A 57,066-nucleotide genomic window follows, 5' to 3' on the forward strand; every position below is an offset into this window, starting at 1 on the left:
AATTCGCGATGCGGAACTGTCTCCCGGCTGACAAGGATCCGGCCGTTCGGTCCCGTCTGCGGAAATCTCGGAATCCGCTATTGCCGGGGAAGGTTACTCGGCCGTAGCGTTCCCGGGGTGGCGCCCCGTCGCAGGTTGGAACGTTTCCGGAGGGCCGTCCTGTCTCGGCGGTGACAAAGGGCCATTCCTGCCTTGTCTCCGCCGTGACAAATAAGGGAAAAGCTCAAGGATTTCGACGCCCGGCTATTGTCCGGGTGATCCGCGCCGACTTACCGTGCGCCCGCGGCGCACACCCGACGCACGCTTGCTGGAGGTGGGATGGGAATCGAAGTAGTCGTTGAGGGTCTGACCATGTCCTTTGGCAAGCAGAACATCTGGCAGGACGTGACACTGACCCTGCCGGCCGGAGAGGTGAGCGTCATGCTCGGCCCTTCCGGAACAGGGAAGACGGTCTTCCTGAAATCGCTCATCGGGCTGCTGAAGCCCCAGCAGGGCCGCGTCCTCATCAACGGCGTCGACATGGTCGGCGGTGCGGAACGCGACATCTACGAGACCCGGAAACTCTTCGGCCTCATGTTCCAGGACGGCGCGCTCTTCGGCTCCATGACGCTCTTCGACAACATCGCCTTCCCGCTGCGTGAACACACCCGCAAGCGGGAGTCGGAGATCCGGCGCGTCGTGATGGAGCGGATCGAACTCGTCGGCCTGCTCGGCGCGGAGGGGAAGCTTCCGGGCGAGATCAGCGGCGGCATGCGCAAGCGCGCCGGCCTCGCCCGCGCGCTCGTGCTCGACCCGCAGATCGTGCTGTGCGACGAACCCGACTCCGGGCTCGACCCCGTCCGCACCGCCTACCTGTCCCAGCTGCTCATCGACCTCAACGCCCGGATCGACGCGACGATGCTGATCGTCACCCACAACCTGGACATCGCCGCCACCGTCCCCGACAACATGGGCATGTTCTTCCGGCGCAACCTGGTCACCTTCGGTCCGCGCGAAGTCCTCCTCACCAGCGAGGAACCGGTCGTGACCCAGTTCCTCGCGGGCCGTCGCGAAGGCCCCATCGGCATGTCCGAGGAGAAGGACGCCGCCCTGCTCGCCGCCGAGCTGGTCGACCCCGCCAACCACCGGCCGGCCGGGCCCCCCGTCATCGTCCCGCAGCTGGAAACCTCGCCCGGCCTGCCGCCCCGGGCGGCTGTCGCCCGACGGCGCGAGCGGGTCCTCGGCATGCTCGACAGCCTGCCGCCCGCCGCGCGCGCCGCCATCCGCGACACCTACGCGCGCGGCGCCGCGGCGCCCACCCTGACCGTGCCGCGTCCCGGGAGCGGCTCGTGATCACCGGGGCGCTGCGGCAGACCGGCCGCCTCTTCGCCCTCGCAGCCGAGGTGAGCCGCGCCGTCTTCCGGCGGCCGTTCCAGTTCCGGGAGTTCATCGAGCAGTTCTGGTTCGTCGCGAGCGTCACCATCCTGCCGGCCGCGCTCGTCTCCATCCCGTTCGGCGCCGTGATCGCCCTCCAGGTCGGCTCGCTCACCCAGCAGCTGGGCGCCCAGTCGTTCACCGGCGGTGCCAGCGTCCTCGCCGTCATCCAGCAGGCGAGCCCGCTCATCGTCGCCCTCCTGATCGCCGGCGCGGGCGGCTCCGCCATCTGCGCCGACCTCGGCTCCCGCAAGATCCGGGAGGAACTCGACGCGATGGAGGTCATGGGCGTCTCGCCCGTCCAGCGGCTCGTCGTCCCCCGCGTCCTCGCCACCATGGCCGTCGCCGTGCTCCTCAACGGGATGGTCTCCGTCGTCGGCACCCTCGGCGGCTACTTCTTCAACATCGTCCTCCAGGGCGGCACCCCCGGCGCGTACCTCTCCAGCTTCTCCGCCCTCGCCCAGCTGCCCGACCTCTACATCAGCGAGCTCAAGGCCCTTATCTTCGGGTTCATCGCGGGCATCGTCGCCGCCTACCGGGGACTCAACCCCCGCGGCGGCCCCAAGGGGGTCGGCGACGCCGTCAACCAGTCCGTCGTCATCACCTTCATGCTGCTGTTCTTCGTGAACATGGTGCTGACGGGCATCTACCTGCAGATCGTCCCGCCGAAGGGAGGCTGACCCATGGCCTCCCCGTTCGTCTGGCTCGACCGCTCCGGCGACCAGCTCCTGTTCTACGTCAGAGCCCTGCTCTGGATCCCCCGCACGCTGCGCCGCTACCTCAAGGAGGTGCAACGGCTGCTCGCCGAGGTCGCCTTCGGCTCCGGCGGCCTCGGCGTCATCGGCGGCACCATCGGCGTCATGATCGCGATGACGCTGTTCACGGGAACCGTCGTCGGCCTCCAGGGGCACGCGGCCCTCGAACAGATCGGCACCGCCGCGTTCACCGGCTTCGTGTCCGCCTACTTCAACACGCGGGAGATCGCCCCGCTCGTCGCCGGACTGGCCCTCTCCGCGACCGTCGGCGCCGGATTCACCGCACAGCTCGGCGCGATGCGCATCAACGAGGAGGTCGACGCCCTCGAAGGCATGGGCATCCGCTCCATGCCGTACCTGGTCACCACGCGGATCATCGCGGGCGTCGTCGCGATCGTCCCGCTGTACGCGATCGGCCTGCTCTCCTCCTACCTGGCCTCCCGCTACGTGACGGTCCTGTTCAACGGCCAGTCCCGGGGCACGTACGACCACTACTTCAACCTCTTCCTCTCGCCGACCGACGTCCTCCTGTCGATGCTCAAAGTGCTGATCTTCAGCGTGATGGTGATCATCGCCCACTGCTACTACGGCTTCCGCGCCTCCGGCGGCCCCGCCGGCGTCGGCATCGCGGTCGGCCGCTCCGTCCGCAACGCCATCGTGCTGATCAGCGTCACCGACTTCTTCCTGTCGCTGGCCCTCTGGGGCGCGACCACGACCGTGAAGGTGGCGGGGTGAGATGAGCGATTCCACGGCCGAGACCCTGCGCCGCCGGTTCGCCGGCGTCGTGTTCCTGCTCGTACCCGCCCTGCTCGCCTGGCTGGCGGTCGCCGTCTACGACAAGCGCTTCACCGACTCCGACCCGGTCGTCGTCGAGACCGGCAGCATCGGCAACGAGATGCACCTCGGCGCCGAGGTGAAACTGCGCGGCGTCGTCATCGGCGAGGTCCGGGCCATCGACGCCCGCGACGGCGGGGCGCGGCTCACCCTCGCCATGCGGCCCGGGACCCTGCGGCACGTCCCGTCCGACGTTCGCGCGCAGATGCTGCCCACGACGCTCTTCGGCGAACGGTTCGTCGCCCTCGTACCGCCCGCGGACCCCTCGGCGGGGTCGCTGGGCCCCGGAGCCGTCATCCCGGAGGACCGGTCGAGCAACGCCGTCGAACTGCAGCAGGTCCTCGACAACGTCCTGCCCCTGCTCACCGCCGTGCAGCCGCAGAAACTGTCGGCGACCCTGTCGGCCGTCTCCCAGGCGCTCGAAGGACGCGGCGAGAAGCTCGGCGAGACCCTCGCGCAACTGGACTCGCACCTGCGGAGGTTCAATCCCCAGCTGCCCGCCCTCACCCGCGACCTGAAGCAGCTCGTGAAGGTCAGCCACCTCTACGCGGACGCCGCCCCCGACATCGTCACCGCCCTCACCGACTTCACCACCACCAGCGGCACCCTCGCCGAGAAGGAGGCCGCCCTCGCCGGCACCCTCGGCACCGCCACCCGCACGGCCCAGGACCTGACCGCCTTCCTGCGGCAGAACAAGGACAACATCATCCGCCTCAGCGCCACCAGCAGGCCCACCTTGGAACTGCTCGCCGAGTACTCCCCCTCCTTCCCCTGCACCCTGCGCACCCTGGCCCAGTTCGTGCCCGCCATGGACAAGGCACTCGGCAAGGGCACCGACCGGCCGGGACTGCACGTCGACGTGACCACCGTGCCCTCGCGCGGCGCCTACGTCCCCGGCCGTGACCGGCCCTCCTACGGATCGGGCGGCGGCCCGCGCTGCCACCCCGTGCCCTACCTCGGCGTCCCGGCCGCACCCGCCGCACGGGCGTCCGCCGCCGCGGAGCAGGACCTCGGACCCGCCAACTCCCCGCAGGAGAACGACCTCGTCAACGAACTCCTCGCCCCCGCGGCGAAGAAGCGGCCCGGCGACCTGCCGGACTGGAGCAGCCTGCTGGCCGGACCCGCGTTCCGCGGCGCGGAGGTGACCCTGCGATGACGACCCGACCCACCCACACGCGGCGACGCGGCCTCACCGGGACCGTACTGAAGTCCCTCGCGTTCGTCCTCGTCACGGCCCTGGCCACCACCGTGCTCGGCCTCAGCATCGCCGACACCGGGGTCGGCGCCGCCACCCGCTCGTACAAGGCGCTGTTCACCGACGTCACCGGACTCGTCAAGGGCGACTCGGTGCGCATCGCGGGAGTCAAGGTGGGCGAGGTGACCGACGTGCGCGTCGTCGAACGCCGCACCGCCCAGGTCACCTTCTCGGTCCACGAGGACCGCACCCTGCCCCGGTCGGCCACCGCCGCCGTCAAGTACCTCAACATGGTCGGACAGCGCTACGTCTCCCTCGGCCGCGGCAGCGGGGACCTCACCGGCACCCTCGGCGCGGGAGAGACCATCCCGCTCGACCGCACCACCCCCGCCCTCGACCTGACCCTGCTGTTCAACGGGTTCAAGCCCCTCTTCGAGGGACTCTCGCCCGGCGACGTCAACGACCTCGCCGGATCGCTCGTGCAGGTCCTCCAGGGCGAGAGCGGAACCGTCGACAGCCTCATGCGGCACATCGGCTCCCTCACGAAGACCGTGGCCGCCAAGGACGAGGTCATCGGCAAGGTCGTGACCCACCTCAACACCGTCCTGACCACCCTGAACCACCGCGAGGCCGCGTTCGGCGACCTCGTCGTCACCCTCCAGAAGCTCGTCACCGGCTTCAACACCGACCGCAAACCCCTCGGCGAAGCGGTCCAGGCCATCGGCGACCTCACCACGACGACCGCCGGCCTCTTCCAGGAGGGCCGCGCGCCCCTCAAGAAGGACATCCGCGAACTGGGCCGGCTCTCGGGCACCCTCGGCGACCACACCCCCGCCATCGAGAGGTTCCTCGCCAACACCCCCGCCAAGATGACCGCCCTGGCCCGGCTGTCCTCGTACGGATCGTGGTTCAACCTCTACCTCTGCGAGGCGCGCGTGAGCGGCGTGGGAACGTCCGACGGCTCCAGGCCGCCGACCGGCATCGCCGTGACCGAACCGAGGTGCCGCGGATGAGCGCCCGCAGCCGGTTCAAGCCGGTCAAGGAACGCAGCCCCGTCGCCGTCGCCGTCGTCGGACTCCTGCTCCTCGGCCTGATAGCCGCCCTCGCCTACAACGTGGAACGGCTGCCCCTCGTCGGCGGCGGCACCGCCTACAGCGCCGACTTCTCCGAGTCCGCGGGACTCGACGCGGGCGACGAGGTGCGCATCGCCGGGGTCAAGGTCGGCAAGGTCACCGAGGTCTCCCTCGACGGCCCCAAGGTCAAGGTGACCTTCGAGGTCGGCGACGCATGGATCGGCGACCGGTCGACCGCCGCCATCGCCATCAAGACCCTCCTCGGCGAGAAGTACCTGGCCCTCGACCCCCTGGGCTCCGCCCCGCAGGACCCGGGAACCCGCATCCCGCAGACCCGCACCACCTCCCCGTACGACGTGACGCAGGCCTTCCAGGACCTCAGCGGCACCGTCGACGACCTCGACACCGAGAAGCTCGCGGAGAGCTTCCGGACGATCTCCGACACCTTCAGGAACTCGCCACCGCACGTCCGCAACGCCGCCACCGGCCTCTCCGAACTGTCGAAGTCCGTCTCCAAGCGCGACACCGAACTCGACCGGCTCCTGCGGAACAGCAAGCAGTTCACCAAGACCCTGGAGACCAGGAAGTCCAGCTTCGAGACCCTCATCGAGGACGGCGGCTCGCTGCTCGGGGAGCTGCAGAAGCGCCGCGACGCCATCCGCGCCCTCCTCAAGGGAAGCCGGAGCCTGGGCACCGAACTCAGCGGCCTCGTCGGCGACAACGACCGGCAGCTCGGCCCCACCCTCAAGGCCCTCAGCCGCGTCACCGGCGTCCTGGAGAAGAACAGCGGTCAGCTCGACAAGACGCTCGCACTCATCGGCCCGTACTACCGGCTCGTCGGCAACACCCTCGGCAACGGCCGCTGGTTCGACAGCTACCTGTGCGGCGTCGTGCCCCGCACCTACCTGCCAGAAGCCTCGCAGCCCACGTCCGGATGCCGGCCGCCGAAACAGCAGGCGGCGGCCACGGGAAGCGGTGAATGATGACCAAGGCCAGAAAACCCCTCGTCGCCGGACTCACCCTCGCGGTGCTCGCGGCCTGCGGTCTCGTCGCCGTACGGTTCCTCGACGCCGACGGCATCCGCGTCACCGCCTGGTTCGACCGGGCCGTCGGCATCTACGCGGGCTCCGACCTGCGCGTCCTCGGCGTACGGGTCGGAGAGGTGGAGTCCGTGGAGCCGCAGGGCACCCGGGTACGTGTCGAACTCCGCCTCGACGAGGGCGTACGCGTCCCCGCCGACGCGCGGGCCCTCGTCGTCGCCCCCAGCATCGTCGCCGACCGGTACGTACAGCTCACCCCCGCCTACAGCGCGGGACCCGCCCTCACCGACGGCGCCGACCTGCCCGCCGACCGCAACCGCGTCCCCGTCGAGATCGACCAGCTCTACGCCTCCCTCACCGAACTGAGCCGGGCACTCGGCCCGGACGGCGCCAACTCCACGGGAGCCCTGTCCGAACTCCTCGACACCGGAGCCGAGAACCTCAAGGGCAACGGCGCGGCCATCGGCACCTCCATCGAACAGTTCGGCAAGGCCGCCAAGACCCTCGACGGCAGCAGCGAGGACCTCTTCACCACCCTCGGGCAGCTCCAGACCTTCACCACCATGCTCAAGAAGAAGGACGGCGACGTCCGCACCGCGCAGGAACGCCTGGACGACGTCGTCGGCTACTTCGCCGAGAACAAGGACGACCTCGCCGCCGCCCTCAAGGAACTCGGCAAGGCCCTCGCGCAGGTCAAGACCTTCATCAAGGACAACCGCGGCGAGCTGAAGAAGAACGTCGACCGGCTCGTGCCCCTCACCCAGACCCTCGTCGACCAGCGCGCCTCCCTCGCCGAAGCCCTCGACGTCGCCCCCCTCGCCGCCGGCAACCTCGTCAACGCGTACCACCCGGACACCCGCACCATCGACGGCCGCGCCAACCTCAACGAGATCAGCATGGGCGGCCCCCTCCTCCCGCTTCCCGTGTCCGGCGCCTCCTCCACGAGCACCGGAGAGGAGAAGCGATGAGACGCGGCACCCCGCCCTCCACCAAGGCCGCCGCCACCGGCGCGGCCGGACTGGTCGCCCTCGGCGTCGGCCTCGCCCTCCTCCTCGGCGCCGTCCCCGCGAACCCGTTCCGCTTCGAAGGCATCGAGGACCTGCCCCTGCCCGGCGGCGCCGACCTCGGCACCCACCCCTACACCGTCACCGCCGAACTCGACGACGTCCTGAGCCTCGTCCCGCAGTCCGCGGTCAAGGTCAACGACGTCGCCGTCGGCCGCGTCACCGCCATCGAACTCGCCACCGGCACCTGGTCCGCCCGCGTCACCCTCACCATCAACGGCGACGTCCGGCTGCCCGCGGACGCGAGCGCCCGCCTGGAACAGTCGAGCCTCCTCGGCGAGAAGTACATCCAGCTCGTCGCCCCCCGCGCGGACGGCGGCGGACGGCTCGCCGACGGCAGCGTCATCCCGCTCGCCCGCACCAGCCGCAACACCGAGGTCGAGGAGGTGTTCGGCGCCCTGTCCCTGCTGCTCAACGGCGGCGGCGTCAACCAGCTCAAGACCATCACCCGCGAACTCGACGCGGCGCTCGGTGGCCGCGAACCCGAGGTCCGCTCGATGCTGAAGCGGGTGAACACCCTGGTGACGACCCTGGACGCGCACCGCGGCGACATCACCCGAGCCCTCGACGGCGTCAACCGGCTCTCTGCCACCCTCGCCGGCCGCAAGAAGGACGTCGACACGGTCCTCACCGGCCTCGCGCCCGGCCTGAAGACCCTGGAGAACCAGCGAGGGTCCCTGCTGACCATGCTGCGCGCCCTGGACACCCTGTCCGGCGTCGCCGTCACCACGATCGACGCGAGCAAGAAGGACATGGTCGCCGACCTCAAGGCCCTCGCGCCGACCCTGAAGGCACTCGCGGACGCCGGTGCCGACCTGCCCGCATCGCTCCAGGTCCTCCTGACGTATCCCTTCACCGACGAGGTCATGCGGGGCGTCAAGGGCGACTACCTCAACACCTATCTGCACCTCGCCGCCGCCCCCGGCACCGAGGTGATCCCGCCGCTGATCCCGCAGGCCGAGCCCACGGAGACGGCCCTGCCGCTGCCTCCCCTCCGGACCGCGAGCACACCCATGGACGGAGGCGAGAACCGGTGATCACGCGAACCGTACGGCTGAAGAACCTGGCCTTCCTCGTCATCGCCGTGCTCGTCCTCGGCTTCGTCGGCATCCGCTACGCCGACCTCGGCCGCTACGCCGGAGTCGCCGACCACTACACCGTGCGGGTCCATCTCGCCCGTACCGGCGGCCTGTTCACCCACTCCGACGTCACCTACCGGGGCGTCTCCGTGGGACGCGTCGGAGACATCGGCCTCACCGCCGACGGAGTCGTCGCCGAACTGCGCATCAAGAAGTCCGCCCCCCGGATCCCCGCCGACGCGCGGGCCGTCGTCGCCGGACTCTCCGCCGTCGGCGAGCAGTACATCGACCTGCGCCCCGAGAGCGACGACGGACCCTTCCTCACCGACGGCTCCCGCGTCGAACAGTCCGACACCCAGGTGCCGGCGCCCGTCACCGACGTCCTCGCGAGCATGAACGACCTCACCCGCTCCGTACCGCTGGAATCCCTGCGCACGGTCGTCGACGAACTCGGCAAGGCCTTCGAGGGACACGGCGACGACCTCCAGGCCCTCCTCGACAACGGCGGCAGATTCGTCCAGGCCGCCGACGACGCGCTGCCCGCCACCACCCGGCTCATCGACGACGGGGAGACCGTCCTGCGCACCCAGGCCGAAGAGAGTCGCGCCATCCGGGACTTCGCCACCGGCGCACGCGACCTCGCCGCCACCCTCAAGGGCTCCGACGCCGACCTGCGCCGCCTGCTCGCCGTCACACCCGACGCGGCCGGCCAGGTCAGCGGCCTCCTGCGCGACCTCGACCCGAGCCTGAGCGTCGTCCTCGCCAACCTCCTCACCACCTCGGAGATCGCCGTCACCCGGCAACGCGGCACCGAGGAACTGCTCGTGAAGCTCCCGGCGGCCGTCGCCGCCGGAGCCACCGCCGTCGACGGAGGGCGTTTGCGCATCGGTCTCGCCGTCACCTTCTTCAAGCCGCTGCCCTGCACGTCCGGATACGGCGGTACGCGCTACCGCAACGGACTCGACCTGGGAACGGCGCCCGCCCTCAACACCGGCGCCTCCTGCACCAGTTCCGCCGCCACCGGGGTCAACGTACGCGGCTCGGGCCAGGCCCCGAAGGCCGGCGGGGTGCCCGGACCGGCCAGGCCGGGCGCCCTGCCCTCCGGTAGCAAACAGCCCAAGCCGGGCGCGCGGACGACCCTGCCCGGCGCGCTCGCGCTGCCCGGCCACACCGGCGGGCCGACGGACATGGCCGGTCTCCTCGGTCTGGCCGCCGGGACCGCCCCGGCCACCGGGAGCACGCGATGAGGCGGGCCAGGATCCTCCGCGCCGGCGCCCTCGTCGTCGCCCTGGGCTTCTGCGGGACCGGCGCCTGGACCTACGCCCAGGCCCGCACCGACGAGGAGCTCGCCTTCGGCCGCGCACGGGACACCGCCCTCGCCGAGGGCCGCCACCGCCTCACCGTCCTGAACACGCTCGACGCCTCGACCCGCGAGCGCGCCGAAGCGGGCATCCGGGCCTGGCGCGACGCCTCGACCGGAGCGCTCCGCACCGAACTGGGCCGCACCGAGCCGTCGGTGGGCGCTTCGGCGCGCGCCACGGTCACCGAGGCCGCCCTCACCGCGCTCGACACGAGAGCCGGTACGGCGAAGCTCATCGCGACCGTCCGCGTCGACGTCACCCCGCGCGGGGGCGGCGGCGGCCCGACCACCGACCGCAAGCGCCTGGAGGCCGTCCTGACGCGCACCGGCGAGGACACCTGGCGGGTCGCGGCGCTGAGCGCGGTGCCCGTGACCGGAGCCGAGGGGAGCGAGGACGAGTGACACGACTGCTGCGCAAGGTGACCGGGGAGGGGGCGGGGGCCACGGCCGAGGCCGAGCCGGTCCCGGAGGGCCCGGCCGAGGACGGGCCGCAGGGCACCGTCGCGGACCCGCCGACGGTCACCCGAGGTGGCGAGGAGGCGACGGTCATCGCCGGCGCCGGGCCGGCGGCCGCCGCCCGGCGGAGGCGCCGGGCCCCCGCCTTCTGGCGGAAGGCCGCCCTCCCCGCTGCCGTCGCCGGCCTGCTGCTCGCCGGGAGCGGCTTCTTCCACGGCGCCCACCAGCTCCGGTCGACCCCCTCCGCCCGCAACCAGGCCCTCACCGACACCGGGGCCACCACCCGCGTCGGCGGCGACGTCGGCGAGGGCCTCGCCCGGGTCTTCTCGTACGCGCCCGCGGGCGCCGACGCCGCCGAACGCTCCGCCCGCACCGTGCTGGCCGGACGCGCCGCCCGCCAGTACACCGAGCTGTTCGCCCAGGTCCGCGCGCGTCTGGTCGAACAGCGCCTCACCCTCACCACCCAGGCCGTTCGCACCGGAGTGATCGAACTCGACGGGAACAGGGCCCGGCTCCTCGTGTTCCTCGACCAGACCTCCCGACGGGACAATGCCGCCGCCACGTCCGCCGCCGCCCAGCTCACCGTCACCGCGGAGTTCCGCGGAGACCGGTGGCTGATCGTCGACATCAAGGCCCGCTGACGATGAGCGGGAGACGGGAGCACCCCATGACACGCGCGGTCCGCACTCCGGCGGGCGGCAGGCCCGCCCTGGCGGGGGCACTCGCGCTCACCCTCGTCGCCGGTGGCTTCGCGGCCTGGACCGGCCGGGACTGGTACGCCGCGGCGCACGACGACTCCGCCGCGTACGCCGTGCAGCGCGACCGGGCGCTCGCCGCGGGGGAGCAGGCCGTACAGAACCTCAACACGCTCGACCACCGGCGCGTCGAGCAGGGTCTCGACCTCTGGGAGTCCTCCACGACCGGCGACCTGCACAAGCAACTCGTTGACGGACGCGCGGAGTTCACGGGCCAGGTGAAGACCGCGAAGACGGTGACCACGGCGCGGGTGCTGTCCGGCGCCGTCACGGAACTCGACGACCGGGCGGGGCGGGCCCGGGTCCTCGTCGCCCTGCGCATCACCGTCACGACGCCCGACAGCAAGAGCACGGAGAAGGACAGCCGCATGCTGGGCGAACTCACCCGCGCCGACGGCCGCTGGAAGCTCAGCGGTCTGGGTCAGGCTCCGGTGGGCGGCACGGCGGCGGGCTGATCCAGAGCAGCCTGTCGTTGGATCTGGCCTCAGGCCGTACGGCCGGAGCCGCCGCCCGCACCCGAAAGGACACGCACGATGCCGACGCCCCGCCACCACCTCAACCGCGAGCGCCGCCGTCAGGCCCTCGCCGGTCCGCCGGCCGAGCCCGCCGCCGCACGTTCCCGGCAGCGGCCGGCGGTGATGACGGCCGTACGGGAGACGGCTCCGGCTCCGGAGCGGGAGACGGCTCCGGCTCCGGAGCGGGAGACGGCGACGGCTCCGGAGCGGGAGACGGTCGCCGAGGACGCGGCGGTACGGCCCCGGCGCCGCGTCCCCCCGGTCACCCTCGCGGTCCTGTGCGTCCTGACGCTGCTGCTCGGCGGCTTCGCGGGCTGGGCCCACGGCAGGGCGGGAGAGCTCCGCGCCGACCCCGCGCGCGGCAACACGGCGCTCACCGACCTCGCCCGCACCAGCGAGGTCAAGGGACAGACCGCCGCGGCCGTCGCCGCGCTCTTCTCGTACGACCACGCCGACACGGGCCCCTTCGAGCAGGCCGGCAAGACCCTCCTCACCGGCAAGGCCGTCGCCCAGCACCGGACGCTGCTCGACGGGGTGCTCGCCCAGGCGGCGCGGCAGAAGACGGTGATCACCACGACGGTCACCGAGAGCGCGGTCGAGCGGATCGACGGCGACCGTGCCCGGGTGCTCGTCTACGCGGACCAGAGCAGCGTGAGCACGGCGGGAACCGGGAAGCAGCAGCCGAAGGACCGGAAGCAGTCCCACAAGCAGGCGCAGGACCAGGGTGTCTACGCGGGCGCGATGTTCGCCGTGGACGTCGTGCACCGCGACGGGCGCTGGCTCGTCGAGAACATCGACACCTTCGGCCGCTGAGCCGCCGGTCCCCCCGGCGGAGCGTGGTCAGTCCCGGTCGACGAGCACCGCGGTCCCCTGGCCGACGCCGACGCACATGGTGGCGAGGCCGCGCCGGTCACCGGTGCGGTGCATGCGGTGGAGGAGCGTGGTGAGGATGCGGGCGCCCGAGCCGCCCAGGGGGTGGCCGAGGGCGATGGCGCCGCCCTGCGGGTTGACGCGGTCGGGGTCGATGCCGAGCTCGCGGACGCACGCGAGGGCCTGGGCGGCGAAGGCCTCGTTGAACTCGGCCGTGTCGATGTCGTCAAGGGCGCGGCCGGTGCGGGCGAGGACGCGCCGCACGGCGGGGACCGGGCCGATGCCCATGACGTCCGGGTGGACTCCGGCGCTGGCGCCGGCCACGTAGCGGCCGAGCGGCTCCAGGCCCAGTTCGTGCAGGGCCTCCTCGCCGACGAGCAGCAGGGCGGCGGCGCCGTCGTTCATCGGGGAGGCGTTGCCGGCGGTCACGGTGCCGTCGGGGCGGAAGACCGGCTTGAGGGCGGCCAGCTTCTCCGGCGTGGTGTCGGCCCGGATGGACTCGTCGTGTGCGACGACCGTGCCGTCGGGGAGGGTGACGGGGACGGTCTCGGCGTCGAAGAGGCCGTCCTTGCGGGCCGCGGCGGCGAGCCGGTGGCTGCGCAGGGCGAAGGCATCCTGGTCCGCGCGGCTGACGCCGTACCGGGCGGCGACCTCCTCGGCGGTCTCGCCCATGGAGAGGACGCCGTGGAGTTCCTTCATCCGCGGGTTGGTCAGCCGCCAGCCGAGTTTGGTGTCGGCGATCTCCTGGTGGTGGGGGAGTGCCTGGTCGGCGCGGGGCAGCACGAAGGGGGCGCGGCTCATCGACTCCGAGCCGCCGGCGAGGACGATGTCGGCCTCGCCGGAGGCGATGGCGCGGGCGGCGGTGGTGACCGCCTCCAGGCCCGAGGCGCAGAGCCGGTTGAGGGTGGCGCCGGGGACGGAGTCGGGCAGCCCGGCGAGGAGGACGGCCATCCTGGCCACGTTGCGGTTGTCCTCGCCCGCCTGGTTGGCGGCGCCCCAGTAGACGTCGTCGATCCGGGCCGGGTCGAGGGCGGGCACGGCGTCCAGGACGGCGCGGACGGCGGTGGCGGCGAGGTCGTCGGGCCGGACGGCCGAGAGGGCGCCGCGGAGGCGGCCGATGGGGGTGCGCCGGGCGGCGGCGAAGTACACGGGACGCATGGGGACGGCTCCGGGTGCGGTCGGGGCGGGTTCGGAAGGCCCAGGGCCTGTCTTTCGGATCAGGTCCTGGACGGCGTTCCTGAAACTAGCGGCGCAAGTTTTATCGACTGTAGCCGCTGGGGTCCCTCCCCGGTCAAGACCTCCCGCCCCCATGGCTCACCCCAGCACCAACAGCACCGCCAGGGCGACGAGGAGGGAGTCGATCCGGTCGAGGAGGCCGCCGGAGCCGGCCAGCCAGCTGCCGGCGTCCTTCGCGCGGGCGCCCCGCTTGACCATCGACTCGAGCAGGTCCCCGAGCGGCCCGCCGACCGCCACGGCCACCGCCGTCTGCCACGTCAGGGAGGACAGGGCGGCCAGCGTGAGGAGACCGGCCGCGGCCCCGGCCAGCGTGCCGCTCCAGCGCTTGGCGGGCGACAGCGGGGAGAGCCGGGGGCCGCCGAGACGGCGACCCGCCGCGTACGCGACGATGTCGGCGATCGACACGGCCACGAACAGGACGAGGCCGACGGCGCCCAGCGGTACGAGACCGGCCAGGGCGCCCAACCACACGAGCCCCAGCAGGCCCGCCCCCAGGCGCCGGAGCCCGTGCTCCGCGTCGCCCGAGAGCAGCGGCACCCCGGCGATCACCAGGGCCCCGGCCGCCGCCACCCTGAGCACCTCCCCGGGGGCCAGCCAGGCCGCCAGGACGAGCCCGACGACCGCCGCGCCGAGGACCACCCGGTCCAGCGGGCCCAGCCGCAGCAGCCCGCCGAACTCCGCCACCGCGATCACCCCGACCGCGGACGCGAGCACCGCGATCCCCGGCGGCCCGAGCCAGAACGCGGCGGTGACCAGGGGCACTCCGAGCGCCCACACGCACCAGCGGACCATCAGCTCACGGCGCCGGGTCGCCGCCACCGCGACGCCCCCGATCGCCAGTGCCCCGCCGAGGTACGGGACGAGACCGGCGACCGTCGTCACCGGGAGTCCCGCCCCACCGCGCCCGACGCCACCGCGCTCGACGCCACCGCGTCCGGCGTGCGCAGGACGTCCAGGGCGCTCCGGCACGCCGCCACGATCCGCGCGTTCTCCGCCGTGTCGCGGACGGCGATCCGGACGGTCCGCCCCTCGTACGCCGGGGACATCGGGGAGAGGTCGCGCAGGAACACGTCGTGCCGCCGGCACTCGCGCACCAGCCCGGCCGCGCTCGGCCCGTCCACCGGCAGGGTCACCGTGAGGAAGTTCGCCACCCCCTCGTCGACCGAGGAGAACCCGTCCGACTCCCTCAACCGGGACGCGAGTTCCCGGCGCAGCACGTGGGTACGGGCCCAGCGTTCCGCGTAGTACGCGGGGTCGCGCAGCGCCGTCACGGCGGCCAGCTGGGCCGGCAGGCTCACGGGCCACGGGGGCGTCCAGCGGCGCAGTTCCCCGGCCGTCTCCGCATCGGCCACCAGGTACGCCGCCCGCATCCCCGAGAGCGCGTACATCTTCGACAGCGAGGTGCAGACCACGACCCGGGCGTCGGCGGAGGCGAGCCCGGCGAGCGAGTCCGCCGGATCGACATAGCCCAGGTACGCCTCGTCGATCCACCACCGGGTCCGCGCGGGCGAGGCCTCGATCACCGCGCGCAGCGCGTCGGCCGGGGCGTGTCGGCCGGTCGGGTTGTTCGGGTTGACGACCACCACGAGGTCGTACCGTCCGTCGCCGGTCGCGGCGGCGAGCCGGGCCGGGTCGACCAGCCAGCCGTCCTCGCGGCGCAGCTGGAGCCGGTCGACCCGGCAGCCGATCACGCGCTCGGTGACATGGGCGTACTCCCCGTAGCCCGGGTCGAGCAGGAGCACCCGGCTCGCGGGCGTCAACCACCGGCCGAACGCCCGGAAGATCAGGTCGGACGAGCCGGCCCCGACGACCAGCGACTCCGCCGGCAGCCCGCGGGCCGCGGCGATCTCCGCGAGCAGTCCCTCGGCGCCCGTCGGCGGCGAGGTCCTGGCCGCCCATCCCGGATCCTCCGACAGGACCGCGCGGACCGCGGGGGACGGCGGGAACCAGGCGTCCAGGACATCCGCCGCGACCACCTCGTGACGGCGGGTCAGCGTCCGGAAGTCCGTGCCGATCGCGGAGAAGAAGGCGCCACCGTGCTCGCAGCCGTCCGCGCGCGGCGCGAACGGAACGTCGAGCCGCCAGTCGAGGCCCGTCCGCAGCCGCTCCAGGGTCCGGCCGTGGCGCTCCGCCACCGTCCTCGTCAGTTCGGCCACGGAGCCGCTGAGGACCTCGAACGAGACCGCGCCCGAGCGGACCGTGCGCCCCACCGGCCGCAGCCCCGCGGCGAGGTACATGTCGAGCAGCTCCGTGCGTCCCATCGCCACCACCCGGCGGCCGCCGCGTGCCGCGACCCAGCGCAGCGCGGCGTACATGAGGAGCGGCGCCGCCGCGGTGGACCGCCAGCGCTCCTCGACGGTCAGCACGCGGATCTCGAACGGCGCGTCCTCGGACAGCACCGGCAGCTGCTCACGCGTCAGGTACTTGTCGAGGGAGTAGCGGCCGACCCACGGCGGGGTGAGGCTGACGAAGCCGATCCGCGTCTCGCCGCGGGCGGCGACGAGATAGACGTTGTCGCCGTCGAGCCCGTCGCTCAGCCGCCCCGACGGATCCACCGGATGCTGGCCGAGCTCCTCCGCGTACACCCGGTGGCGCAGTTCGTGGATCCAGTCGAGATCGCGAGGTGTGGCGGTGCGCAGCTGTAGGGCGTGGTCCATGCGTGTGTCCCCCCTGAGGCGGTCCGGCGTTCGCGCCCCAGCATGGAGGAGTCCGGCCGACGGCACCTGAGTACGCGTACTCAGCCGGTGATCATGGTCGTTGGGGGTGGGCGGGGCACCGTACCAGCGTCGGAGCCGCCGCATGCGGAGTTTCACGTACTCTCCGCTCCTGAACGTGTTCATACGGTAGTCATGACGCCGGGAGGAACACATTGATCTTCAGCCTGAGCCGCCGTCGGAAGCCCGTCCCCAGCACGGGCGTCTGCCCCTACACGTCCGGGGACCCCGCCCGCACCGCCCCCGACCCCGCGCCCCCGGTCGCGCCGCCGCCCCTCGCCGACCGGCAGCAGGCCGAACGGTTCGTCCGCCAGTTCCACGACGAGCAACCCGGCGCCGGAGACGTGGACGGCCGGGTCCGCCAGGTGCTCGCCGAGATCGACAGGACCGGAACCTATGAGCACTCCCCGGGTGAACTCGCCTTCGGCGCCCGCGTCGCCTGGCGCAACGCGGCCCGCTGCATCGGCAGGCTCTACTGGCGCAGCCTCGTCGTCCGCGACCTGCGGCACCTCGCCACCGCCGACGACATCGCCGCCGAGTGCTTCGAGCACCTGCGCCTGGCGGGCAACGGAGGCAGGATCCGCCCGGTCATCTCCGTCTTCGCGCCCGACCGGCCGGGCCGCCCCGCGCCCTGGATCGTCAACGACCAGCTGGTGCGCTACGCCGGACACCGCGGCGACGACGGCGTCCGGTGCGGCGACCCGCGCGGCGCGTCCCTGACCGAGCAGGCCCGCGACCTGGGCTGGAAGCGGGAGGAAGAGCCCTTCCAGGTACTGCCGCTGATGGTGCGGGAGCACCCCGGCGAGCGGCCCGCGTGGTACGAGCTGCCGGACGGCTCCGTGCACGAGGTGCCGCTCAGCCACCCCGAGCACGCCTGGTTCGCGGAGCTCGGCCTGCGGTGGTACGCCGTCCCCGCCATCAGTGACATGACGCTGGAGATCGGCGGCGTGCGGTATCCGGCGGCGCCGTTCAACGGCTGGTACATGGGAACCGAGATAGGCGCCCGCAACCTCGCCGACGCCGACCGGTACGACCTCCTCCCGGTCGTGGCCGACCGGCTCGGGCTCGACCGGTCCACCGAGCGCACGCTGTGGCGCGATCGGGCGCTCGTGGAACTCAACCTGGCGGTGCTGCACTCCTTCCAGGAGGCGGGGGTGACGATGGCCGACCACCACACCGAGTCCCGGCGGTTCCTCCGGCACATCGCCCAGGAGAGCCGGCACGGCAGGGCGACGCCCGCCGACTGGAGCTGGATCGTGCCTCCGGTGTCCGGCGCCGCCACGCCGGTCTTCCACCGGTACTACGACCCGGTGGACCCCTCGCTCCGGCCGGCCTTCCTGGCGCGCACCTGAGACCGACCGGCCGCCGGATCAGCGGCGTCCGAGGACCTCGGCGATCCGGGTGAAGCCCTCCGCGCCGTGGCCGAGGGCCACCGTCCGGCGGGCCAGATCCTCGGCGGCGCGCATCACGCCCGCGTCGATGCCGTGCGCCTCGGACGCGTGCACGATGTGCGCCATCGTCGACACCGCAGAGGTGAGCGGGTTCCCCTCGCCGGAGTACGTGCCGTTCTCCACCTCCTGGGCCAACTCCTGGAACAGCGGCGGCAGGATCGCGCCGATGCCCTGGGCGAAGGGGGCGAGCTCGGTCGGGGAGATGCCCTCGGCACGCGCCACCGCGAGCGCGTGGACGAACCCCGTCATCGACGTCCAGAAGATGTCGAGCAGCGCGATGTCGTACGCCGCCGCCCGGCCGACATCCTCCCCGAGGTGGGTGTGGGTGCCGCCCAGGGCGTCGAGCACCGGCCGGTGCTCGCGGTAGAGCGCCTCGGGGCCGCTGTGCAGGAACACCCCCGCCGGCGTCCCGATGGTCGGGGTCGGGGTCATGATGGCGCCGTCGAGATAGCCGATGCCGTGCTCGTCGGCCCAGCGCCCGGTGTCCCTGGCCCGCTCGGGCGCGTCGGCGCTCAGGTTGACGACGCTCCGCCCCTTGAGCGTGTCCGTCACGGCCTCCTGCCGCAGGACGGAGTCGGTGGCGTCGTAGTTGACCAGGCAGACCACGGTCAACGGGCTCGCGGCGACCGCCTCTTCGGGGCTCGCGGCCGAGACGGCACCGGCGGCGACCAGCTCCCCGTCCCGGCCGGGCGTCCGGTTCCACACGGTGGTCCGTACGCCCGCCGCGAGGAACGCGCCGGCCAGCGCCCGTCCCATCGGCCCGAGCCCGAGAACCGTGACGGCCGACTTCCCGGAGGAGGGCATGGCGGAAGAAGACATGGGTGAACTCCCTTGTGACATGGTGAAGGTAAGAGGTGAAGGAAAGAAGCCCCGGAGGAAGGAGAAGGACGCGGATGAATCGCGCCCGGGTCCAGGACACGAACGTCTGCGGAGTGAACGCCGCGATCGTCGTCATCGAGGGCAAATGGAAGACGGCCCTGCTGTGGCTGCTCGAAACCGGCCCGCACCGCCCCGGCGAGATGCGCCGGAAGCTCCCTGAGATCAGCGAGCGGGTGCTGACCCAGGCACTGCGCGAGATGGAGGAGGACGGACTCGTGCACCGCGAGGTGTACGACGTCATGCCCCCGAAGACCGTCTACTCGCTGACCGCCTTCGGACAGGAACTCTCCGACGCGCTGGCCCCGTTGTCCGACTGGGGACACCGTCGCCTGGACCGGCTCACGGCCGTGCCGACCGCTTCCTGAGGCCCGCTCGTACTCCCTTCCTCCGGGCCGCTCTCAGCTTCGCCCGGGGCGCGTGCCTCCGACAAGTACCCACAAAAAAGTGGGTATGCGAAGGGCGCTGAATGGGGGCCTTCTCGATGAGAAGGCCCCCAGAGGTTCCCGAAGTCGAAGGCGCCCTTTCGCGGAGGCGTCAGACGCGCCGCTCCCCGAAGGCGTCCAGGATCCGCTCGGCGGCCAGGGTCGCCGTCAGCTCCCCGGCACGCACCCGCCCCTCCAGGGCGGGCGCGAGGTCCCGGACGGCCGGGTCCGTGTGGAGCCGGCGCAGGAGTTCGTCGCGGACCATGGTCCAGGTCCAGTCGACCTGCTGGTCCTGGCGCTTGGCCGTGAGGCGGCCGGTCGAGTCGAGCAGGGTCCGGTGCTGCTGGAGCCGCCCCCACACCTCGTCCAGGCCGGCGGACTCCCGGGCGCTGCAGCTGAGGACCGGCGGCGTCCAGAAGGACTCGGCGCCGTGCATGAGCCGCAGCGCGCCCGCCAGTTCGCGGGCCGCGGCCTGGGCGTCGCGCTCGTGCGGGCCGTCGGCCTTGTTGACGGCGACGACGTCGGCGAGTTCCAGGACGCCCTTCTTGATGCCCTGGAGCTGGTCGCCGGTACGGGCCAGGGTGAGCAGGAGGAAGGAGTCGACCATGTCGGCGACGGCCGTCTCGGACTGGCCGACGCCCACCGTCTCGACGAGCACCACGTCGTAACCGGCGGCCTCCATCACCACGATCGACTCACGGGTCGCCTTGGCGACACCGCCGAGCGTGCCGGCGGTGGGGGAGGGGCGGACGAACGCCGCCGGGTCGACGGCGAGCCGCTCCATCCGGGTCTTGTCGCCCAGGATGGAGCCGCCGGTGCGGTTCGACGACGGGTCGACGGCGAGCACCGCGACCCGGTGGCCGAGCCCGGTGAGCATCGTCCCGAACGCGTCAATGAACGTCGACTTGCCGACACCGGGCACTCCGCTGATCCCGATCCGCACGGCGTTCCCGCTGTGCGGAAGCAGCTCCGTCAGGAGCTCCTGGGCGAGTGCCCGGTGCTGCGGGCGGGTCGACTCGACGAGGGTGATCGCGCGGGCGACCAGCGCCCGCTTCCCCTCCCGCACACCCCGTGCGTACGTGTCGAGATCGATCACCGCTCGTGCCCGAGGTCGGCCGCGAGGCGCGTCACCAGGTCGTGGGCCGCGTCGGGGATCACCGTCCCCGGCGGGAAGACGGCCGCCGCGCCCATCTCCAGGAGCGTCGCCACGTCCTGCGGAGGAATCACCCCGCCGACCACGATCATGATGTCCTCGCGGCCCTCCGCGGCCAGCTCCTCCCGGAGCGCCGGTACGAGGGTGAGGTGTCCTGCGGCCAGCGACGAGACCCCGACGATGTGCACGTCCGCCTCGACGGCCTGGCGGGCCACCTCGGCAGGGGTCTGGAACAGGGGGCCGACGTCGACGTCGAAGCCCAGGTCGGCGAAGGCGGTGGCGATGACCTTCTGGCCGCGGTCGTGGCCGTCCTGGCCCATCTTGGCGACCAGGATGCGCGGCCGGCGCCCCTCGGCCTCGCCGAAGGCGTCGACCAGGGCCCGGGTGCGCTCCACGGAGGGGGACTCGCCTGCTTCGGTGCGGTACACACCGGAGATCGTACGGATCTGGCCCGCGTGCCGCCCGTACACCTTCTCCAGGGCGTCGGAGATCTCGCCGACCGTCGCCATCGCGCGGGCCGCGTCCACCGCGAGTTCGAGGAGGTTGCCCTCGCCGGCGGCGGCCCGGGTGAGCGCGGCGAGCGCGTCCTGGCAGGCCTGCTCGTCGCGCTCCTCGCGCAGCCGCTTCAGCTTGGCGATCTGCTGGGACCGTACGGAGGAGTTGTCGACCTTGAGGACGTCGATCTGCTCGTCGGTCGCCACCCGGTACTTGTTGACGCCGATCACCGGCTGCCGGCCTGAGTCGATCCGGGCCTGGGTGCGGGCCGCGGCCTCCTCCACGCGCAGCTTGGGGATGCCGGCGTCGATCGCCTTCGCCATGCCGCCGGCCTGCTCGACCTCCTGGATGTGCTTCCAGGCGCGCCGGGCGAGGTCGTGGGTGAGCTTCTCGACGTACGCGCTGCCGCCCCACGGGTCGATGGTCCGGCAGGTGCCCGACTCCTGCTGGAGGAGGAGCTGGGTGTTGCGGGCGATCCGGGCGGAGAAGTCCGTCGGCAGGGCCAGCGCCTCGTCGAGGGCGTTGGTGTGCAGCGACTGGGTGTGGCCCTGGGTGGCGGCCATCGCCTCCACACAGGTGCGGGTGACGTTGTTGAACACGTCCTGCGCGGTGAGCGACCAGCCGGAGGTCTGCGAATGGGTCCGCAGCGAGAGCGACTTGGAGTTCTGCGGGTCGAACTGCTTGACCAGCTTGGCCCAGAGGAGACGGGCCGCGCGCAGCTTGGCGATCTCCATGAAGAAGTTCATGCCGATCGCCCAGAAGAACGACAGGCGCGGCGCGAACGCGTCGACGTCGAGCCCGGCCTCCCGGCCCGCGCGGATGTACTCCACGCCGTCGGCGAGGGTGTACGCCAGCTCCAGGTCGGCCGTGGCTCCGGCCTCCTGGATGTGGTAGCCGGAGATGGAGATGGAGTTGTACCGCGGCATCCGCTGGGAGGTGTACGCGAAGATGTCGGAGATGATCCGCATCGAGGGACCCGGCGGATAGATGTACGTGTTGCGGACCATGAACTCCTTGAGGATGTCGTTCTGGATGGTCCCGGCCAGCTTCTCGGGCGGAACGCCCTGCTCCTCGGCGGCCACGATGTACAGCGCGAGGACCGGCAGCACGGCGCCGTTCATCGTCATCGACACCGTCATCTTGTCCAGCGGGATGCCGTCGAACAGCTGGCGCATGTCGTAGATCGAGTCGATGGCCACGCCGGCCATGCCGACGTCACCGGTGACGCGCGGGTGGTCGCTGTCGTAGCCGCGGTGGGTCGGCAGGTCGAAGGCGACCGACAGGCCCTTCTGGCCGGCCGCGAGGTTGCGCCGGTAGAAGGCGTTCGACTCCTCGGCAGTGGAGAAGCCCGCGTACTGACGGATCGTCCAGGGCTGGTTGACGTACATCGTCGGGTACGGGCCGCGCAGGTACGGGGCCATGCCAGGGCGGGTGTCCAGGAAGTCCAGGCCCTCCAGGTCCTCACCGGTGTAGAGCGGCTTGACGCCGATGCCCTCCGGGGTCTCCCAGAGCAGGTCGTCACCGCCCGCCGCCTTCTCGACGGCCGCACGCCACGCGTCGGGGCCGCCGTCTGCGGTCGGCGCCCCGAGCTCGATCCCGGAGAAGTCGGGGATGGACATCAGGACACTCCCATGCGGTCGAGGGCGGTGGAGAGCAGGGCGACGGCGTCACAGCCCGCGAAGAGGTAGGTGTCGACACCGGGGTACGCCCCGGGACGGCCGGCGAGGAGGACGTGCTCGGCGCCCGCGGCGCGCAGCTCCGCGGCCGCGGTCCCGGCCCGCTCCTCGTACAGCGCGTCGCTGGAGCAGAGGCAGACCTCGCGGGCACCGCTCTCCTCGAACGTGCCCTCGGTGACCGTCTCGACGCCGCCCGCCTGGAAGAGGTTCGTGGCGAAGGCGACCCGGGCCGAGGACGCGGCGGCCGGGCCGAGTGCGGCCAGGTAGACCCGGGGCCGGGCGCCGGTCGCGGCGAGATGCGCGTCGGAGCGGGCGCGGAGCGCCTCGAAGGCCTCGTCGCGCCGGACCCGGGGGAGACCGCCGGCCGGCGGCTCGGGGGCGGGCGCGCGGTCGACGGGCTTCTCCGTCAGGTTCGGGAACTCGCTGACGCCGGTGATCGGTTCGCGGCGGGTGGCGAGCTTCGCGCTGCGCGCGGCCCAGGTGCCGGCGAGGCGTTCGCCGATCGTGCCGGACCGCAGCGCGGCCCGCTGGCCGCCCGCCCGCTCGATGTCCTGGAAGAACTCCCAGGCCGCGTGCGCGAGCTCGTCGGTCAGCCGCTCCACGTACCAGGAACCGCCCGCCGGGTCGATCACCCGGGAGAGGTGCGACTCCTCGATGAGGACGGTGGAGGTGTTACGCGCGATCCGGCGCGCGAACGCGTCCGGCAGACCGAGCGCCTCGTCGAACGGCAGCACGGTCACGCTGTCGGCGCCGCCGACACCGGCGGCGAGCGTCGCCACCGTGGTCCGCAGCATGTTCACCCACGGGTCGCGGCGGGTCATCATCACCGTCGAGGTCACCGCGTGCTGGCGCTGCGCGCCCGCCTCCCGGACGCCGCAGACCTCGGCCACCCGGGCCCACAGCCGGCGCGCCGCGCGGAGCTTGGCGATCGTCAGGAACTGGTCGGCGGTCGCCGCGTACCGGAACTCCAGTTGTCCGCAGGCCTCGGTGACGCTCAGTCCCGCGTCGGTCAGACCGCGCAGATAGGCCACGCCCGTCGCGAGCGAGCAGCCCAGCTCCTGCGCGGCCGAGCCGCCGGCCTCGTGGTACGGCAGCGCGTCCACGGTCAGGGCGCGCAGGCCCGGGTACGTGTCGGCGCAACGGCGCGCGAGACCGGCGACGGACGCCAGGTCGTACGAGGGCCGTCCGGTGCGGGCCTCGTGGCCGAGGGGGTCCGCGCCCAGGTTGCCGCGGGCCGCGTCCGCGGCGACGCCACGCTCCTCGTACAGCCCGAGGAGCCGCTCGGCCGCCGCCTCCGTCTCGTCGCCCGCGTCGAGGACGACGGGCGCGAGGTCGAGGTAGACGCCGTCGAGGACCTTCTCCAGGGAGGCGACCGGGACGCCGGTGCCGCCGACGCCCAGCCAGAGGGAGGTGACGCCGTTCTCCAGGTCGGAGAGGACGGCGTCGTTGTCGGGTGCGAGGTGGCGCTGGCGCACGTCCCAGCCGCCGAGGGTGTTGCCCTCGACGCGGCCGCCGCGCACGAAGGGCGCGAAGCCGGGCAGGCCGGTGTCGGGCGCGGCCTCGCGCGCCGTGTACAGCGGACGGATGTCGAGGCCGTCCTCCAGAAGTGTGGACAGGGCGTCCTCGGCTGCGTCGCCGGAGACCTCCTTGCCCGACTTGCGCAGGACACCCGCCACGAGGTGTTGCCACTGTTCGTGTGGCGCGTCGGGGAATTCGGACGCCAGGGAGAGCCCGTCGTCAGGCAGGACCGTCATGCTCGGATGCTAGGGGAGATCGCCGAGTGACCAGGAGGGCGTACGACTGTGACCTTCTTCTCGTCGACCTGCGGCGTTCTGTGTGGTGGGCGGTTTCGGGGCGTTGTCAGAGGCGGCTGGGACGCTGGTCCGTATGGAGAGGGACATGGACAGCGACATGGGCAGGGGCATGGGCGAGGACGCTGACGAGGAGCTGTTGAGAGGCCGGGTCTACGGCCAGGACCACGACGACCCGCGTCCGGGGCCCAGGCCCGGCCGGGTCTACGCCGAACTGGTCGGCGGACCGCTCGACGGCCTGCTCCTCGACGTCACCGACTGGACGGCGCGGGAGCGGGCGGCCGGAGCCGTCCTGGAGACGGAGCTCGGGCGTTTCGGCGCCGAGGGGCGCTCCCTGTACGACCCGCGTCCCGGGGACGCGGTCCGCTTCGACTGGTCGGGGGACGCGCCCTGACCCGGTGTGAGCGGACCGGTGCCCCGGCCTTCCGTGACTCCCGACGGTAAGTTAGCTTAGGCTTACCTAAGTAACAGTGTCTCCGTCACCTGTCCCGGGAGAACTCGGATGCGTCCCTTCAGCCCCCGCGTCACACGGCCCGCCCCCGCCGAACGCGTGCGATCGATCCTGGCCGCCGCCCACTCGATGACCGTCGTCTCCGACGGACACCACCAGGAGGTGCACCTCCTCGACGGCACAGGGCCGATGGGACACATCCACCTGCACGACCCGTCCGAGGAGAGCCACGACGGGCGGACCGCCCGGATCCCCGTACGCCTGGAGTTCACCGACATCGCCCCCGTCCCGGTACGCGAACGGCTCCGGGCCCGCGTCACCCTGACGGGACTCCTCGCCGCCCCCTACGAACCGGAGACGAGCGGCAGCATCTGCATGGAGTTCGGCCAGGCCCTCCTGGAGGACGCCGACGGCCGCACGTACATCACCCTCGAAGAGCTCCACGCGACCGACATCGACCCGATGGCCTCCTGCGAGGCGTCCATGCTGACCCACCTCGTCGACAGCCACGCCGAACTCGTGCCCCTGCTCCTCCGGCTCGTCAGGCCGCGTCCCGTACGGGACATGGTCCGCGCCCTCCCCGTCGCCCTCGACCGGTACGGCATCACCCTGCGGCTCGAACACCCCGCGGGCCACCAGGACGTCCGGCTGCCCTTCCCCACCCCCGTCACCGACATCGACCAGGCGGGACCCCGGATCCACGCCCTCCTCTCCGCGGCCCGCCGCTCCTCCCACCCCAACCGCCTGCTGACCTGAGCCGACCCGGCCGCCTGTCGACGGTCATCAGCCGCGTGACAGTTCGCCGAGCAGCTTCCAGGTGCGGCGGCGGTCCTCCTCGCCGTTCAGCTCCGTCATCGTGAACACCACCTCCGTCGCCCCGGCCTCGCGGTAGCGCCGTACCTCCGCGGCGACGGTCTCCTCGTCACCGATCACGGCGAGCTCCGCGGCCCGGGAGGCACCGGAGAGCCCGATGGCACGCTCGTACGACGGACTCCGCTCGTACAGCGCCAGCGCCTCGCGCACGGCCCCCGCGTCGCTCGTGACGATGCCCGGGACGAGCGCCACGATCCGCGGCGCGGGCCGGCCCGCCGCGGCGGCCGCGGCCGTGACCGCCGGGACGATGTGCTCCGCGAGCGCGCGCGGCCCCGCCAGGAACGGCAGGATGCCGTCCGCCAGTTCACCGCTGACCCGCAGCGCCTGCGGGCCCATGGCGGCGACCAGGACCGGCACCGCCGGCCGGGCCCCCGGCACGGACGCCGGATACGGGGTCGTCGCGGTCAGCAGCTCCCCGTGGAAGTCGGCGGCGCCCGTCTCCAGCAGCGGGCGCAGAGCCGTGAGGAACTCCCGGAGCAGACCGATGGGCCGCTCGTACGGAAGGCCGAAGGCGGTCTCCGTCAGATGCCTGGTGCCGAGGGCGAGCCCGAGGTGGTACCGGCCGCCTGTCGCGGCCTGGGCCGTCTGCGCCTGACTGGAGACGAGCAGCGGATGGCGGCCGAAGACCGGGATCGCGGAGGTCCCGACGTGGAGACCCGGCACCTCGCGCCCGACGATCGCGGCGAGCGACGGCGAGTCGTACGCGAAGGACTGGCCGAACCACGCCGAGTGCAGACCGGCGTCACGCGCCTCCCGGGCGAGCAGCGCCGTGTCGTCGACCGTGCGCCGGACGGCGGTCGAACCGAGCGTCACGCCGACGGTTCCAGGAGTTCCGAGAGTCATGCTTCCGGCAACCGACGCCGTCAGGGACGCCATTCCCGCCCGTGTGCGAAGAGCGTGTTGCAGCCCCCGCCATGATGGGCCGATGAAGACTCTCGCCGAGGTGGACGCGCTCGCCGCACGCGCGCACGCCGGACAGACCGACAAGATCGGTGTCCCGTACGTCGAGCACGTCCGCGCGGTCGCCGCGGGCCTGGCACCGCTCGGCCCGCACCTGGCCATGGCCGGACTGCTCCACGACGTCATCGAGGACACCGACTGGACGGCGGAGCGGCTGCGTGCCGAGGGAATCCCCGACCGGGTCGTCGACATCGTCGAAGCCGTCACCAACAGGCCCGGCACGACGTACGAGGAGAAGATCCGCCAGATCACCCGGGACCGCGACGCCACCCTCGTGAAGATCGCCGACAACGCCCACAACAGCCGCGCGGACCGGGCCGCCGCACTGCCGCCCGACCGGCGGGAACGGCTCGCCGCCAAGTACCGGGCGGCCAGGGAGCTGTTGTGGGCGGCGGCCGACCCCGAGGACGTCACGACGATCCTGCGGGTGGTCAACCCCGGCCTCCTGGAGGAGCGGACCCCCTGATGTGACCCAGGTCACGGGAACCCGTCCCGCGCCCCGGACAGACGAAAGACGTGAACATCGACCTGCGCGCACGCATCCGGGACGGAGACCCCTCGGCCTTCGCCGGGATCTACGACTCCTACGCCCGGAGCGTCTACAACCACGCCTTCCGGCTGACCGGCGACTGGTCCGTCGCCGAGGACGTCATGGCGGCCACCTTCCTGGAGGCCTGGCGGCTGCGCCGGAAGGTGGACCCCGAAGGGGGTTCGCTCCGGCCCTGGCTGCTCGGCGTCGCCACCAACGTCGCCCGCAACCACTGCCGCGGCAACCGCAGGTACCGGGCCGCCGTCGCCGCGTACGCGGCGGCGGGCCCGACCGCGGCCGCGGTACCCGACCACGCCCCCGAGGTCGCCGGCCGGATCGACGACCGGCGCCGCATCGCCGCCACCCTCAGGGCGCTCGGCACGCTCCGCCGCACCGAACGCGAGGTCCTCGTCCTCTGCCTCTGGGAGGGCCTCGCCTACACCGACGTCGCGCGGGCCCTCCGCGTCCCCGTCGGCACCGTCCGCTCCCGGCTCTCCCGCGCCCGCGCGAAGCTCCGCACCAAGGCCGAGGAAGAACTCGCCCGGGAAAAACGGGAACCCGGCTCCCGCCCCCGACAGACAACAGGTGATCGCATGAACGCGGTCCGGCCCGCACAGGAGGGAATCCGATGAACCCCGACCCGAACCAGCCCCGTACGGCGAACCGGCACGAGACCGGAGACCTCCCCGCCATCGAGGAGCACGACCTTCCTCAGGGCCGCCACCAGTTCCACAAGGAGCGCCTGATGAGCCAGATCCACGACGACCGCCGCGCCACCGCCCGCCGCAACCCCTTCCTCCGGAAGGCGATCCTGCTGCCGGCCGCCACCGCACTCGCCGGCGCGCTCGCCGTCGGCGTCCTCGTCTTCACCCCGGGCGGGACCCAGGGCCCCGACGACCGCGCCACGGGCCCCGTCCTCACCACCCGCATCGGCACCGTCGACGCCCACGGCGCACCCCGGCTCCTCGACCGGATCTCGCTCGCCGCGGCGGAGGCGGACGCCCCGCAGGGCCGCGCCGGACAGTACGTCTACATCGAGACGCGGTCCGCGAGCACGCACATCAGGACCGACGCGAACGTCAGCAGCCTCGTCACCGTCCCCCTGCACACCCGGCAGTCCTGGAAGTCCCCCGACGGCCTCAAGGGCTGGCTGATCGAACCCGGCACCACCGGCCCCGAGGGCATGACCCTGGCAGGTCTCGACGAGCTCGGAAACGTGCCGAAGCCGCACCTCGGCGCGCCCTCGCACGACTACCTCGCCACCCTCCCCACCGACCCCGACGCGCTGCTGCGCAAGATCTACGAGGAGACCGAGGGCCAGGGCAACGGCAAGGACCAGCAGGCCTTCACCACCATCGGCGACCTGCTCGGCGAGAGCTGGCCGTCGCCCGAGCTGACGGCGGCGCTCTACCGGGCCGCCGCGAAGATCCCCGGCGTCGTCCTGGTGGACAGCGCCACCGACGCGGTCGGCCGCAAGGGCGTCGCGGTCGCGCGGCTCGACGAGTTCGGCGCGCGCACCGAGTGGATCTTCGACAGCAAGACGCTGACCCTGCTCGGGGAGCGCACCGTCCAGGTGAACGGCAACGGCGACGAGGACGGACTGATCAAGCCCGGAACCGTCATCAGCACCAGCGCGATCATGGTCAGGGCCTTCGTCGATGACATCAAGGTCAAGCCGTAGCGACAGGGGCCCCGGGGGACCGCACGCCCTACCGCGTACGGTCCGCCGACCAGCCGCCCAGTTCCGTGGGGCGGTTGGTGATGATCCCGTCCACGCCGAGCGCGTCCAGCGCCTTCCAGCGGGCCGGGCTGTCCACCGTCCACACGTTCACGGCCACGCCCGCCGCGTGCAGGTCGCGCACGACGCGCGGCCGGGTGGACAGGGCGGCGTCCGAGACGTTGTACGCGTCGAGGTCCAGCTCCTCGGCCAGGGCGACCGGATCGGCGTCGAGGGTGCTCCGCAGCAGGCCGATCGGCAGCTCGGGCGCCAGCTCGCGGGCGTACCGCAGCGAGGGGATGTCGAAGCTCTGGACGAAGACCCGTCCGGTCATGTCCTGGTCCCGGACGTCCTGGACGATCCGGGCCACCTCGGCGTGGGTGTGGCGCCCCTTGATCTCCAGGAGCAGCTTCCCGCCGCGCTCCCGGAGGTCCGCCAGCTGGGCGGCCAGGGTCGGCACCCGGGCCCCGGCGTAGGCCGGGGCGAACCAGGAACCGGCGTCCAGGGCGTCCAGCTGGGCGGAGGTCAGGGCGCGGACCCGGCCCGTGCCGTCGGTGGTCCGGTCGACGGTCGTGTCGTGCAGGATGTACGGCACGCCGTCCTTGCTCGGCTGGACGTCGTTCTCGATCCAGACGGCCCCGCCCCGCCGGGCCACCTCGTCGGAGACCAGGGTGTTCTCGGGAGCGGCCGAAGAGGCGCCCCGGTGGGCGATCACGGTCGGCGGCGCCCCGGCCTTGCGCATCCAGGGGCTGGAACCGGCCTTCTGGCTCATGCCGGCCGCCGCGGCGGCCTCGGGGGCCGTGCGGGGCGCGGACGGCGCGTCAGGGGCGGCGGCGAACGCGGTCGCGAGCCCCGCGACGGCGGTGGCCAGGGCGACGGCGGCCAGGCCGACGGTCCTGCGTCGACGGGACCGGGGAACCGGCGGGTGGACGTCTCTCATGTCCGGACACCCTAGAGCCCCCTCTCCACGGCACGGTGAACGACGTCCCACCCTGACCGGAAAGGGCCGTACCGGATCCCCGGTACGGCCCTCTCCGCGCGCGCGACGCGATCAGTCGCCGTCGGGCGCGTGCAGCTCGCCCGAACGGGCCACCTTCGCGTACCAGCGGGCGCTGGCCTTCGGCGTCCGCTCCAGGGTGTCGTAGTCGACGTGGACGGCGCCGAACCGCTTCGCGTAGCCGTACGCCCACTCGAAGTTGTCGAGCAGCGACCAGAGGAAGTAGCCGCGTACGTCCACTCCCTCGCCGATCGCCCGGTGCACGGCCTCCAGGTGCGCGTGCACGTACGCCGCGCGCTCCGGATCGTTCACCGAGCCGTCGGGCGAGACCACGTCGTCGTACGCGGCCCCGTTCTCGCTGATGACCAGCGGGAGCTGCGGGTAGGCGTCGGACACCCGCGTCAGCAGGTCGTACAGGGCGCTCGCGTCGACGGGCCAGCCCATCGCCGTCCGCTCGCCCGGCGCCCGGTGGAAGGCGACCGAGTCCGCGCCCGGCCACGGCGAGTGCTCGCTGTTGCCGTGCCCGTCGTCCTGGGGCTTCTCCGTCCCCTCGGGGACGTGCGACACCAGCGTCGGCGTGTAGTAGTTGATCGCGAGCAGGTCCAGCGGCTGGTGCGCGGTCGCGGCGTCGCCGTCCTTGACGAAGGACCAGTCGGTCAGCCGTGCCGTGTCGCGGAAGAGGTCCTCCGGGTAGGCGCCCTCCAGCATCGGACCCAGCCAGATCCGGTTGCCGACGGCGTCGATCCGGCGGACCGCGTCCAGGTCCTCGGCCGAGGGGGTCAGCGGCCGCAGCTCGTGCAGGTTGAGCGACACCGAGAGCTGCCGGTCCGCCGGCAGCGCGGCCCGCAGGGCCTGGACCGCGAGGCCGTGGCCCAGGTTGAGGTGGTGGGCGGCGCGCAGCGAGGCCACCGGGTCGGTACGGCCGGGGGCGTGGACCCCGGAGCCGTAGCCCAGGAAGGCGCTGCACCACGGCTCGTTGAGCGTGGTCCAGCGGGTCACCCGGTCGCCGAGGGCGTCGGCGACGATCCCCGCGTACTCGGCGAACCGCTCGGCGGTCGCCCGCTCGGGCCAGCCGCCCGCGTCCTCCAGCTCCTGGGGCAGGTCCCAGTGGTAGAGGGTGAGGGCGGGCTCGATCCCGGCGGCGAGCAGCTCGTCGACGAGCGAACGGTAGAAGTCCAGGCCCTTCTGCACGGCGGGACCGCGCCCGGTGGGCTGCACCCGGGACCAGGAGACGGAGAACCGGTAGGCGTTCAGGCCCAGTTCGGACATGATGCCGACGTCTTCGCGGAACCGGTGGTAGTGGTCCACGGCCACGTCACCGGTGTGGCCCTCGAAGACCTTGCCGGGGGTGTGCGAGAAGGTGTCCCAGATGGACGGGGTACGGCCGTCCTCGGCCGCCGCTCCCTCGATCTGGTACGCGGCGGTGGCCGCGCCCCAGAGGAAGTCGGGCGGGAACGAGCGGGTGGCGGTGAGCGGCCGGGTTTCGGACGCGGTCATAGAAGAGCGCTCCCAACGCGGGTACGGGGCAGGTACGTGCGGTACGTGCGGTACGAAAGGGGGGACGGTGCGGGCGGCGGCCGGTCAGCTCTTGACGGCGCCCGCCGTGATGCCGCCCACGATGTGCTTGCCGAGGAAGGCGAAGACGAGCAGCAGCGGCACGGTCGATATGAGCGCGCCGGTCAGCACGACCGCGTGGTCCACGGTGTGGTTTCCCGCGCCGAGGCCGGCGAGCGCCACCTGAAGGGTGGGGTTGCCGTCCGGGGTGAGGGCGATGAACGGCCAGAAGAAGTCGTTCCAGGCCTGGACGAAGACCAGCATGCCGAGCACGGCCATGGCCGGCCGGGCGACCGGGAACACCACGTGCCAGATGATCCGCAGGCTGTGGGCCCCGTCCATCCGGGCCGCCTCCACCAGCTCCATCGGCAGCGCCTCCACCAGGAACTGGCGCATGAAGAACACGCCGAAGGCGGCGACGAGCGAGGGCAGGACGACCGACTGGAGCTGGTCGAACCAGCCGAGGTCGGTGATGATCTGGTACAGCGGGATGACGCTGAGCTGCGGCGGGATCGTCATGGTGGCGACCACGAGGGAGAGCAGCATGCCGCGCCCCTTGAAGGGCAGCTTGGCGAAGGCGAAGCCGGCGAGCGTGGAGAACAGCACGGTGGACGCCGCCACCAGGCTGGCCACGATCGTGGTGTTGATCAGCGCCTCGCCCATGTCGACCTGGTTCCAGGCGAAGCTGAGGTTGTCCAGGAGACGGTTGCCCGGCAGCAGCGGCGCCGGGGCCTCCACGACCCGCTCGCCGGTGTGCGAGGCGGCGACCACGTTCCAGTACAGCGGGAAGAGCGAGACGAACGCGGCCACGACCAGCAGGACGTAGGTGAGCGGGCCGGCGTGGTGCTGCTTGCCTGCCGACTGGCGGAACCTGCGCCCCGGCCGGGCCTTCGCCGGTGCCTCGGCCTCGGCCGGAGGTGTCGTGTCGAGTGTGCGGGCCATGAGGTCAGCCCCCCAGCTTCTTGCGGTTGTGGCGGGAGACGAGTGCCTGGACGCCGCCGATCAGGAGCAGGAGCAGCAGCATGACCCAGGCGATGGCCGAAGCCTGGCCCAGCGCGCCGGTCACCCAGCCCTTCTCGTACATCAGCAGGCTCAGCGTCTGGAACTGGTTGCCGCTGCCACCGCTGATGCCGACGCTGCCGCCGAAGAGCATCGGCTCACCGAAGAGCTGGGTGGCGCCGATGGTGGAGACGATGATCGTGAAGAAGATCGTCGGCTTGATCGAGGGGATCGTGACGCTGATGAACTGGCGCCAGCGCGAGGCCCCGTCGAGCGAGGCCGCCTCGTACAGGTCCTGCGGCACGGCCTGCATGGCGGCCAGGTAGATCAGCGCGTTGTAGCCGGTCCAGCGCCAGGTGACGATCACCGAGATGGCGATCTGCGCCGGCCACTTGGACGACTCCCAGTTCACGGGATCGAACCCGAACCAGCCCAGGACGCCGTTGATCATCCCGTAGTCGGTGTTGAACAGCTGGGCGAAGACCAGGGTCGCCGCCGCGATCGAGGTGGCGTACGGGGCGAGGATCGCGACCCGGAAGAAACCCCGGCCGCGGAGCTTGTAGTTGAGCAGGTGCGCCAGGCCCAGCGCCATGAGCAGCTGGGGAACGGTCGCGATCACCCCGATGGTGAAGGTGTTGAAGAGCGCGTTCCAGAAGAACTCGCTGGTCGCGAGGTCGGTGTAGTTCTCCAGACCCTTCCAGGTCGGGTCACCGCCGAGTTCGACCCGGTTGAGCGACAGCCAGCCGGTGTAGATCAGCGGGAAGAGGCCGAAGGCGGCGAAGGTGAGGAAGAAGGGGGCGATGAAGACGTACGGGATCGCCTTGAGGTCCCAGCGGTAGAGCGTGCTGCGCCAGCCGCCCGAGGGGGAGCGGTGGCTCCGGGAGCGGGGGGAGGAGGGCGGTGCGGCGGGCGGCTGGGAGCCTTCCGGCTTCGCCCGAACGGAGGTGGCCACGAGGGGCGTCCTTCCAGGTCGATGCGTGCGGTGGTACGGACGGTGCCGGTCCGCCGCCCGCGGGCGGCGGCGGACCGGCAGACGTCCCCGCTACTGGTCGATCTTGTCGTCGACCAGCTTCTTGACGTTGTCCCAGGCCTTGGCCGGGTCGGTGCCGCGCTGCTCGATGTCGAGGATGCCGTTGTCGGTGAGGAAGGTCTTCACCTGGCCGTCGTAACGGCTGATGACGGCGGGGGTGATGCCGGCCGCGGCGCTGGAGAAGATCTTGCCGACCGGGGTGTCACCGAAGTACGGCAGCTTCGCCTCCTGGACGGCCGTGGAGGCCAGCGTGTCCTTGGACGAGGGGATGTTGCCGTTGACCGCGAACACCTTGGCGTGCTGCTCGGGGGCGGTCAGCCAGGCGGCCAGCTCGGCGGCCTCCTTGGTGTGCTTGCCCGCCTTGGGCACGGCGAGGAAGGAGCCGCCCCAGTTGCCGGCGACCGGCGGGGAGGCGATGTCCCACTTGCCCTGGTTGCCGGGTCCTGCCTGGTCCTTGATGATGCCGGTCATCCAGCTGGGGCAGGCGACGGTGGCGAACTTCGAGTTCTTGAAGGCCGCGTTCCAGGTGCCCTTCTCGTCGAACTGGCGCAGCTTGGCCGTGAGGCCGCCCTCGGCCGCCTTGACGGCGGTCTCCCAGGCCTTCTTCACGCCGGGGCTGTTCTCCCAGTCGAGTTCGCCGCTCGTGTTGGCGTACTGCACCGGGTCGCTGGAGACGACGGCGTTGAAGAGGCCGCTCGCCGAGTCGTGGAAGGCGGTGCCGGCGGGCGCGGCCGCCTTGTACTTCTCGCCGGTCGCGAGGAACTTGGCCCAGTCGCCGGTCCACAGCTTGCTGACGGCCTCGCGCTCGGTGGGCAGCTTGGCCTTGGCGAAGAGGTCCTTGTTGTAGCAGATGGCCATGGGGCCGATGTCGGTGCCGAGGGCGATGAGCTTGCCGTCGGCGGTCGTCGCCTGCTTGACCTTCCACTCCAGGAAGTCGTCGGTCTTGGCGCCGCCCTCCTTGCCCAGGTCGACCCACTTGCCGGCCATGGTCGGGCCGGTCGCCTCGGCAATGTAGCCGACCTCGACGGCCTGGATGTCGGCGACGCCGCTGTTCTGGGCGAGGCGGAGCTTCAGGGTGTCCCAGTACTTCTGACCGTCCGAGACGTTCGACTCTTCGATCTTGATGTTCGGGTGGAGCCGCTCGTACTCGGCGTAGAGCTTGGCGCCGGTCTTGTTGTCGTAGCCGAAGGAACCGAAGGTCCCGATCCGCAGCGTGATCTTCTCGCCGGCCTTGGAGTTGCCGTCCTTGCCGGTGTCCTCGCCGCTGCCGCAACCGGTGAGCAGGATCGTGCCGGTCACGACGGTGGCGACCGCCGCGATCGCCGCCCGGCGTCCGCGTCTGCTGCTGGAAGTGCGCATTCCACTCTCCTCGTCCAAGGTGGTGCTCGTTGTGCGCCAAGAGGCCCGGCCGGCTGTACGCGGCTCGGCGGCGCCTGCCAGACCCGATGCAAGGCTGTGCGCGCTCGATGGGAGCGCTCCCACGTCGTTGCCGGAAGGTTGCTGCCTAGCGGGTACGGGTGTCAAGACATGAACGCGGATTCGTTACCGGAAGGTTTTCCGGTGGTTTCGCGACCCCCGGGCCGTCATCCTCGCGTCATCTCCTGAACGCGCCCTCGTGGCGCGTGGGTGTGGGGGTGGACTACGGTGGGAGCGCTCCCACCTCTGTTTCGGTTCCCGCGACGGGCTGAGGAGCGGCGTGTTGTCCTACGAGGGGAGTTCGGGAGTTGTGAGCGGACGGCAGAGCGGCAGACCCACCCTGGAGCAGGTGGCCGCCAGGGCCGGGGTCGGACGGGGCACGGTCTCCCGGGTCATCAACGGCTCCCCCCGGGTGAGCGAGCAGACCAGAACGGCCGTCGCCAGGGCCGTCGCCGAACTCGGCTACGTACCCAACCAGGCCGCCCGCGCCCTGGCGGGCAGTCGCACCGACGCCATCGCGCTCGTCATCCCCGAGGCCGAGGCCCGCCTCTTCGCCGAGCCCTACTTCCTCGACCTCATCCGAGGGGTCAGCGCCGAACTCGCCGAGGCCGACAAGCAGCTGCTGCTCACACTCGTCCGCAGCGAGCAGGAGCGGCAGCGCTTCGAGCAGTACCTCGCCGCCCAGCGTGTCGACGGCGTCCTCCTGGCCTCCGTCCACGGCGACGACCCGCTCCCCGACCGGATCAGGGAACTCGGCCTCCCGGTCGTCATGAACGGACGCCGCTCCGAGGCCGAACCCGTGCCGTACGTCGACTCCGACAACATCGGGGCAGGCCGGGCCGCCGTGGCCCACCTCGTGGGACGCGGGCGCGACAGGATCGCGACCGTCACAGGACCGCTCGACATGTACGTGGCCCGCGCCCGGCTCGGCGGCTACCGGGCGGGCCTCGCTGAGGCCGGAATCGCGCCCGACGAGGCGCTGGTGTCGACGGGCGACTTCACCGAGGAGGGCGGCCGGCGGGCCATGCGGCTGCTGCTCGACCGCCGCCCCGACCTGGACGCCGTCTTCGCCGCGTCCGACGTGATGGCGGCAGGCGCCCGGAGCGTGCTGCGCGAGGCGGGCCGCCGGGTCCCGGAGGACGTGGCCCTGGTGGGCGTCGACGACTCCCCGGTGGCGCGCCTCATGGACCCGCCGCTCACCAGCGTGCGCCAGCCCATCGAGGAGATGGGCCGCACCATGGCCCGGATGCTGATCCGGGAGATCGCGGAGGGACCGGACGAGCCCCGTCGGCACGTGCTGCCGACGGAGCTCGTGGTGCGTCGGTCCTGCTGAGCGCGGGTCCCGAGGCCCGTGCCCGGCAGGGCGGGTCAGATGCCGCAGCTGGAGGCGGACCAGAAGCGACTGGAGCGGTGGTCCACGTGGGTGTGGTCGCCGTGGCCCGGGTAGCCCGGGCCGAGGATGCCGTTGAAGCCGTGGTTCCTGGCCTGCTGGGCGAGCCGGCACAGCGAGTGCGGTCCCGAGCCCAGGTCGGCGGCGTCGCCGTACAGATGGCGGCTCGACGTGGCGCCGCCGACCGCGTTGTTGCAGGCGTGGCTGCGGAAGCCGCTGGTGACCCGGATGGGCTCGTCGCCGAGGGCGTGGCGCAGCGCCTCGAGCTTCCACATGGTGCGCAGCGCGTTCGACCGGGCGGTTGCAGCGCTCACCGCGCCGCCCTCCCAGGTGCTGTTGCAGTTGTTCAGTTCGGCGTACGTGAAGTGGACCGGGGTGCAGTCGTCGTCCTGGAGCTCGTAGATCTTCGCGAAGGTGGCGGGTCCGGCGACGCCGTCGGCGCCGAGGCCGTACGCGCCCTGGAAGCGCTTGACGGCGGCGACGGTGGCGGGGCCGTAGGACCCGTCGATCGCGAGCACGCCGCCGTAGCCGGGGTAGCCGGCCACGCGGATCTGGAGCTGGCTCACGTCGGCGCCGGACGCTCCCTGGGAGAGGGTGCGTGACCAGGTGTAGCAGCCGTCCGCCCGGGCGGTCCCGGCGGTGGCGACGACGCCCGCCAGGCCGGTGACCAGCAAGGCGAAGGCGAGCAGGAACCGCGGTAGGAGTGAACTGAGAGCGCGTCCGTGCATCGTGCGGGCCTCCATCTGGGATTGATGTGCACCTGCCATGCGCAGAGTGGCCGCTCGGGTCGACGCGCGTCAACCACGCCGGGCCGCCGCCATTCGTCCGACCAATGACGGTGCCGTGGCGGCGCCCGCGCCGACCCCGTGTGCGATACGGCGCCGGCGCGCGAAGGTGCCGCATCCGTCCCGCCGGACGGATGCGGCACCGAGAGGCCGGTGAGGCCCGTGTTCCCTTACAGCGCCGGGTGGGCGTTCTTCATGAGCTCCTGGAACTGGGCCGAGAACCAGGCGCCCGCGAGCGGGGAGTCCGGCAGCGCGCCCGACATGCTGTTCCCGTTACGGGCGTTGCCCGTGTACGTCGGGTCGCACATCCGGTCGAAGCCCTTGCCCTCGGTGTTCGGGATCTCCTTGGAGGCGCCGTCGGACTCGCCCGGGGGCTTCATCCAGACGTACGCGTCGATGCCCGCGGCGGGCGCGGCCTGGGGCCGCTCGCCGAGACCCGCGCCGGACTGGTTGCACCAGTTGCCGAGGTGGATGCGGCGGTCGTACTTGCCTCCGTTGACGTACGTGTCGACGCTGGTCAGCGCGCCCGGGCCGGTGGGCCGCTGGGTGCCGCCCCAGCCGTTGCGGGAGGTGTCGATCAGCATGCCGAGGTTGCTGTTGAAGCCGATCGAGACCAGCTTGTCGCGCATCGCCTGGGCGTACGACAGCTCGTCGGTGTACTGGTTCCAGTCGATCCACTTCGACGTGCGCACGGAGGTGCCGTTGACGGAGTCCCCGATCTTGAAGTGGTCCTCCTTCAGCGCGCTGTAGTTGGCGGTGTTGACGATGAAGCCGTGCACCTTGTCGACCGTGGAGCCCTCGGCCGTGGCGGCCTGCTTGAACAGCTCGGCGGAGGGGCCGAAGTTGCTGTCCCAGCCCAGCCAGCCGTGGTGTCCGGCGTCGACGTAGTTGTATACGTTGGCGATCGAGCCCAGCTTGTTGAGGGCGTAGCCGACACCGGTGATGTAGTTGCCGTTGGCCTTCATGACGTCACAGTTGGCGGTGGCCGTCGGACGGCCGGTGACGTTGGTGACCAGGTTGGGGAGCGAGTCGATCTCGACCGTGGTGACGATCCGCAGGCCCGCGTACTTGGGGTCGGCGAGGATCGCGGCGATCGGGTCGATGTACTCGGTCTTGTAGCGGCCGATCTCCGTGGGGCCGAGCTCGCCGTTGGAGGCGAGCGCCGCGCAGTCGCGGCCCGGCAGGTTGTAGATGACCAGCTGGACGACCAGCTCTCCGGCGCCCTTCTGGACCAGGGCCTCGTCGAGGTGGGCGCGCAGGCCCCGGGCGCCGGGGGTGCCGTTGATGGCGGCGATCCGGTCCATCCAGACACCGGTGGGCTGGTTGGAGATCTTGCTGCCGCCGGGCTCGGCGGCGGCCTTCGCGCTCCAGTCCGGGTTCACGTACACCTTGGCGCCGGCGTACGGGTTGTCGGCCTTGCTGCCGGCCGGCGGCGGGGTGGTCGGGGGAGTGGTGGGCGGGGTGGTCGGGGGCTCGGTCGGCTCGGTGGCCCCGTTGCAGGTGACGCCGTTCAGCTTGAAGGTGGCGGGTACGGCGTTGGTGCCGCTGTACGTGCCGTTGAAGCCGAAGGAGGTGGAACCGCCGGTGGCCAGGGTGCCGTTGTAGGAGGCGTTCTTGGCGGTGACGGCGGCGCCGGCCTGGGTGATGGTGGCGTTCCAGCCCTGGGTGACCTGCTGGTTGCCGCCGTAGGACCACTCCAGGGTCCAGGCGGAGACCGGGTCACCGGTGTTGGTGACGGTCACGTTGGCGCCGAAGCCGGTGCTCCACTGGTTGGTGACCTGGTAGTCGACCTTGCAGCCGGGGGTGGCGGCGCCGGCGGTGGCGGTGCCGAAGACGGTGGCGGTGGCGCCGGTGGCCGTGATGAGGCCGAGCGCCGCCAGGAGGGCGGTGCGACTGGTACGACTGGTGCGGCTCATGCGGGTGGGGATTCCTTTCAGGGGGTGAGGCTGCGCAGGTGGTCGCGCAGCCCGATGCCGAATGCGGTGGGTGTGCCGTCGTACGAACTGATCAGCGCGGGACCGGAGTTGCAGTTCCAGGTGTTCCAGGTCCAGCCGAGGTACGAGAGCCCGCGGTCGTCGAACCACGTCATGACGCGGTCGATGAACGCGTGTCCGCAGGTGTTCTCACCGATCTCGCCCGCCAGCAGAGGTACCTGTGCGGCTACCGGGGCGAGGGTGTCGTTCCAGCACGTCTCGTCGGAACAGGTGTTGAAGTTGTAGACGTGCCAGGCGGCGGCCAGATTCGCCGCCGAATCCGTGGGGCGGTACGTGAGCCACTGGCTCAGGTCGTTGGAGTACGCGATGCCGGGGACGAGGACGAGGTTCTTCGCCCCCGTGGCACGGACGGTGTCCAGGAGGTCCTGCATGCCTGCGACTTCGTAACCGATGCCGGGGCAGGTGCCGCCGTCGCGCCAGCAGGACCAGGCCTGTGCCGCGGTGGGGGTCGTCCGGTCCGGGTAGGGCTCGTTGAACAGGTCGAAGACGACCCGCTCGTCATTCTTGAACGTGTTCGCCACCGAGGTCCAGAAGGCCGGGGTGTACCGCGCGTTCGGCATCGGCTTCTGGCAGGAGGCGTGCACGTCGGAGCAGCCCGAGGAGTTGCCGGTGTACTGGCCGTACGTCCAGTGCAGCTCCACGACCGGGGTCATGCCGTGCGCGAGGACCTTGGTCACCAGGTCCTTCACGGCGTTCACATAGTTCGTGCCCCGGTATTCGGGCTTGATGTTGTCGAGGCCGAGCCAGCACTCCTCGTTGAGGGGAATGCGGACCGTGTTGGCCTTCCAGTCGGCGATCGCCTTGACCGAGGCGTCGTCGACGGGACCGTCCCAGATGCCGTGGCCCTGGACGCACATGAACTCGCCGCCGGAGCGGTTGACGCCGAGCAGGCGGCGGACCGCGCCGTTCTGGTCGACGAACTTGTTGCCCACGACGCCGAGTTCGGGCGCGCCGGTGACCGGAGTCGGCGGCGGCAGGGTCGGCGGGGTCGTCGGTGGAGTGGTCGGTGGGGTGGTCGGGGGAGTGGTGGGCGGAGTGGGCGGGGGAGTCGTCGGGGTGGTCGGGCCGGGGGTCGGGCCGGCTCCGCCGGTGGTGCACGGAGCGCCGTCGAGCGTGAACGCGGTGGGGGCCGTGTTGGTCCCCGTCCACGAGGCGATGAAGCCGGCCGTCGCCTTCGCGCCCGTGCCGAGCGAGCCGTTCCAGCTCTCGTTCGTGACGGTCACGGTGGCGGCGGACTGGGACCACTTGCCGCCCCAGCCCTGGCTGACCACCTGGCCGGCCGGGAAGTCGAAGCCGAGGCTCCAACCGCTCAGCGCGGTGCTGTTGTTGGTGACGGTGACGGCACCCTGGTAGCCGCCGGCCCATTGGCCGGAGACCGAGTACTCCACCGTGCATGCGGGTTCGGCCGCGGCTCCTGAGGCCGTTCCCATGAGGGCGAACGCGGTGCTCGCCATCGTGAGCGCCGCTCCGGAGAGCAGCGCGGACAGACGTGGGGGATGTCGCATCGAAGCGAGTCCTCGCAGCGAGGGCACACCGATGACGGCGCGCCGACTGGATGGAATCGCTCCCACTGGGGTCGGGGCAGACCGTAGCGGCAACTGACGCCAAGCAAAAGAGGAGTTGAGTAAATTCCCCGCGTTTTGACTTCGACTTCTCACACACCTTGACGGCGTAGCGCCCCAACTGCACAGTGGGAGCGCTCCCACTGGTTCAAAGCTTGACTGTCGAACGATTCAGCTCTTCGCATCCCCGACCTCCCCGAGCCGCGAGGAGAACCACCCGCATGCCACGTCTTCGCCCCAGAACGAGCCCCAGAACGCGACCACGCCTGCAGCTCACCGCGCTGGCCGCCGCGCTCTCCCTCCCCCTCGGCCTCACGGCCGTCGGCGCCACCACGGCCCAGGCCGCCGCCGTCCAGTGCAGCGTCGACTACAAGACCAACGACTGGGGTTCGGGCTTCACCGCCGAACTCACGCTCACCAACCGGTCCACCGAGCCCCTGAACGGCTGGACGCTGACCTACTCCTACGCCGGTGACCAGAAGCTCACCAGCGGCTGGAGCGGCGTCTGGTCCCAGTCGGGCAAGAACGTCACCGTGACCAACGCGGCCTGGAACGGCACGCTGGCCGCCGGCGCCGCCACCTCCACGGGCGCCCAGTTCACCTACAGCGGGGCCAACACCGCGCCGACCGGCTTCGCCGTCAACGGCACCACCTGCGCCGGCGCGCACCAGCCCCCCGTCGCCGTCCTCACCAGCCCCGCACCCGGGGCCGTCTACACCGTGGGCGACGCGGTGCCGCTCGCCGCGACCGCCGCCGCGGCCGACAGCGCCACCGTGAACAAGGTGGAGTTCTACAGCGACACCACGCTCCTGGGGACGGACACCACCGCACCCTTCACCCACAGCGCCACCGGACTCGCGGCCGGCGCCCACTCCCTCTACGCCAAGGCCTACGACACCCTCGGCGCCTCCGCGGAGTCGGCCCCCGTCGGCATCACCGTCGCCGCCGGAGCCGCGCTCGTCGCCTCCCCGAGCCAGCTCGGCGTGCGCCAGGGCGCCACCGGCACCTTCGACCTGAAGCTGTCCACGGCCCCCACCGCGAACGTCACGGTGAGCGTCGCCCGTACCTCGGGCAACACCAACCTCACCGCGACCCCGGCCTCGCTCACCTTCACCCCGGCGAACTGGAACACCGCCCAGAAGGTGACCGTCGCCGCCGCGGCCACCGGCACCGGCTCCGCCGTCTTTACCGCGACCGCCCCCGGCCACGCCAAGGCCGAGGTCACCGTCGCCCAGCTGGCCGCGGACTCCACGTACGACGCCCGCTTCCTCGACCTTCACGGGAAGATCACCAACCCGGCCAACGGCTACTTCTCGCCCGAGGGCATCCCGTACCACTCCGTCGAGACACTGATCGTCGAGGCCCCCGACCACGGGCACGAGACGACCTCGGAGGCGTACAGCTACCTCATCTGGCTCCAGGCCATGTACGGCAAGATCACCGGCGACTGGACCAAGTTCAACGGCGCCTGGGACACCATGGAGAAATTCATGATCCCGACCCACGCCGACACGCCCACCACCGGCTCCTACAACGCCTCGAAGCCGGCGACGTACGCCCCCGAGTGGGACCTGCCCTCGCAGTACCCCGCCCGGCTCGACTCCGGTGTGACCTCGGGCTCCGACCCGATCGCCGCCGAGCTCAAGAGCGCCTACGGCACCGACGACATCTACGGCATGCACTGGATCCAGGACGTCGACAACGTCTACGGCTTCGGCAACGAGCCCGGCAAGTGCTCCGCGGGCCCGACGGCGTCCGGCCCCTCGTACATCAACACCTTCCAGCGCGGTCCGCAGGAGTCCGTCTGGGAGACCGTCACCCACCCCACCTGCGACAACTTCACCTACGGCGGCAAGAACGGCTACCTCGACCTGTTCACGGGGGACGCCTCCTACGCCAAGCAGTGGAAGTTCACCAACGCCCCCGACGCCGACGCCCGCGCCGTCCAGGCCGCCTACTGGGCCGACCTCTGGGCCAAGGAGCAGGGCAAGGGCACCCAGGTCTCCGCGACCGTCGGCAAGGCCGCGAAGATGGGTGACTACCTGCGGTACTCGATGTTCGACAAGTACTTCAAGAAGTCCGGGAACTGCGTCGGCCCGACCACCTGCCCGGCCGGCACCGGCAAGGACAGCGCGCACTACCTGATGTCCTGGTACTACGCCTGGGGCGGCGCCACCGACACGTCGGCCGGCTGGTCCTGGCGCATCGGTTCCAGCCACGCCCACGGCGGCTACCAGAACCCGCTGGCCGCCTACGCGCTCAGCTCCTACGCCCCGCTCAAGCCCAAGTCGGCGACCGGCGCGGCGGACTGGGCGACCAGCCTCGACCGGCAGCTGGAGTTCTACCGCTGGCTGCAGTCCGCCGAGGGCGGCATCGCGGGCGGCGCCACCAACAGCTGGCAGGGCCGCTACGCCACCCCGCCGGCCGGCACCCCCACCTTCCACGGCCTGTTCTACGACGAGAAGCCCGTCTACCACGACCCGGCGTCGAACCAGTGGTTCGGCTTCCAGGCCTGGTCGATGGAGCGGGTCGCCGAGTACTACCAGCAGACCGGTGACGCCGAGGCGAAGACCGTCCTCGACAAGTGGGTCTCCTGGGCGCTGTCCGAGACCACGATCAACCCGGACGGCACCTACCGCGTCCCCTCCACCCTCAAGTGGTCCGGCGCGCCCGACACCTGGAACGCGGCGGACCCCGGCTCCAACGCCGGCCTGCACGTCACCGTCGCCGACTACACGAACGACGTCGGTGTCGCCGCCGCCTACGCCAAGACCCTGACCTACTACGCGGCCAAGTCCGGCCACGCCGAGGCCAAGCGGGTCGCCAAGGCCCTGCTCGACGGCATGTGGGACCACCACCAGGACCCGCTGGGCATCGCCGTCGAGGAGACCCGCGCCGACTACAACCGCTTCGACGACCCGGTCTCCGTACCGAGCGCCTGGACCGGCACCATGCCGAACGGCGACACGGTGAACAACTCCTCCACCTTCGCCTCGATCCGCAGCTTCTACCAGGACGACCCGGCCTGGCCGAAGGTCGAGGCCTATCTGGCGGGCGGCGCGGCCCCCGTCTTCACGTACCACCGGTTCTGGGCCCAGGCGGACATCGCCCTGGCCATGGGCTCGTACGCGGAGCTGCTCGAATAGCAGCCGCCCCGCACGGAGAGGCTCCGCGTACGACGAGACCGGGCGGACCCCGCGAGGGGGCCGCCCGGTCTTCGGCCGTCTCGGGTGCCGCCGACGCGCCCCCGGGATGATCCGCTCGCGGTGCGGAAGCGGCGGGCTGGTCTGCTTGCCGGGAATCGGATCGCCACCAACGGGGTTGGTGGGGGACGAGCCGTTGATCGGAGGAACATGCGAGCGATTCAGGTGTACGAAGTGGGCGGTCCCGAGGTGCTGCAGGAGGCCAAGGTGGACCAGCCGCGGCCGGGTCCGGGCGAGGCGATCGTGGAGGTCGCCGCATCCGGGGTCAACTTCCTCGACGTCTACCACCGCGAGGGCCGGTACAGCCTCCCGCTGCCCTTCACCCCGGGCGCTGAGGGCGCCGGCACGGTGGTCGAAGTCGGACCCGGCGTCGCTGACGTCGCAGTCGGGGACCGGGTCGGTTGGGTGGAGATTCCCGGCACGTATGCCGAGCGGGCCGTCGTGGACTCCTCCCGGCTGGTGCCGCTGCCCGACGACATCGGCTTCGAGACAGCCGCCGCCGTGCTCCTCCAGGGCATGACCGCGCACTATCTCGTCAAGGACGCCTACCCGGTTCAGGGGGGCGACACGGTGCTCGTGCATGCGGCTGCCGGTGGCATGGGGCTGCTTTTGACCCAGCTCATCACCCATCTCGGCGGCAGGGTGATCGGCACGACGTCGACCACGGCGAAGGCCGAGCTGGCGAAGCGTGCCGGGGCCGCTGAGGTGATCCTTTCCTCCGCGGTCGACGATCTCGCAGTCGAGGTGAGGCGGCTCAACGGCGGTCAGGGACTGCCGGCTGTCTTCGACGGCGTCGGCGCGCACACCTTCGATGCGAGCCTCGCCAGCCTGCGAACCCGCGGCCATCTCGTGCTCTTCGGCGCGGCAAGTGGTGCCGTGCCGCCGTTCGATCCGATTCGGCTCGCCCACGGCGGTTCGCTGACCCTGATCCGGCCCAGCCTCGGGGACTTCATCGCCGAACGGTCCGAACTGCTCCGACGCGCCGCCGATGTGTTCGAGTGGGTGCGCTCCAAGGCGCTTGAGGTCACCGTAACGGGCCGCTACGCATTGTCCGAGGCCGCCCGGGCCCACAGCGATCTGGAGGCTCGGCGTACCACCGGCAAGCTGCTCGTCATACCCGATGCGGCCGCTATAGATCGCCGTGAGGAGACGCAGAGCTGATCGCGGGTGACGAGGTCGGGGATCTTGGAGACTGAGATGTCGAGGGCATGGCCGACCGTCATCGCCAAGATCCCGACGGCGTCAGGCACTCAGCAGGCCAAGATCAAGTTCTGGCGGGTTTCTGGCGTATCCGGGTCACACCCCGTCAAGATCCCTCAGCCGAGACCTGGCTCACCCGTCCCCAACCTCCACAGAACACCTACGCGTCCGGGCGGAGCGCCACCTCGTCCACCACGTCGGCGAGCGAGCCCCGCCGCGCGAACACCGCGCGCTGCCGGGCGGCGCCGCACCCGGCGGCCCGCCGACCGGTCCACAACTCCCGCACCAGGTCGAGTTCGCCGGCCGCGGCGAGGGACGGGGCGGCCTTCGCGAGCAGGTCCTCGACCAGCTCCACCGCCGGACGCGGCGTCCCGCTCGCCGGGTCGAGACCGTGTCCCGCCAGTCCGTCGCGCGCCGACCGCCAGTGGGCGGCGCGCAGCAACGCGTCGCTGATCCCCGGCGCGGGGACCCCCCGGCGGATGTCGGTCAGCAGTGCGGCCGCGAGCCCGCGCAGCAACCCGGCCAGGAGCAGGACGGTGTCGAGCTCCGTGCACACGTCGGCGACCCGGACCTCCAGGGTCGGCCAGTGCTCGTTGGGCCGGCAGTGCCAGTAGACCGTCCGCCGGTCGACCAGCATGCCGGAGCCGACCAGCCGGTCCACAAGGAGGTCGTACTCGGCGGCGTCGGCGAGGAGCGGGGCAGGTCCGGCGCCCGGCAGCTGGGCCCAGCGCATGAACCGCCAGCTCGCGTAGCCGCTGTCCCGGCCGCAGTGGAACGGGGAGTTCGCGGCCAGCGACTGCAACGTGGGCAGCCAGGGGCGCAGGTGGTTGCCGAGCCGCACCGCCTCCTCGCGGTCCGCCACCTCCAGGTGCACATGGCAGCCGCACACCCCGATGCCGCTCTCGGCGGTCACCAGGGGGCCGTAGCGGTCGGCGATCCTCCGGTACCGCGCCTCGTCGGTGAGCTCCTGGCCGCCGCGCGAGGCCAGCGGGGCGGTGCCGGACGCCAGCGCCAGGCAGCCCGACTCCTCGGCGGCGCCTGCCACCCCCGCGCGCAGCTCGATCAGCTCCGTGCGCAGACCGAGCAGATCGACGACCGGTCGGGTGCGGGTCTCCACCATGTCGGTGAGGATCTCGGGCCCGACCCGGTCGCCCAGCCGGTCACGGGCGCGCTTGACCACCGCGGCCGCGGAACCGAACGGGGTGCGGCTGGTCCGGTCGACGAGGAGGAACTCCTCCTCCACTCCGATCCTGGGCAGGGCGGCGGCCTGTGCGGCAGGGCTGGTCACGCCATGAGCATATCCAGTGACGGAGCGTCAGCCCTGTCGCCTCGGTGCCTTCCGCGTGCCATGACGGGCTCGGTCGGGGTGTCCCGGGCCGCCGCGCACCCGCGACCTGCGGTGTTCAGGGGGGATCGGGTCCATTGACGCGCGGGAGCCACGCTCCTACGTTCTCGTTCGGACATACGGCCGTTGGTCGAAATTTCGAACGCTTCGCACGAGAGGACATCGCGTGTCCCACGCCGATCGAACCACCCGCGCCGCCCGCTTCACCCTCGACCCCGACTTCACCGTCGGCCCCGTGGATCCCCGGCTCTTCGGCTCCTTCGTCGAGCACCTCGGTCGCTGCGTCTACACCGGCATACACGAGCCCGGCCACCCCGCCGCCGACGAGGACGGGCTGCGCACCGACGTCCTGGAGCTCGTCCGCGAGCTGGGCGTCACCGCGATCCGCTACCCCGGCGGCAACTTCGTCTCCGGGTACCGCTGGGAGGACGGCGTCGGCCCGGTCGGGCAGCGCCCGCGCCGCCTCGACGTGGCCTGGCGGTCCACCGAGACGAACCGCTTCGGCCTGAGCGAGTTCATGGCCTTCCTGCGCAAGGTCGGCCCGCGGGCCGAGCCGATGATGGCGCTCAACCTCGGCACCCGTGGCATCACCGAGGCGATGGACCTCGTCGAGTACGCCAACCACCCCGGCGGCACCGAGCTCTCCGAGCGGCGCGTCGCCCACGGCGACGAGGACCCCTTCGGCATCCGCCTGTGGTGCCTGGGCAACGAGATGGACGGCCCCTGGCAGACCGGGCAGAAGACCGCGGAGGAGTACGGCCGGCTCGCCGCGCAGACCGCGCGCGCCCTGCGCCAGATCGACCCCGACCTCGAACTCGTCGCCTGCGGCAGCTCGGCGCGCGTCATGCCGACCTTCGCCGCCTGGGAGGCGACCGTCCTCGCGGAGACGTACGAGGTGGTCGACCACGTCTCGCTGCACGCCTACTACGAGGAGGTCGACGGCGACCGTGACTCCTTCCTCGCCTCCGCCGTCGAGATGGAGGCCTTCATCGAGGAGGTCGTCGCCACCTGCGACCACGTGGGCGCCCGGCTGAAGTCGGCGAAGCGCCTCACCCTGTCCTTCGATGAGTGGAACGTCTGGTACCAGCGCCGGCCCAACCCGCATGCCGTGGAGGACTGGCAGGAGGCCCCGCGACTCCTGGAGGACGTCTACACCGTCACCGACGCCGTCGTGTCCGGCACGCTCCTGATCGCCCTGCTGCGGCACGCCGACCGGATCGCGGTGGCCTGTCTCGCCCAGCTCGTCAACGTGATCGCGCCGATCATGACCGAGCCCGGCGGCCCCGCCTGGCGCCAGACGACCTTCTTCCCCTTCGCGCAGGCCTCCCGGTACGGCCGGGGGACGGTCCTCGACGTGCGCGTGGAGGCGCCGACGTACGCCACCGACAGGTACGGGGACGTCCCGCTGCTCCACGCCACCGCCGTACGCGGTGAGGACGGCGGCGTGACCGTCTTCGCGGTGAACCGTGGCCGGAACGCGTCCCTTCCGGTCGAGGTGGCGCTGCGCGGTCTGGAGCTGACCCGGGTCGTCGAGCACAGCGCGCTCGCCGACGCGGACCCGGAGGCGCGGAACACCCTCGACGAGCCGGACCGGGTCGTGCCGCACACGGTGGAGGGCACGACGCTGGTGGACGGCACCCTGAGGGCCGTCCTCGAGCCGATGTCGTGGAACGTCATCAGGCTGCTCTGACCGGATCGGGCCGCTCTGACCGGCCCACTGTTGAATCCTTTCACAAGAACCGCTGCGGCTCTCAGTGCGAAGCGCTTCGAAAGATCCGGTCGGAAGCGTTGACGTGGCTGGCGGACGACCCTACTTTGTCCCAGCAAGCGCTTTCCTGAAACGTTCCATTAACGCGCGGAGGACGAACTGTGCGTACGCAAGGCACTGTTGACCGTCGGAGCATGCTGAAGGTCGCCGGCGGCTCGTTGGCGGCTCTCGGTCTGACCGCGGCGGGCTGCGGCACCGGCTCGGGCTCCGGAGACGGCACCGTCACGATCCGGTACAGCTGGTGGGGCTCGGAGGACCGGGCCAAGCGGATCAACCAGTCGATCGCGCTCTTCGAGAAGAAGTTCCCGAAGATCAAGGTCAAGACCGACTTCCAGCCCTACGCCGACTTCTGGAAGAAGTTCAACACCCAGGCGTCCGGCGGCAACGCGCCGGACGTCTTCCAGAACGCCATCGGCTTCCTGCGCAAGTACGACGCGAAGAACGTCCTCCTCGACCTGCGCGAGCAGGCCGCGGCGGGGAACCTCCGCCTCGACGGCTTCCGGGCCGGCCTGGAGAAGTTCGGCGAGGTCGACGGCAAGCTGCTCGGCGTCCCCGTCGGCAGCAACTCGATGGCGCTCGTCATCGACCAGGCCGTCTTCACCAAGGCCGGGGTCACCCCCAAGCCCGGCTGGACCTGGGACGAGTACCACGCGGCCCTCGCCAAGATCCAGGAGACGCAGGGCCGGGCGGGCGACGCCGGTCCGTACGGGATCATGTACCTGTACGACCTCCATCTGCGCCAGCAGGGCAAGGCCTTCTTCACCACCTCGGGCCTCGGCTTCACCGAGGCGGACCTGACGGACTGGTGGAGCAAGGCCGTCACGCGGGTGAAGTCCGGCGTCTACGCCGACCCGAAGAAGACCATCCCGGTCAAGCCCAAGTCGGCGGTGACCGCCGAACTCGCGGGCTGTGAGTTCACCTGGGACAACTTCGCAGTCCGCTACACCTCCGAGGGCAAGAGCCGGTACGGCCTCGCCCCCATCCCCACCACGGACGGCCGCAAGACCGGCCAGTACCTCGGCTCCCTCATGCTCAGCGCCTCCAGGCGCACCAAGCACCCCAAGGAAGCGGCCCAGTTCATCGACTTCATGGTCCACGACCCCGAGGTCGGCAAGATCATGGGCTACGACCGGGGCGTCCCGGCCACCACCGCCCAGAACGACGCGTACGTGCCCTCCGACGAGGTCGGCAAGCAGATCGCCGCCTACGAGAAGCAGCTCGTCGAGTCCCGCGTCCTGGAGCCGATCACCCCGCACCCGGCGGGCGCCGACGTGTGCGAGGCCGCGTTCATGCGCCTCGCCGAGGAGATGTCACTCGGCGAGCGGCCGGTGGCGGACGCGGTGAAGCAGTACTTCACCGAGGCGAAGACGGCGCTCTCCTCCTGATGGGCGCCGCCGTGACCTCCGCACCGAATCCCGCACCGCGGCCCGGGCGGGCGCCCGGCCAGGACGGGGAGACCGCACCCGCGGGCGCCCCCTCCGGCGGGCGCCCGCCCGGGGCGCCGGGCCGCACCGTCCGCCCCCACAGGGCCCGCCGCGAGAACCTCGCCGGCTACCTCTTCATGTCCCCCTGGATAGCGGGCTTCCTCCTGCTCACCGCGGGGCCCATGGTGGCCTCCCTGTACTTCGCCTTCACCGACTACAACCTGTTCGACGCCCCGAAGTGGATCGGCCTCGACAACTTCACCGAGATGTTCGGCGACGCCCGCTGGCGCACCTCGGTCGAGATCACCGCCTGGTACGTGGTGATCGGCACCCCGCTGAAGCTGGCCGCCGCGCTCGGCGTCGCCCTGCTGCTCAACCAGAGCCGGCGCGGACAGGGCTTCTACCGGGCCGCGTTCTACGCGCCCTCGCTCATCGGGGCCAGCGTCTCCATCGCCATCGTCTGGCGCGCCATCTTCTCCGACGGCGCGGCCGTCGACCGGGCGCAGCAGGTCTTCGGCATGGAGGCCGGCGGCTGGATCGGCGACCCCGACCGCATCATCTACGCCCTGGTCGCGCTCACCGTCTGGCAGTTCGGCGCCCCGATGGTCATCTTCCTGGCCGGGCTCAAGCAGGTGCCACGCGAGCTGTACGAGGCGGCGCAGGTCGACGGGGCGAGCCCGTGGCGGAGGTTCTGGCACATCACCCTGCCGATGATCTCCCCGGTGCTCTTCTTCAACGTGCTCCTGGAGACCATCCACTCCTTCCAGATCTTCGGCTCCGCCTACATCATCGGCAGCCAGGGCAACGCCTGCGGGCCGGCCGACGGCACGCTCGTCTACACCTGCTACCTGTACGTCCAGGGCTTCGAGAACGGCCGGATGGGTCTCGCCTCCGCGATGGCCTGGATGCTGCTGCTCGCCGTCGGCCTGGTCACGGCGGTGCTGTTCTGGTCCCAGCGGCGCTGGGTGCACTACGAGGAGGGGGCCCGATGAGCCTCGCACGCACCGACGCACGGACGACCGGAACGAGGACGACCGGACCACGGACGACCGGAACACGGACGACCGGACCGGAGACGACCGGCACGCGGAACGGAAAGAAGCGCACGGCGGGTTCGATCGCCTGGCACCTCGGGTCCCTGGCCGTCCTCGCCGTCATCCTCTATCCCGTGGCGTGGGTGATCGGCGGCTCCTTCAAGCCGAACGACGAGATCGTCGGCAGCCTGACGCTCTTCCCCACCGACCCCATCACCGACAACTACCAGCGGCTCGCCGACGGCATCGCCGACATCCCCATCTCCACCTTCTTCGGCAACTCCCTCTTCCTTGCCGTCGGTTCGGTGGTGGGCGTGCTGATCTCCAGCTCGCTCTCCGCGTACGCCTTCGCCAAGATCGGTTTCGCCGGACGCGGAGTGCTCTTCACCCTGATGATCGGCACCCTGCTGCTGCCCTACCACGTGCTGCTCATCCCGCAGTACGTGCTGTTCCAGAAGCTCGAACTCATCAACACGTACACGCCGTTGCTGCTCGGCAAGTACCTGGCGACGGACGCCTTCTTCGTCTTCCTGATGCTCCAGTTCATGCGGGGCCTGCCCAAGGAGCTGGACGAGGCCGCGCGCCTCGACGGCTGCGGGCACCTGCGGACGTACTGGTCGATCGTGCTTCCGCTTTGCCGGCCGGCACTCATCACCAGCGCGATCTTCACGTTCATCAACGCCTGGAACGACTTCATGGGCCCGCTGATCTACCTCAACGAACCCGAGAAGTACACGGTCTCGCTCGGCCTGAAGATGTTCGTCGACCAGGACGGCGTCGCCAACTACGGCAGCATGATCGCGATGTCGCTCGTGGCGCTGCTCCCGGTGGTGGCCTTCTTCCTCGCCTTCCAGCGGTACCTCATCGACGGCATGGCCACCTCGGGCCTCAAGGGCTGAGGGGGTGGCCGGCGTGATGAGGGAACGGTTCCTGGCCCGGTTCGGGGTCTTCGCCGAATGCCTCCTGGTGGGGGTGTGGATCGCCGTCGCCGCGCTGCCGCTGGTGACGCTCCCCGCGGCGCTCGCCGCCGGGGCGGCGCATCTGCGGCGCTGGACGGGCGACGAGCAGGCCGGTCTGCGGTTCTTCGCCGCCGATCTGCGCGCGGCCCTGCGGGGCGGGGGCTGGTCGGCGGGGCTCGGGTACGGTGCCGTGCTCGTCCTGGTGGGCGCCGACCTCGCGTTCGTACGGGCGCTGCCCGTGCCCGGCGGGCGGGCGGCGGGGACCCTCGCGATCCTCGCGGCGCTCTGGCTGACGGTCACCCTCCTGCGGGCGGCCACGGCCTGGCGCCCCGGCCTGCGCTGGCGCGACCTGCTCGGCCCCGCCGCCCGCCACACGCTGCGTGACCCGGCCGGTTCCCTGCTCGTCGTCTGTGGTCTCGCGGTGATCGCCGCGTCGGCCTGGTTCTCCGCACCACTGGCCCTGCCGGCCCTCGGCATCCTCGTCGCCTCGGCCCTGGCGGCCGAGCGCCGCCTGACGGCACCGGCGGCCGCCTGACCCACCCGTGCGGGACGAATGCCCACACGGGGGGTCGGCCCGGGTCCCCCCGTACCCCCGCTTCCGCGGGCATGCCGTCGGCATGCCCATGAAAGGAGTCTCAGTGTCCTCGATACCTCGCCGCTCCCTCCTCAAGGCCGCCGCCGTGGCCGGAGCCGCCGCGCAGTTCAGCTGGGTCCTCGGGCGCGAGCAGGCGCAGGCCGCCCCCGCCGCCGAGGCCACCGGGGAAGGGCGGCCCGCGACCGTCACCTGGCTGGAACCCGGCGGGCTCGGCGCCGCCGCCGGCTCCACCTTCGGCGCCGCCTGGCCCAAGGGCGTCCACCCCGGCGACCAGGCCTTCGCGCTCACCACCGCCGACGGCGAGAACATCCCCGTACAGACCTGGACCACCGCCCGCTGGCCCGACGGCTCCCTCAAGTGGACCGCGCACGCCGTCGGACCCGAGGCCGCCGGCGCCGAGCGCTTCACCCTCGCCCCCGGGTCCCCGGCGACCGCCGCGAAGACCGTGACCGTCAGCCAGACCGACCGCCGGATCACCATCGACACCGGTACCGTCCGGGCCGTCGTCTCCAAGGACGGCGGGAAGCTCGTCGAGTCCGTCACCCGCGACGGCGTGAAGATCGCCACCGACGGCCGGCTCGTCCTGCTCCGGCAGAGCGACCTCGACGACGGCGACCAGGGCAACGCCAAGTGGGAGCGGTTCGACGGCGAGATCTCCGGCGCCGTCGTCGAACAGACCGGCCCCGTCCGCGCCGTGGTCCGCGTCGACGGCAAGCACCGCAAGGGCAGCCGCAGCTGGCTGCCGTTCTCCGTGCGCCTCTACTTCTACGCGGGCTCCGAGTCCTTCCGCATGGTCCACACCATCACCTACGACGGTGACCAGGCTGCCGGTCAGAGTCAGGGGGACTTCATCCGAGGCCTGGGCGTCCGCTTCACCGTCCCCATGCGCGACGCCGCCTACGACCGGCACGTCCGCATCGCGGGCGAGGGCGCCGGATTCCTCACCGAGGCCGTCCAGGGCATCACGGGACTGCGCCGCGACCCCGGCGCCGCCGTCCGCACCGCCCAGGTCAAGGGCGAGAAACTGCCCGACCCCGCCACCTGGGACCAGCGCGTCACGACCCGCATGCAGTACGTCCCCACCTGGGGCGACTACACGCTCTCCCAGCTCTCCGCCGACGGCTTCGCCCTGCGCAAGCGCACCAAGGCCGGCCACGGCTGGATCCCCGCGGGCGGCGGCCGCCGCGCGAGCGGCTTCGGCTACGTCGGCGGCGTCACCGGCGGACTCTCCTTCGGCCTGCGCGACTTCTGGCAGAAGCACCCCGCCCAGCTCGACATCAGGAACGCGGCCGGCGACGAGGCCGAGGTCACCCTCTGGCTCTGGTCACCCGAGGCCCAGCCCATGGACCTGCGCTTCTACCACGACGGCATGGGCCAGGACGCCTTCCCCGAGCAGCTCGAAGGCCTCAACATCACCTACGAGGACTACGAACCCGGCTTCGGCACGCCCTACGGCATCGCCCGCACCAGCGAGCTGATGTTCTGGGCCAACGCCGCCACCCCCACCGCCGGCGCCCTCGTCGAGCAGTCCGCCGCCGTCCGTACCCCGCCCCAGCTCGCCGTCAGCCCCGAGGACCTCGTGCGCGCCCGCGTGTTCGGCGGACTGTTCTCGCCCGTCGACCGCTCCACCCCCGCCAAGGCGAAGATCGAGGACCACCTCGACTACCTCTTCACCTACTACAAGGACCAGGCGGAGCAGCGCCGTTGGTACGGCTTCTGGGACTACGGCGACATCATGCACACCTACGACGAGGACCGTCACCAGTGGCGGTACGACGTCGGCGGCTACGCCTGGGACAACTCCGAACTCTCGCCCGACCTGTGGCTCTGGTACGCCTACCTGCGCTCCGGCCGCGCCGACGTCTTCCGCTTCGCCGAGGCCATGACCCGCCACACCGGCGAGGTCGACGTCTACCACCTCGGCCGGTGGGCCGGACTCGGCACCCGCCACGGCGTCCAGCACTTCGCCTGCAGCGCCAAGCAGCAGCGCATCTCCACCGCCGTCTACCGCAGGCCCTACTACTTCCTCACCGCCGACGAACGCGTCGGCGACCTCATGCACGACCTCGTCGACTCCGACGAGACCTTCCTCGTCCTCGACCCCATCCGCAAGATCCGCACCGAGCCCTACACGCCCGACCGCCACGCCCTCTCCATCGGCTTCGGCACCGACTGGAGCGGTCTCGCCGCCGCCTGGCTCACCGAGTGGGAACGCGGCGGCCCCAAGGCCGCCAAGGCCGAGGCCCGGCTGCGCTCCACCATGGAGACCATCGCCGCCCAGCCCAACGGCTTCGTCCAGGGCACCGGCCTCTACGACCTCGACACCGGCCGCTTCGCCGTCGCGACCGAACCCGTCGTCGGCGTCTCCCACCTCTCCGCCATGTTCGGCCTCGTCGAGATGTGCGCCGAGCTCATCGACCTCGTCGACCTGCCCGAGTTCAAGGCGGCCTGGCTCGACTACTGCCGCTACTTCAACGCCTCCAAGACCGAACAGGCCGCCCGCTACGGCAAGAACTTCGGCACGCTCCTGCTCTTCCAGGGCCACTCGCGCCAGGACGCCTACGCCGCCGCCCAGCTGAACGACGCCAAGCTCGCCCAGCGCGCCTGGGCCAAGTTCGACAAGAGCGACGGCTACACGGCGGCCATGGTCTGGGACAAGACCCCCGTCCAGGGCTCCGCCGCCCTCGAACCGGGCTACGAGCACCTGTGGATCAGCACCAACACCACGGCCCTGTACGGCCTCGCCGCCATCCAGAACCTCGCCCTCGTCGGCGACCACCTGCCCGCGTGAGCACCGAGAGGAACAGGACCATGCGAAGGACCGCACTCCTCGCCGCGACCGCGATCCTCCTCGGGTCGCTGGCCGCCGCCCCAACCGCTCACGCCGAAGGACCCTACGGCCAGGGACTCGACCACTGCGCCCCGGCCGCCGACGGAACCCTTGCCTGCCACTTCGACGTGGCGCCCGGCACGTACGAGGTCTCCGTGGTCCTCGGCGGTGAGGAGGCCGGGGCCACCGCCGTCACCGGCGAGACCCGGCGCGCCCTGCTCGCCGAGACCGCGACCGGGGCCGGGCAGTACGTCCGGCGCTCGTTCACCGTGGACGTCCGCGACCCGGAGGGCGAGCCAACCGGGGCCGCCGGCAGCCCCGGCCTCGACCTCGTCCTCGGGGGCTCCGCCCCGCGCGTGACCTCGCTCCGCGTCACCCCCGCCCCGGGGGCCCACCGGCTCTTCCTCGTCGGCGACTCCACCGTCTGCGACCAGCCGGGCGACCCGTACACCGGCTGGGGGCAGCTGCTTCCGGCCCATCTGAGGCGGGGGATCGCGGTCGCCAACCACGCGGACTCCGGCGAGAGCACCGTCACCTTCCTGGCGAACCCGGCCCTCTTCGACCGGGTCGAGGCCGCGATCCGGCCCGGCGACCCCGTCCTGATCCAGCTCGCCCACAACGACAAGCAGACGGACGCGGCCACCTACCGGGCCAACCTGACCAGCCTGGTCGAGCGGGTACGGGCCAAGGGCGGCGAACCCGTCCTCGTCACCCCGATCGTCCGCCGCTGGTTCAACGCCGACGGCACCCTGGACAACGGCATCGCCCTGCTCGTCAACGGCCTCGGCGTGGACCACCCCGCCGAGATCCGCGCCCTCGCGGGCTCCCTCGGCACCCCGCTGATCGAGCTCACCGCCCTCACGAAGGCACGGGTCGAGGAGCTGGGCCCCGAGGCGTCCAAGGCGCTCTACCTGACGACGGAGAGGCGGGACAACACCCACACCTCGATGCGCGGGGCCACCGAATACGCGGCCCTCGTCGCGGCCGAGCTGCGGGCCCGCGGCATCGTCCCGGACGCTCTCCTCCGCTAGGACCTGTCCGGGCGATCACATGACAGTTCGGCGAGAGCGATCCTGATCGGGCCTCACAGGAAAAGGATCTTCGTCCGTTGTCGGCTGTGGCAAGGTGCTCGCATGTCCAACCCCATCGCGTACCCGATCTTCCGCACCACCGACCCTGTACTGGCTCTGCGTGTGGCGCGTCAGCTTGTGGGAGTGGGTGACCGGCAGTACGCGGAGGTGTCGGTGGACGTCGAGCTGTGCACCGTCCCGGAAGTGTTGCGGATACGCGAGGCGCTGCCGGATGCCTGGTTCCGGAAAGAGGACGTCGAGGACTGGGCGCGGGATCCTTCCGACCCGACGGGTTTCCACGGCGGCGTCCACGCGCCCGACCTTTCCACCGATCGGGACTTCCTCTCCTCGCACCTGCCGCTCTGGGCGTCGATGGAATATCGGCCCGTGGGCAGCGTGGAGGAGGAGTTCGCTGCCTTGGTGAGCTCGAACATCGGCGAGATCTGGTGGTCCAGCTTGATCTGGCCTGATGCACCGGACCGTGGCATCCGCGGCGAAGCCGACAACGCCCGGGTCTCTTTGCTGTTCAACTGCCGAACCCTGGGTCTCGACCAGCGCTCCGATGACCACACTGTGCTCGTCCACGTGCGCCGTAGGAATCGTGACGGGTGCGAGGAGCGGCACGCTTCCTGGCTGGCAGAGCAGATCGGTCAGTCAGTTATCGGCCCGCCTCAGGAGTGATCCCTCTGATCGGTGCCAGCCAGTCCATGTCGATCACGTGACTGCTCCGGCCACGCATCGTTTCAGGTGGACACGGGGCGGGGTGATGTGAGCGATGCGGAGTGGGAACGGCTGCGGCCGTTCCTGCCAGTCAGTAATGGGCGTTGCGGCCGTTGGCGTGATCACCGGCAGGTGATCAACGTGATTCCTCATCGGGTGCGGACCGGGGTGCAGTGGCGTGACCTGCCCGAGCGGTTCGGGCCGTGGAAGACGGTCTATGAACGCCATCGACTGCGGTCGGCCGACGGAACATGGGGACGGCTGCTTCAGCAAGTCCAGGCCGAGGCCGACGCGGCAGGTGAGATCGACTGGGACATCTCGGTGGACTCCACCATCGTGCGAGCGCATCAGCACGCGGCCGGCGCCCGCACCGACCCACCGCCGGCACCCGCCTCAAAGGGGGACGAAGTCCCAG

49 protein-coding genes (1 of these 49 running past the window's edge) are annotated in these 57,066 nt (G+C 71.6%); 32 read left to right on the top strand and 17 right to left on the bottom strand.

Annotated elements, in window-relative coordinates; translation table 11 throughout:
* The first annotated feature begins 318 nt into the window (after positions 1 to 318).
* The 13 genes from ACIA8N_RS12805 to ACIA8N_RS12865 all read left to right on the top strand — a co-directional run bounded on the left by ACIA8N_RS12805 (position 319) and on the right by ACIA8N_RS12865 (position 12,352).
* Positions 319 to 1,332 carry an ATP-binding cassette domain-containing protein gene (locus tag ACIA8N_RS12805; RefSeq protein ID WP_365780253.1) on the top strand — a complete coding sequence of 338 codons (1,014 nt, stop codon included), beginning with the start codon at positions 319 to 321 and terminating at the stop codon, positions 1,330 to 1,332.
* On the top strand, positions 1,329 to 2,093 hold the full coding sequence (locus ACIA8N_RS12810) for an ABC transporter permease (protein ID WP_030212814.1): 765 nt from the start codon (positions 1,329 to 1,331) through the stop codon (positions 2,091 to 2,093). Before ACIA8N_RS12805 ends, ACIA8N_RS12810 begins: the two co-directional genes overlap by 4 nt.
* 3 nt (positions 2,094 to 2,096) lie before the next feature.
* A complete protein-coding gene (locus tag ACIA8N_RS12815; protein WP_030212811.1) occupies positions 2,097 to 2,903 on the top strand; it encodes an ABC transporter permease in 807 nt (268 codons plus the stop codon).
* 1 nt (position 2,904) lies between these two features.
* Positions 2,905 to 4,158: an MCE family protein gene (locus ACIA8N_RS12820; protein ID WP_365780254.1), complete on the top strand. Its 1,254-nt coding sequence runs from the start codon at positions 2,905 to 2,907 to the stop codon at positions 4,156 to 4,158.
* Positions 4,155 to 5,210: an MCE family protein gene (locus tag ACIA8N_RS12825; RefSeq protein ID WP_365780255.1), complete on the top strand. Its 1,056-nt coding sequence runs from the start codon at positions 4,155 to 4,157 to the stop codon at positions 5,208 to 5,210. Before ACIA8N_RS12820 ends, ACIA8N_RS12825 begins: the two co-directional genes overlap by 4 nt.
* Positions 5,207 to 6,253, top strand: a complete 1,047-nt coding sequence (locus ACIA8N_RS12830; protein ID WP_365780256.1) for an MCE family protein — start codon at positions 5,207 to 5,209, stop codon at positions 6,251 to 6,253. The genes ACIA8N_RS12825 and ACIA8N_RS12830 overlap by 4 nt, the downstream gene beginning before the upstream one ends.
* Entirely contained in the window at positions 6,253 to 7,278 is a 1,026-nt protein-coding gene (locus ACIA8N_RS12835; RefSeq protein ID WP_365780257.1) for an MCE family protein, read from the top strand. The genes ACIA8N_RS12830 and ACIA8N_RS12835 overlap by 1 nt, the downstream gene beginning before the upstream one ends.
* Positions 7,275 to 8,411 (top strand): MCE family protein, encoded by a 1,137-nt coding sequence (locus ACIA8N_RS12840; RefSeq protein WP_365780258.1) that lies wholly within the window; start codon positions 7,275 to 7,277, stop codon positions 8,409 to 8,411. The genes ACIA8N_RS12835 and ACIA8N_RS12840 overlap by 4 nt, the downstream gene beginning before the upstream one ends.
* On the top strand, positions 8,408 to 9,700 hold the full coding sequence (locus ACIA8N_RS12845; RefSeq protein WP_365780259.1) for an MlaD family protein: 1,293 nt from the start codon (positions 8,408 to 8,410) through the stop codon (positions 9,698 to 9,700). The genes ACIA8N_RS12840 and ACIA8N_RS12845 overlap by 4 nt, the downstream gene beginning before the upstream one ends.
* Positions 9,697 to 10,215 (top strand): hypothetical protein, encoded by a 519-nt coding sequence (locus ACIA8N_RS12850; RefSeq protein ID WP_365780260.1) that lies wholly within the window; start codon positions 9,697 to 9,699, stop codon positions 10,213 to 10,215. The genes ACIA8N_RS12845 and ACIA8N_RS12850 overlap by 4 nt, the downstream gene beginning before the upstream one ends.
* Positions 10,212 to 10,910, top strand: a complete 699-nt coding sequence (locus ACIA8N_RS12855; protein WP_365780261.1) for a hypothetical protein — start codon at positions 10,212 to 10,214, stop codon at positions 10,908 to 10,910. The genes ACIA8N_RS12850 and ACIA8N_RS12855 overlap by 4 nt, the downstream gene beginning before the upstream one ends.
* A gap of 26 nt (positions 10,911 to 10,936) precedes the next feature.
* Entirely contained in the window at positions 10,937 to 11,479 is a 543-nt protein-coding gene (locus tag ACIA8N_RS12860) for a hypothetical protein (RefSeq protein WP_365780262.1), read from the top strand.
* A 78-nt stretch (positions 11,480 to 11,557) separates the two neighbouring features.
* Entirely contained in the window at positions 11,558 to 12,352 is a 795-nt protein-coding gene (locus ACIA8N_RS12865) for a hypothetical protein (RefSeq protein ID WP_365780263.1), read from the top strand.
* A 27-nt stretch (positions 12,353 to 12,379) separates the two neighbouring features.
* On the opposite strand, the gene ACIA8N_RS12870 is transcribed toward ACIA8N_RS12865, so the two are convergent.
* The 3 genes from ACIA8N_RS12870 to ACIA8N_RS12880 form a co-directional block, all read right to left on the bottom strand.
* Positions 12,380 to 13,567, bottom strand: a complete 1,188-nt coding sequence (locus tag ACIA8N_RS12870; RefSeq protein ID WP_365780264.1) for an acetyl-CoA C-acyltransferase — start codon at positions 13,565 to 13,567, stop codon at positions 12,380 to 12,382.
* Between the two features lie 156 nt (positions 13,568 to 13,723).
* Positions 13,724 to 14,527, bottom strand: coding sequence for a phosphatidate cytidylyltransferase (locus ACIA8N_RS12875; RefSeq protein ID WP_365780265.1), 804 nt, complete (start codon positions 14,525 to 14,527; stop codon positions 13,724 to 13,726).
* Positions 14,524 to 16,302, bottom strand: coding sequence for an aminotransferase class I/II-fold pyridoxal phosphate-dependent enzyme (locus ACIA8N_RS12880; RefSeq protein WP_365780266.1), 1,779 nt, complete (start codon positions 16,300 to 16,302; stop codon positions 14,524 to 14,526). The genes ACIA8N_RS12875 and ACIA8N_RS12880 overlap by 4 nt, the downstream gene beginning before the upstream one ends.
* Positions 16,303 to 16,514: 212 nt before the next feature.
* Between ACIA8N_RS12880 and ACIA8N_RS12885 the strand changes: the two genes are divergently transcribed.
* Entirely contained in the window at positions 16,515 to 17,711 is a 1,197-nt protein-coding gene (locus ACIA8N_RS12885) for a nitric oxide synthase oxygenase (protein ID WP_365780267.1), read from the top strand.
* Between the two features lie 18 nt (positions 17,712 to 17,729).
* Here the strand turns inward: ACIA8N_RS12885 and ACIA8N_RS12890 are convergent, their stop codons facing one another.
* Positions 17,730 to 18,629 carry an NAD(P)-binding domain-containing protein gene (locus ACIA8N_RS12890; RefSeq protein ID WP_365780268.1) on the bottom strand — a complete coding sequence of 300 codons (900 nt, stop codon included), beginning with the start codon at positions 18,627 to 18,629 and terminating at the stop codon, positions 17,730 to 17,732.
* Between the two features lie 74 nt (positions 18,630 to 18,703).
* Here ACIA8N_RS12890 and ACIA8N_RS12895 point away from each other — a divergent pair, with 74 nt between their 5' ends.
* A complete protein-coding gene (locus tag ACIA8N_RS12895; protein WP_365780269.1) occupies positions 18,704 to 19,054 on the top strand; it encodes a helix-turn-helix domain-containing protein in 351 nt (116 codons plus the stop codon).
* Positions 19,055 to 19,223: 169 nt separating this feature from the next.
* Here the strand turns inward: ACIA8N_RS12895 and meaB are convergent, their stop codons facing one another.
* From meaB to ACIA8N_RS12910, 3 genes are read right to left on the bottom strand one after another with little or no spacing between them, the layout of a single operon-like run.
* Positions 19,224 to 20,207 (bottom strand): methylmalonyl Co-A mutase-associated GTPase MeaB, encoded by a 984-nt coding sequence (gene meaB / locus ACIA8N_RS12900; RefSeq protein ID WP_365780270.1) that lies wholly within the window; start codon positions 20,205 to 20,207, stop codon positions 19,224 to 19,226.
* The gene (gene scpA / locus ACIA8N_RS12905; protein ID WP_365780271.1) at positions 20,204 to 22,378 is read right to left on the bottom strand and encodes a methylmalonyl-CoA mutase; all 2,175 of its coding nucleotides are present in this window, start codon (positions 22,376 to 22,378) and stop codon (positions 20,204 to 20,206) included. Before scpA ends, meaB begins: the two co-directional genes overlap by 4 nt.
* A complete protein-coding gene (locus tag ACIA8N_RS12910; protein ID WP_365780272.1) occupies positions 22,378 to 24,189 on the bottom strand; it encodes a methylmalonyl-CoA mutase subunit beta in 1,812 nt (603 codons plus the stop codon). The genes scpA and ACIA8N_RS12910 overlap by 1 nt, the downstream gene beginning before the upstream one ends.
* Positions 24,190 to 24,334: 145 nt before the next feature.
* On the opposite strand from ACIA8N_RS12910, the gene ACIA8N_RS12915 reads away from it, so the two are divergent.
* Entirely contained in the window at positions 24,335 to 24,640 is a 306-nt protein-coding gene (locus ACIA8N_RS12915) for a hypothetical protein (protein WP_399416257.1), read from the top strand.
* A gap of 108 nt (positions 24,641 to 24,748) precedes the next feature.
* Positions 24,749 to 25,453 (top strand): DUF2470 domain-containing protein, encoded by a 705-nt coding sequence (locus ACIA8N_RS12920; RefSeq protein WP_365780273.1) that lies wholly within the window; start codon positions 24,749 to 24,751, stop codon positions 25,451 to 25,453.
* A gap of 27 nt (positions 25,454 to 25,480) precedes the next feature.
* On the opposite strand, the gene ACIA8N_RS12925 is transcribed toward ACIA8N_RS12920, so the two are convergent.
* On the bottom strand, positions 25,481 to 26,413 hold the full coding sequence (locus ACIA8N_RS12925) for a TIGR03564 family F420-dependent LLM class oxidoreductase (RefSeq protein ID WP_365780274.1): 933 nt from the start codon (positions 26,411 to 26,413) through the stop codon (positions 25,481 to 25,483).
* Positions 26,414 to 26,495: 82 nt separating this feature from the next.
* Here ACIA8N_RS12925 and ACIA8N_RS12930 point away from each other — a divergent pair, with 82 nt between their 5' ends.
* The 3 genes from ACIA8N_RS12930 to ACIA8N_RS12940 are packed head-to-tail and all read left to right on the top strand — an operon-like array spanning position 26,496 to position 28,740.
* The gene (locus tag ACIA8N_RS12930; protein WP_365780275.1) at positions 26,496 to 26,996 is read left to right on the top strand and encodes an HD domain-containing protein; all 501 of its coding nucleotides are present in this window, start codon (positions 26,496 to 26,498) and stop codon (positions 26,994 to 26,996) included.
* Between the two features lie 50 nt (positions 26,997 to 27,046).
* Positions 27,047 to 27,691, top strand: a complete 645-nt coding sequence (locus ACIA8N_RS12935) for an RNA polymerase sigma factor (protein ID WP_365780276.1) — start codon at positions 27,047 to 27,049, stop codon at positions 27,689 to 27,691.
* Positions 27,688 to 28,740 carry a CU044_5270 family protein gene (locus tag ACIA8N_RS12940; protein ID WP_365780277.1) on the top strand — a complete coding sequence of 351 codons (1,053 nt, stop codon included), beginning with the start codon at positions 27,688 to 27,690 and terminating at the stop codon, positions 28,738 to 28,740. The genes ACIA8N_RS12935 and ACIA8N_RS12940 overlap by 4 nt, the downstream gene beginning before the upstream one ends.
* Positions 28,741 to 28,768: 28 nt before the next feature.
* Here the strand turns inward: ACIA8N_RS12940 and ACIA8N_RS12945 are convergent, their stop codons facing one another.
* The 5 genes from ACIA8N_RS12945 to ACIA8N_RS12965 all read right to left on the bottom strand — a co-directional run bounded on the left by ACIA8N_RS12945 (position 28,769) and on the right by ACIA8N_RS12965 (position 34,715).
* Positions 28,769 to 29,716 carry a glycerophosphodiester phosphodiesterase family protein gene (locus ACIA8N_RS12945; RefSeq protein WP_365780278.1) on the bottom strand — a complete coding sequence of 316 codons (948 nt, stop codon included), beginning with the start codon at positions 29,714 to 29,716 and terminating at the stop codon, positions 28,769 to 28,771.
* A 111-nt stretch (positions 29,717 to 29,827) separates the two neighbouring features.
* A complete protein-coding gene (locus ACIA8N_RS12950; RefSeq protein WP_365780279.1) occupies positions 29,828 to 31,270 on the bottom strand; it encodes a GH1 family beta-glucosidase in 1,443 nt (480 codons plus the stop codon).
* 84 nt (positions 31,271 to 31,354) lie between these two features.
* The gene (locus ACIA8N_RS12955) at positions 31,355 to 32,269 is read right to left on the bottom strand and encodes a carbohydrate ABC transporter permease (protein WP_365780280.1); all 915 of its coding nucleotides are present in this window, start codon (positions 32,267 to 32,269) and stop codon (positions 31,355 to 31,357) included.
* Positions 32,270 to 32,273: 4 nt separating this feature from the next.
* Complete coding sequence (locus ACIA8N_RS12960) at positions 32,274 to 33,278, bottom strand: sugar ABC transporter permease (RefSeq protein ID WP_365780281.1); 1,005 nt, start codon at positions 33,276 to 33,278, stop codon at positions 32,274 to 32,276.
* Between the two features lie 90 nt (positions 33,279 to 33,368).
* Positions 33,369 to 34,715 carry an ABC transporter substrate-binding protein gene (locus tag ACIA8N_RS12965; RefSeq protein ID WP_365780282.1) on the bottom strand — a complete coding sequence of 449 codons (1,347 nt, stop codon included), beginning with the start codon at positions 34,713 to 34,715 and terminating at the stop codon, positions 33,369 to 33,371.
* 367 nt (positions 34,716 to 35,082) lie between these two features.
* On the opposite strand from ACIA8N_RS12965, the gene ACIA8N_RS12970 reads away from it, so the two are divergent.
* Positions 35,083 to 36,105, top strand: coding sequence for a LacI family DNA-binding transcriptional regulator (locus tag ACIA8N_RS12970; protein ID WP_365780283.1), 1,023 nt, complete (start codon positions 35,083 to 35,085; stop codon positions 36,103 to 36,105).
* A 35-nt stretch (positions 36,106 to 36,140) separates the two neighbouring features.
* On the opposite strand, the gene ACIA8N_RS12975 is transcribed toward ACIA8N_RS12970, so the two are convergent.
* The 3 genes from ACIA8N_RS12975 to ACIA8N_RS12985 all read right to left on the bottom strand — a co-directional run bounded on the left by ACIA8N_RS12975 (position 36,141) and on the right by ACIA8N_RS12985 (position 40,446).
* Positions 36,141 to 36,890 (bottom strand): D-Ala-D-Ala carboxypeptidase family metallohydrolase, encoded by a 750-nt coding sequence (locus ACIA8N_RS12975; RefSeq protein WP_365780284.1) that lies wholly within the window; start codon positions 36,888 to 36,890, stop codon positions 36,141 to 36,143.
* Positions 36,891 to 37,117: 227 nt separating this feature from the next.
* Positions 37,118 to 38,863, bottom strand: a complete 1,746-nt coding sequence (locus ACIA8N_RS12980) for a glycoside hydrolase family 6 protein (RefSeq protein ID WP_365780285.1) — start codon at positions 38,861 to 38,863, stop codon at positions 37,118 to 37,120.
* Between the two features lie 17 nt (positions 38,864 to 38,880).
* On the bottom strand, positions 38,881 to 40,446 hold the full coding sequence (locus ACIA8N_RS12985) for a cellulase family glycosylhydrolase (protein WP_365780286.1): 1,566 nt from the start codon (positions 40,444 to 40,446) through the stop codon (positions 38,881 to 38,883).
* A gap of 278 nt (positions 40,447 to 40,724) precedes the next feature.
* On the opposite strand from ACIA8N_RS12985, the gene ACIA8N_RS12990 reads away from it, so the two are divergent.
* Entirely contained in the window at positions 40,725 to 43,649 is a 2,925-nt protein-coding gene (locus ACIA8N_RS12990) for a glycoside hydrolase family 48 protein (RefSeq protein WP_365780287.1), read from the top strand.
* A gap of 207 nt (positions 43,650 to 43,856) precedes the next feature.
* The gene (locus tag ACIA8N_RS12995; RefSeq protein ID WP_365780288.1) at positions 43,857 to 44,867 is read left to right on the top strand and encodes a quinone oxidoreductase; all 1,011 of its coding nucleotides are present in this window, start codon (positions 43,857 to 43,859) and stop codon (positions 44,865 to 44,867) included.
* 199 nt (positions 44,868 to 45,066) lie between these two features.
* Here ACIA8N_RS12995 and ACIA8N_RS13000 read toward each other — a convergent pair whose 3' ends face one another.
* Positions 45,067 to 46,194, bottom strand: a complete 1,128-nt coding sequence (locus ACIA8N_RS13000; protein WP_365780289.1) for a glutamate--cysteine ligase — start codon at positions 46,192 to 46,194, stop codon at positions 45,067 to 45,069.
* Positions 46,195 to 46,417: 223 nt separating this feature from the next.
* Between ACIA8N_RS13000 and ACIA8N_RS13005 the strand changes: the two genes are divergently transcribed.
* The 9 genes from ACIA8N_RS13005 to ACIA8N_RS13045 all read left to right on the top strand — a co-directional run.
* Positions 46,418 to 47,941: an alpha-N-arabinofuranosidase gene (locus ACIA8N_RS13005; protein WP_365780290.1), complete on the top strand. Its 1,524-nt coding sequence runs from the start codon at positions 46,418 to 46,420 to the stop codon at positions 47,939 to 47,941.
* 212 nt (positions 47,942 to 48,153) lie between these two features.
* Positions 48,154 to 49,404, top strand: coding sequence for an extracellular solute-binding protein (locus tag ACIA8N_RS13010; protein WP_365780291.1), 1,251 nt, complete (start codon positions 48,154 to 48,156; stop codon positions 49,402 to 49,404).
* Positions 49,404 to 50,435 (top strand): ABC transporter permease subunit, encoded by a 1,032-nt coding sequence (locus ACIA8N_RS13015; RefSeq protein ID WP_399416265.1) that lies wholly within the window; start codon positions 49,404 to 49,406, stop codon positions 50,433 to 50,435. Before ACIA8N_RS13010 ends, ACIA8N_RS13015 begins: the two co-directional genes overlap by 1 nt.
* Positions 50,432 to 51,376: a carbohydrate ABC transporter permease gene (locus tag ACIA8N_RS13020; protein WP_365780293.1), complete on the top strand. Its 945-nt coding sequence runs from the start codon at positions 50,432 to 50,434 to the stop codon at positions 51,374 to 51,376. The genes ACIA8N_RS13015 and ACIA8N_RS13020 overlap by 4 nt, the downstream gene beginning before the upstream one ends.
* Before the next feature lie 16 nt (positions 51,377 to 51,392).
* Positions 51,393 to 51,971 (top strand): hypothetical protein, encoded by a 579-nt coding sequence (locus tag ACIA8N_RS13025; RefSeq protein ID WP_365780294.1) that lies wholly within the window; start codon positions 51,393 to 51,395, stop codon positions 51,969 to 51,971.
* Positions 51,972 to 52,074: 103 nt separating this feature from the next.
* On the top strand, positions 52,075 to 54,822 hold the full coding sequence (locus ACIA8N_RS13030; RefSeq protein WP_365780295.1) for a Tat pathway signal sequence domain protein: 2,748 nt from the start codon (positions 52,075 to 52,077) through the stop codon (positions 54,820 to 54,822).
* Positions 54,823 to 54,842: 20 nt separating this feature from the next.
* Positions 54,843 to 55,892 carry a rhamnogalacturonan acetylesterase gene (locus ACIA8N_RS13035; RefSeq protein ID WP_365780296.1) on the top strand — a complete coding sequence of 350 codons (1,050 nt, stop codon included), beginning with the start codon at positions 54,843 to 54,845 and terminating at the stop codon, positions 55,890 to 55,892.
* Positions 55,893 to 55,994: 102 nt separating this feature from the next.
* Complete coding sequence (locus ACIA8N_RS13040; protein ID WP_365780297.1) at positions 55,995 to 56,612, top strand: hypothetical protein; 618 nt, start codon at positions 55,995 to 55,997, stop codon at positions 56,610 to 56,612.
* Positions 56,613 to 56,699: 87 nt separating this feature from the next.
* A protein-coding gene (locus ACIA8N_RS13045) for an IS5 family transposase (RefSeq protein ID WP_365780298.1) crosses the window boundary here: on the top strand, positions 56,700 to 57,066 show its 5' portion. Its footprint extends 23 nt past the window's final position; only the first 367 of its 390 coding nucleotides appear in the window; it begins with the start codon at positions 56,700 to 56,702; its stop codon lies off the right edge, out of view.

The sequence above is a fragment of the Streptomyces sp. NPDC051822 genome (assembly GCF_044452745.1).
Taxonomy (GTDB): domain Bacteria; phylum Actinomycetota; class Actinomycetes; order Streptomycetales; family Streptomycetaceae; genus Streptomyces.

Coding starts and splice junctions, on each gene's coding strand:
- ACIA8N_RS12910 (WP_365780272.1), bottom strand. CDS start 24,189: ATGACGGTCCTGCCTGACGACGGGCTCTCCCTGGCGTCCGAATTCCCC.
- ACIA8N_RS12830 (WP_365780256.1), top strand. CDS start 5,207: ATGAGCGCCCGCAGCCGGTTCAAGCCGGTCAAGGAACGCAGCCCCGTC.
- ACIA8N_RS12870 (WP_365780264.1), bottom strand. CDS start 13,567: ATGCGTCCCGTGTACTTCGCCGCCGCCCGGCGCACCCCCATCGGCCGC.
- ACIA8N_RS12995 (WP_365780288.1), top strand. CDS start 43,857: ATGCGAGCGATTCAGGTGTACGAAGTGGGCGGTCCCGAGGTGCTGCAG.
- ACIA8N_RS12825 (WP_365780255.1), top strand. CDS start 4,155: ATGACGACCCGACCCACCCACACGCGGCGACGCGGCCTCACCGGGACC.
- ACIA8N_RS13010 (WP_365780291.1), top strand. CDS start 48,154: ATGCTGAAGGTCGCCGGCGGCTCGTTGGCGGCTCTCGGTCTGACCGCG.
- ACIA8N_RS12975 (WP_365780284.1), bottom strand. CDS start 36,890: ATGCACGGACGCGCTCTCAGTTCACTCCTACCGCGGTTCCTGCTCGCC.
- ACIA8N_RS12990 (WP_365780287.1), top strand. CDS start 40,725: ATGCCACGTCTTCGCCCCAGAACGAGCCCCAGAACGCGACCACGCCTG.
- ACIA8N_RS13040 (WP_365780297.1), top strand. CDS start 55,995: ATGTCCAACCCCATCGCGTACCCGATCTTCCGCACCACCGACCCTGTA.
- ACIA8N_RS12915 (WP_399416257.1), top strand. CDS start 24,335: ATGGACAGCGACATGGGCAGGGGCATGGGCGAGGACGCTGACGAGGAG.
- ACIA8N_RS12930 (WP_365780275.1), top strand. CDS start 26,496: ATGAAGACTCTCGCCGAGGTGGACGCGCTCGCCGCACGCGCGCACGCC.
- ACIA8N_RS13035 (WP_365780296.1), top strand. CDS start 54,843: ATGCGAAGGACCGCACTCCTCGCCGCGACCGCGATCCTCCTCGGGTCG.
- ACIA8N_RS12850 (WP_365780260.1), top strand. CDS start 9,697: ATGAGGCGGGCCAGGATCCTCCGCGCCGGCGCCCTCGTCGTCGCCCTG.
- ACIA8N_RS12840 (WP_365780258.1), top strand. CDS start 7,275: ATGAGACGCGGCACCCCGCCCTCCACCAAGGCCGCCGCCACCGGCGCG.
- ACIA8N_RS12955 (WP_365780280.1), bottom strand. CDS start 32,269: ATGGCCCGCACACTCGACACGACACCTCCGGCCGAGGCCGAGGCACCG.
- ACIA8N_RS12920 (WP_365780273.1), top strand. CDS start 24,749: ATGCGTCCCTTCAGCCCCCGCGTCACACGGCCCGCCCCCGCCGAACGC.
- ACIA8N_RS13015 (WP_399416265.1), top strand. CDS start 49,404: ATGGGCGCCGCCGTGACCTCCGCACCGAATCCCGCACCGCGGCCCGGG.
- ACIA8N_RS12940 (WP_365780277.1), top strand. CDS start 27,688: ATGAACCCCGACCCGAACCAGCCCCGTACGGCGAACCGGCACGAGACC.
- ACIA8N_RS12895 (WP_365780269.1), top strand. CDS start 18,704: ATGAATCGCGCCCGGGTCCAGGACACGAACGTCTGCGGAGTGAACGCC.
- ACIA8N_RS12945 (WP_365780278.1), bottom strand. CDS start 29,716: ATGAGAGACGTCCACCCGCCGGTTCCCCGGTCCCGTCGACGCAGGACC.
- ACIA8N_RS12835 (WP_365780257.1), top strand. CDS start 6,253: ATGACCAAGGCCAGAAAACCCCTCGTCGCCGGACTCACCCTCGCGGTG.
- ACIA8N_RS12815 (WP_030212811.1), top strand. CDS start 2,097: ATGGCCTCCCCGTTCGTCTGGCTCGACCGCTCCGGCGACCAGCTCCTG.
- ACIA8N_RS12805 (WP_365780253.1), top strand. CDS start 319: ATGGGAATCGAAGTAGTCGTTGAGGGTCTGACCATGTCCTTTGGCAAG.
- ACIA8N_RS12980 (WP_365780285.1), bottom strand. CDS start 38,863: ATGAGCCGCACCAGTCGTACCAGTCGCACCGCCCTCCTGGCGGCGCTC.
- ACIA8N_RS12950 (WP_365780279.1), bottom strand. CDS start 31,270: ATGACCGCGTCCGAAACCCGGCCGCTCACCGCCACCCGCTCGTTCCCG.
- ACIA8N_RS12865 (WP_365780263.1), top strand. CDS start 11,558: ATGCCGACGCCCCGCCACCACCTCAACCGCGAGCGCCGCCGTCAGGCC.
- ACIA8N_RS12985 (WP_365780286.1), bottom strand. CDS start 40,446: ATGCGACATCCCCCACGTCTGTCCGCGCTGCTCTCCGGAGCGGCGCTC.
- scpA (WP_365780271.1), bottom strand. CDS start 22,378: ATGTCCATCCCCGACTTCTCCGGGATCGAGCTCGGGGCGCCGACCGCA.
- ACIA8N_RS13025 (WP_365780294.1), top strand. CDS start 51,393: ATGAGGGAACGGTTCCTGGCCCGGTTCGGGGTCTTCGCCGAATGCCTC.
- ACIA8N_RS12925 (WP_365780274.1), bottom strand. CDS start 26,413: ATGACTCTCGGAACTCCTGGAACCGTCGGCGTGACGCTCGGTTCGACC.
- ACIA8N_RS12860 (WP_365780262.1), top strand. CDS start 10,937: ATGACACGCGCGGTCCGCACTCCGGCGGGCGGCAGGCCCGCCCTGGCG.
- ACIA8N_RS12965 (WP_365780282.1), bottom strand. CDS start 34,715: ATGCGCACTTCCAGCAGCAGACGCGGACGCCGGGCGGCGATCGCGGCG.
- ACIA8N_RS12890 (WP_365780268.1), bottom strand. CDS start 18,629: ATGTCTTCTTCCGCCATGCCCTCCTCCGGGAAGTCGGCCGTCACGGTT.
- ACIA8N_RS13020 (WP_365780293.1), top strand. CDS start 50,432: ATGAGCCTCGCACGCACCGACGCACGGACGACCGGAACGAGGACGACC.
- ACIA8N_RS12880 (WP_365780266.1), bottom strand. CDS start 16,302: ATGGACCACGCCCTACAGCTGCGCACCGCCACACCTCGCGATCTCGAC.
- ACIA8N_RS12820 (WP_365780254.1), top strand. CDS start 2,905: ATGAGCGATTCCACGGCCGAGACCCTGCGCCGCCGGTTCGCCGGCGTC.